General features: G+C 71.4%; 41 protein-coding genes (1 of these 41 cut by a window edge). 13 read left to right on the top strand and 28 right to left on the bottom strand.

Annotated elements, in window-relative coordinates; translation table 11 throughout:
- The 3 genes from ACFFGH_RS32265 to nusA form a co-directional block, all read right to left on the bottom strand.
- Nucleotides 1-294: translation initiation factor IF-2 N-terminal domain-containing protein (locus ACFFGH_RS32265; RefSeq protein WP_386676635.1), on the bottom strand; the 294-nt coding region annotated here is incomplete at its 3' end.
- A gap of 75 nt (nt 295-369) precedes the next feature.
- Nucleotides 370-690 carry a YlxR family protein gene (locus ACFFGH_RS32260; RefSeq protein WP_386676633.1) on the bottom strand — a complete coding sequence of 107 codons (321 nt, stop codon included), beginning with the start codon at nt 688-690 and terminating at the stop codon, nt 370-372.
- 59 nt (nt 691-749) lie between these two features.
- Nucleotides 750-1754 carry a transcription termination factor NusA gene (gene nusA, locus ACFFGH_RS32255; RefSeq protein WP_386676632.1) on the bottom strand — a complete coding sequence of 335 codons (1005 nt, stop codon included), beginning with the start codon at nt 1752-1754 and terminating at the stop codon, nt 750-752.
- A 110-nt stretch (nt 1755-1864) separates the two neighbouring features.
- Between nusA and ACFFGH_RS32250 the strand changes: the two genes are divergently transcribed.
- Nucleotides 1865-2971 carry a ThiF family adenylyltransferase gene (locus ACFFGH_RS32250; RefSeq protein WP_386676630.1) on the top strand — a complete coding sequence of 369 codons (1107 nt, stop codon included), beginning with the start codon at nt 1865-1867 and terminating at the stop codon, nt 2969-2971.
- On the opposite strand, the gene ACFFGH_RS32245 is transcribed toward ACFFGH_RS32250, so the two are convergent.
- Nucleotides 2968-3246, bottom strand: coding sequence for a MoaD/ThiS family protein (locus ACFFGH_RS32245; protein ID WP_386676628.1), 279 nt, complete (start codon nt 3244-3246; stop codon nt 2968-2970). The genes ACFFGH_RS32250 and ACFFGH_RS32245 overlap by 4 nt on opposite strands.
- Entirely contained in the window at nt 3243-4316 is a 1074-nt protein-coding gene (gene moaA / locus ACFFGH_RS32240; protein ID WP_386676626.1) for a GTP 3',8-cyclase MoaA, read from the bottom strand. Before moaA ends, ACFFGH_RS32245 begins: the two co-directional genes overlap by 4 nt.
- A gap of 43 nt (nt 4317-4359) precedes the next feature.
- On the opposite strand from moaA, the gene modA reads away from it, so the two are divergent.
- The 6 genes from modA to ACFFGH_RS32210 are packed head-to-tail and all read left to right on the top strand — an operon-like array spanning nt 4360 to nt 9285.
- On the top strand, nt 4360-5118 hold the full coding sequence (modA, locus tag ACFFGH_RS32235; protein WP_386676624.1) for a molybdate ABC transporter substrate-binding protein: 759 nt from the start codon (nt 4360-4362) through the stop codon (nt 5116-5118).
- Nucleotides 5115-5927 carry an ABC transporter permease gene (locus ACFFGH_RS32230; RefSeq protein ID WP_386676622.1) on the top strand — a complete coding sequence of 271 codons (813 nt, stop codon included), beginning with the start codon at nt 5115-5117 and terminating at the stop codon, nt 5925-5927. Before modA ends, ACFFGH_RS32230 begins: the two co-directional genes overlap by 4 nt.
- Nucleotides 5924-7897 carry an ATP-binding cassette domain-containing protein gene (locus ACFFGH_RS32225; RefSeq protein ID WP_386676620.1) on the top strand — a complete coding sequence of 658 codons (1974 nt, stop codon included), beginning with the start codon at nt 5924-5926 and terminating at the stop codon, nt 7895-7897. Before ACFFGH_RS32230 ends, ACFFGH_RS32225 begins: the two co-directional genes overlap by 4 nt.
- Complete coding sequence (moaC, locus tag ACFFGH_RS32220; RefSeq protein ID WP_386676618.1) at nt 7894-8373, top strand: cyclic pyranopterin monophosphate synthase MoaC; 480 nt, start codon at nt 7894-7896, stop codon at nt 8371-8373. The genes ACFFGH_RS32225 and moaC overlap by 4 nt, the downstream gene beginning before the upstream one ends.
- On the top strand, nt 8370-8855 hold the full coding sequence (locus ACFFGH_RS32215) for a MogA/MoaB family molybdenum cofactor biosynthesis protein (protein WP_386676616.1): 486 nt from the start codon (nt 8370-8372) through the stop codon (nt 8853-8855). The genes moaC and ACFFGH_RS32215 overlap by 4 nt, the downstream gene beginning before the upstream one ends.
- Nucleotides 8839-9285 carry a molybdenum cofactor biosynthesis protein MoaE gene (locus tag ACFFGH_RS32210; protein WP_386676614.1) on the top strand — a complete coding sequence of 149 codons (447 nt, stop codon included), beginning with the start codon at nt 8839-8841 and terminating at the stop codon, nt 9283-9285. Before ACFFGH_RS32215 ends, ACFFGH_RS32210 begins: the two co-directional genes overlap by 17 nt.
- Before the next feature lie 95 nt (nt 9286-9380).
- Here ACFFGH_RS32210 and ACFFGH_RS32205 read toward each other — a convergent pair whose 3' ends face one another.
- The 4 genes from ACFFGH_RS32205 to ispG all read right to left on the bottom strand — a co-directional run bounded on the left by ACFFGH_RS32205 (nt 9381) and on the right by ispG (nt 14834).
- On the bottom strand, nt 9381-10016 hold the full coding sequence (locus tag ACFFGH_RS32205) for a hypothetical protein (protein WP_386676612.1): 636 nt from the start codon (nt 10014-10016) through the stop codon (nt 9381-9383).
- A gap of 148 nt (nt 10017-10164) precedes the next feature.
- Nucleotides 10165-11775 carry an AtzH-like domain-containing protein gene (locus ACFFGH_RS32200; RefSeq protein WP_386676611.1) on the bottom strand — a complete coding sequence of 537 codons (1611 nt, stop codon included), beginning with the start codon at nt 11773-11775 and terminating at the stop codon, nt 10165-10167.
- A 70-nt stretch (nt 11776-11845) separates the two neighbouring features.
- Complete coding sequence (locus tag ACFFGH_RS32195) at nt 11846-13612, bottom strand: proline--tRNA ligase (protein WP_386676609.1); 1767 nt, start codon at nt 13610-13612, stop codon at nt 11846-11848.
- A gap of 73 nt (nt 13613-13685) precedes the next feature.
- A complete protein-coding gene (ispG, locus tag ACFFGH_RS32190; RefSeq protein WP_386676607.1) occupies nt 13686-14834 on the bottom strand; it encodes a flavodoxin-dependent (E)-4-hydroxy-3-methylbut-2-enyl-diphosphate synthase in 1149 nt (382 codons plus the stop codon).
- Between the two features lie 144 nt (nt 14835-14978).
- On the opposite strand from ispG, the gene ACFFGH_RS32185 reads away from it, so the two are divergent.
- Complete coding sequence (locus ACFFGH_RS32185; protein WP_386676605.1) at nt 14979-16229, top strand: low temperature requirement protein A; 1251 nt, start codon at nt 14979-14981, stop codon at nt 16227-16229.
- 2 nt (nt 16230-16231) lie between these two features.
- Here the strand turns inward: ACFFGH_RS32185 and ACFFGH_RS32180 are convergent, their stop codons facing one another.
- Nucleotides 16232-17560: a M50 family metallopeptidase gene (locus ACFFGH_RS32180; RefSeq protein ID WP_386676603.1), complete on the bottom strand. Its 1329-nt coding sequence runs from the start codon at nt 17558-17560 to the stop codon at nt 16232-16234.
- Nucleotides 17561-17683: 123 nt separating this feature from the next.
- Here ACFFGH_RS32180 and ACFFGH_RS32175 point away from each other — a divergent pair, with 123 nt between their 5' ends.
- From ACFFGH_RS32175 to ACFFGH_RS32165, 3 genes are read left to right on the top strand one after another with little or no spacing between them, the layout of a single operon-like run.
- The gene (locus ACFFGH_RS32175) at nt 17684-19021 is read left to right on the top strand and encodes a serine/threonine-protein kinase (protein ID WP_386676601.1); all 1338 of its coding nucleotides are present in this window, start codon (nt 17684-17686) and stop codon (nt 19019-19021) included.
- On the top strand, nt 19018-19665 hold the full coding sequence (locus tag ACFFGH_RS32170) for a hypothetical protein (protein ID WP_386676599.1): 648 nt from the start codon (nt 19018-19020) through the stop codon (nt 19663-19665). Before ACFFGH_RS32175 ends, ACFFGH_RS32170 begins: the two co-directional genes overlap by 4 nt.
- Nucleotides 19662-20231: a hypothetical protein gene (locus tag ACFFGH_RS32165; RefSeq protein ID WP_386676597.1), complete on the top strand. Its 570-nt coding sequence runs from the start codon at nt 19662-19664 to the stop codon at nt 20229-20231. The genes ACFFGH_RS32170 and ACFFGH_RS32165 overlap by 4 nt, the downstream gene beginning before the upstream one ends.
- 6 nt (nt 20232-20237) lie before the next feature.
- Here ACFFGH_RS32165 and dxr read toward each other — a convergent pair whose 3' ends face one another.
- Genes dxr through ACFFGH_RS32150 form a run of 3 tightly spaced genes read right to left on the bottom strand, consistent with a single transcriptional unit; the run spans nt 20238 to nt 22862 of the window.
- Complete coding sequence (gene dxr, locus ACFFGH_RS32160) at nt 20238-21326, bottom strand: 1-deoxy-D-xylulose-5-phosphate reductoisomerase (RefSeq protein WP_386676596.1); 1089 nt, start codon at nt 21324-21326, stop codon at nt 20238-20240.
- Nucleotides 21327-21339: 13 nt separating this feature from the next.
- The gene (locus ACFFGH_RS32155; RefSeq protein ID WP_386676595.1) at nt 21340-22311 is read right to left on the bottom strand and encodes an FKBP-type peptidyl-prolyl cis-trans isomerase; all 972 of its coding nucleotides are present in this window, start codon (nt 22309-22311) and stop codon (nt 21340-21342) included.
- A 53-nt stretch (nt 22312-22364) separates the two neighbouring features.
- Nucleotides 22365-22862, bottom strand: a complete 498-nt coding sequence (locus ACFFGH_RS32150; RefSeq protein WP_386676593.1) for an OsmC family protein — start codon at nt 22860-22862, stop codon at nt 22365-22367.
- Nucleotides 22863-22911: 49 nt separating this feature from the next.
- Between ACFFGH_RS32150 and gabT the strand changes: the two genes are divergently transcribed.
- Nucleotides 22912-24255 carry a 4-aminobutyrate--2-oxoglutarate transaminase gene (gene gabT, locus ACFFGH_RS32145; protein ID WP_386676591.1) on the top strand — a complete coding sequence of 448 codons (1344 nt, stop codon included), beginning with the start codon at nt 22912-22914 and terminating at the stop codon, nt 24253-24255.
- 79 nt (nt 24256-24334) lie between these two features.
- On the opposite strand, the gene ACFFGH_RS32140 is transcribed toward gabT, so the two are convergent.
- From ACFFGH_RS32140 to ACFFGH_RS32120, 5 genes are read right to left on the bottom strand one after another with little or no spacing between them, the layout of a single operon-like run.
- Nucleotides 24335-25687: a transaminase gene (locus ACFFGH_RS32140; RefSeq protein WP_386676590.1), complete on the bottom strand. Its 1353-nt coding sequence runs from the start codon at nt 25685-25687 to the stop codon at nt 24335-24337.
- Nucleotides 25687-26559: an ABC transporter permease gene (locus ACFFGH_RS32135; RefSeq protein ID WP_386676589.1), complete on the bottom strand. Its 873-nt coding sequence runs from the start codon at nt 26557-26559 to the stop codon at nt 25687-25689. Before ACFFGH_RS32135 ends, ACFFGH_RS32140 begins: the two co-directional genes overlap by 1 nt.
- Nucleotides 26556-27470, bottom strand: a complete 915-nt coding sequence (locus ACFFGH_RS32130; RefSeq protein WP_386676587.1) for an ABC transporter permease — start codon at nt 27468-27470, stop codon at nt 26556-26558. The genes ACFFGH_RS32135 and ACFFGH_RS32130 overlap by 4 nt, the downstream gene beginning before the upstream one ends.
- Before the next feature lies 1 nt (nt 27471).
- Nucleotides 27472-28677, bottom strand: coding sequence for an ABC transporter ATP-binding protein (locus ACFFGH_RS32125; RefSeq protein WP_386676585.1), 1206 nt, complete (start codon nt 28675-28677; stop codon nt 27472-27474).
- A gap of 12 nt (nt 28678-28689) precedes the next feature.
- On the bottom strand, nt 28690-29901 hold the full coding sequence (locus ACFFGH_RS32120; protein ID WP_386676583.1) for an ABC transporter substrate-binding protein: 1212 nt from the start codon (nt 29899-29901) through the stop codon (nt 28690-28692).
- Nucleotides 29902-30085: 184 nt separating this feature from the next.
- Between ACFFGH_RS32120 and ald the strand changes: the two genes are divergently transcribed.
- Nucleotides 30086-31204 (top strand): alanine dehydrogenase, encoded by a 1119-nt coding sequence (gene ald / locus ACFFGH_RS32115; RefSeq protein WP_386676581.1) that lies wholly within the window; start codon nt 30086-30088, stop codon nt 31202-31204.
- A gap of 4 nt (nt 31205-31208) precedes the next feature.
- On the opposite strand, the gene ACFFGH_RS32110 is transcribed toward ald, so the two are convergent.
- The 10 genes from ACFFGH_RS32110 to ACFFGH_RS32065 form a co-directional block, all read right to left on the bottom strand.
- Entirely contained in the window at nt 31209-33962 is a 2754-nt protein-coding gene (locus ACFFGH_RS32110) for an FtsK/SpoIIIE domain-containing protein (protein ID WP_386676579.1), read from the bottom strand.
- Between the two features lie 93 nt (nt 33963-34055).
- Nucleotides 34056-35027, bottom strand: coding sequence for a zinc-ribbon domain-containing protein (locus tag ACFFGH_RS32105; RefSeq protein ID WP_386676578.1), 972 nt, complete (start codon nt 35025-35027; stop codon nt 34056-34058).
- Nucleotides 35024-37375, bottom strand: coding sequence for a transglutaminaseTgpA domain-containing protein (locus ACFFGH_RS32100; RefSeq protein WP_386676576.1), 2352 nt, complete (start codon nt 37373-37375; stop codon nt 35024-35026). The genes ACFFGH_RS32105 and ACFFGH_RS32100 overlap by 4 nt, the downstream gene beginning before the upstream one ends.
- Nucleotides 37372-38841: a DUF58 domain-containing protein gene (locus ACFFGH_RS32095; RefSeq protein WP_386676574.1), complete on the bottom strand. Its 1470-nt coding sequence runs from the start codon at nt 38839-38841 to the stop codon at nt 37372-37374. The genes ACFFGH_RS32100 and ACFFGH_RS32095 overlap by 4 nt, the downstream gene beginning before the upstream one ends.
- Nucleotides 38838-39896, bottom strand: a complete 1059-nt coding sequence (locus ACFFGH_RS32090) for an AAA family ATPase (RefSeq protein ID WP_386676572.1) — start codon at nt 39894-39896, stop codon at nt 38838-38840. Before ACFFGH_RS32090 ends, ACFFGH_RS32095 begins: the two co-directional genes overlap by 4 nt.
- Nucleotides 39874-45690, bottom strand: a complete 5817-nt coding sequence (locus tag ACFFGH_RS32085; protein WP_386676570.1) for an Ig-like domain-containing protein — start codon at nt 45688-45690, stop codon at nt 39874-39876. The genes ACFFGH_RS32090 and ACFFGH_RS32085 overlap by 23 nt, the downstream gene beginning before the upstream one ends.
- A gap of 45 nt (nt 45691-45735) precedes the next feature.
- The gene (locus ACFFGH_RS32080; protein ID WP_386676568.1) at nt 45736-47118 is read right to left on the bottom strand and encodes a serine/threonine-protein kinase; all 1383 of its coding nucleotides are present in this window, start codon (nt 47116-47118) and stop codon (nt 45736-45738) included.
- 256 nt (nt 47119-47374) lie between these two features.
- On the bottom strand, nt 47375-48838 hold the full coding sequence (locus tag ACFFGH_RS32075; RefSeq protein WP_386676566.1) for an HNH endonuclease signature motif containing protein: 1464 nt from the start codon (nt 48836-48838) through the stop codon (nt 47375-47377).
- 95 nt (nt 48839-48933) lie between these two features.
- A complete protein-coding gene (locus ACFFGH_RS32070; RefSeq protein ID WP_386676564.1) occupies nt 48934-49752 on the bottom strand; it encodes a PP2C family protein-serine/threonine phosphatase in 819 nt (272 codons plus the stop codon).
- Nucleotides 49753-49777: 25 nt separating this feature from the next.
- A protein-coding gene (locus tag ACFFGH_RS32065; protein WP_386676562.1) for an FHA domain-containing protein crosses the window boundary here: on the bottom strand, nt 49778-50264 show its 3' portion. It continues 62 nt past the right edge of the window; 487 of the gene's 549 nt are visible here — the last part of the coding sequence; the start codon falls outside the window, past its right edge — the gene reads right to left on this strand; the stop codon is at nt 49778-49780.

The raw sequence follows: 50264 nt of genomic DNA, 5'->3' as shown, positions 1-50264 counted from the left end.
CGCCGGTGCGGCCGCGGCCGGTGCCGGCGCTTCGGCGGGAGCCTCTGGGGCTGCAGCCGGAGCCGCCGCGCGCGGGGCTGCCGGAGCCGCCGCGGGGCGTGCGGAAGCGACTGGCTTCTCGGGCGCCTTCACGCCGTCGGCCGCGAGCGCGGCGCGCAGCTTCCGGGCCACCGGAGGCTCGATGCTGGAGGACGGTCCCTTGACGAACTCGCCCATCTCCTTGAGCTTCTCAAGGGCGGTCTTGCTGTCGATGCCGAGCTCGCTCGCGATCTCGTGCACGCGTGGTTTTGCCACAGTTCTCCTGTCTCGGGTTCACCCCGGACAGGAGTGAACCATCAATTGCGGACGGGTCTCATTTCGAGCCGCTCATTACTTGTCCATGTGCCGTTCAGCCTGTTCTGTCAGCTGGTTGATGGTTGTCAGGACCTGGTCGGTCCGCAGGGGTCCGTCTGCCCGGAGCGCTCGCCCGAAGGCCCTGCGCTTCAGAGCCGACTCGACGCATTCTGGAGTGGGGTGCACCCATGCGCCGCGACCCGGTGCCGCAGCCGCGGCATCCGCCACGACCTCGCCGTCGCGCGCCACAAACCTCAGAAGTGAGGATCGTGAGTCGCGCTGCCGGCACCCGAGGCAGGTTCTGACGGCTTCCAGTGTACTGCCTCCAGGCTGAGCGCGGGACCGCCGAGTGCGCACGTCCGCATTCAGCGTAACCAGTACCTCGGTCCTGAGCCTGTCGAAGGGACCGATGTAGCTCAGCTCTCGAGGATGGAGTCCGGCTGGATGTCGATGCGGGCGCCGGTGAGCTTCGCGGCGAGGCGGGCGTTCTGGCCCTCCTTGCCGATGGCGAGCGAGAGCTGGTAGTCCGGCACGAGCGCCCGGACGGCCTTCATCGACTCGTCGATCACGAACGCGCTCGACACCTTCGCGGGCGACAGGGCGTGCGCGACGAACGTCGCCAAGTCTTCGGAGTAGTCGACGATGTCGATCTTCTCCTCGCCGAGCTCAGCCGTGACCGCCCGGACCCGCTGCCCAAGCTCGCCGATGCAGGCGCCCTTCGCATTCACGCCGGGCTGGGTTGCGCGCACCGCGATCTTGGTGCGGTGCCCCGCCTCGCGGGCGAGCGAGACGATCTCCACGACGCCGCTCGCGATCTCCGGCACCTCGAGCGCGAACAGCTTCCGCACCAGCGACGGGTGCGTCCGGCTGACGGTGATCGACGGACCCTTCAGTCCCTTCGACACGCTCGTCACGTACACGCGGATGCGGCGGCCGTGCGCGTAGTCCTCGCCCGGCACCTGCTCCTCCGGGGGGAGGATCGCCTCGATGGTGCCGAGGTCGATGTGGATCATCCGCGGGTTGGGGCCCTGCTGGATGACCCCGGCCACGATGTCGCCCTCCTTGCCGCGGAACTCGCCGAGCACCTTGTCGTCGCCGATGTCGCGCAGGCGCTGGTTGATGACCTGCTTCGCGGCGAACGCGGCGATGCGGCCGAAGTCGGAGGGCGAGTCGATGGCCTCACCGATCTGCTCGCCGTTCTCGTCGTACTCGGGGACGTAGACGTTCACATGACCCGTCTTGCGGTCCAGCTCCACGCGCGCCTTGGGGGCCTCACCGTGCTCGCCGTGCTTGTGCTCGGTCTGGCCGGTGTGCTTCAGGTATGCGGTCAGGATGGCCTGTTCGATGATGCGCACGAGCTCGTCGAACGGAATCTCCCGCTCGCGCTCCATCAGTCGGAGCACGCTGAGGTCGATGTCCACGTCAGGCCTCCAGTATTGAGATCGCCGCCTCCGAGCGAGGAGGCGTACCTATACACGTTAGTCGAGGTGCGGGGCTTCGGCATCCGCGGGCGGTGGCGCACACTTGGAGGGTGGACGCACCCGCACTCCCTCCGCTGGTTCCGGTGGGCCCCGAGCTCAGCGGCGAGGAGCAGCGCCGGTACGCACGCCAACTGGTGCTGGACGGCATCGGCACGGACGGTCAGCGACGGCTGAAGAACGCCCGTGTGCTGGTGGTCGGCGCCGGCGGGCTGGGCTCCCCCGTGCTGCTGTACCTCGCGTCGGCGGGCGTCGGAACGCTCGGCATCGCGGACGGCGACACCGTCGCCGTGTCGAACCTGCAGCGCCAGGTGCTCCACCCGGCCGATGCGGTGGGCCGCGGGAAGGTCGACTCCGCCGTCGAGGCGCTCGCGGCGGTGAACCCGCTGGTGCGGGTCGTCGCGCATCCGGAATTCCTCTCCGCGCGGAACGCCGACCTGATCCTCTCCGGCTACGACCTCGTGATCGATGGAACCGACAACTTCGAGACCCGCTATGTCCTGAGCGACGCCGCCGCACGAGCGGGCATCCCATGCGTCTGGGGATCGGTGCTGCGGTACGACGGACAGGTCAGCGTGTTCTGGGACGCCCCGCCGGGGCGCCCGGGTGTCACCCTGCGGGACCTGCACCCGCAGAGCTCCGCCACCGACTCGGCCGAGAGCTGCGCCGTCGCCGGCGTGCTGGGCGCCCTGTGCGGCTCGGTGGGCTCGGTGATGGCGACGGAGGCGATCAAGCTCCTCGTGGGCGCCGGCACGCCGCTGCTCGGGCGGGTGCTGGTGGTCGACGCGCTCGACGGCACACGCGCCGAGGTGCCGTTCCGGCGCGCCGAGCGCCCGGCCGCGCCGCCGCCCGCCCCGCTCGTGCCGCGATGGAGCTGGCCTCAGGTCGACGAGCTGCTGTCCTCCGGCTCCCCGGTCACCCTGCTCGACGTCCGCGGAGCGGACGAGCTGGACCCGGCTCCCCTGCCCGGGTCGCTCCGGGTGTCGCACGACGCGCTGGCGGATCCCACGGTCACTCTGTCGGGCGTCGACCCCGCCGTGCCGCTCGTCGTCTACTGCCGAAGCGGCGCCCGCTCGGAGTTCGCGGTGCGACGGCTCTCCGCAGCCGGCTTCCCCCGCGCAGTGTCCGTGGAGGGCGGGCTCCTCGCGCGGGAGGGTTAACCGCCGGCGAACGGCGGCAGCAGGTCGATCACGTCGCCGTCGGCGAGCGAGGCGCTCGCCCCCGAGCCGCTCTCGCCGTTGTGCAGCACGGAGCACCGGGCGATCACCTGGCGTCCGGATCCGGCATCCGGCAGGGCCTCCTCGACCCGGTCGAGGAGGCTCTGGACGGTGGCACCGCGGTCCACGGTGAACCGCTGCTCGGCGCGCCCAGCCGCGGCCCGAGCGGCAGCGAAGTACCGCACCGTCACCTGCACGTCTTCCACCGGCGAGGTCACCCGCCGATCGCGCTCATCGAGCGCTCCGGCTGGGCGAAGCCGGGCGACTCCAGACCCGAGCCGGCCGGTTTCGCCCACATGGCTCCCCGCCACAGCTCGGCAATCGTCTCGTCACCGGCGCCGGCGCGCATCGGGCCGGCGAGGTCGGTCTCGTCGTGGGAGAACAGGCAGCTGCGCACCCGCCCCTCGGAGGTCAGCCGGGTCCGCTTGCAGTCGTCGCAGAACGGCTCGGTGACCGAGGCGATGATGCCGATCGAGCCGAGCTCGCGTCCACCGCCGAAGACCCGGTACCGCTCGGCCGGTGCGCCGTCCCGCGGCGCCGCGTCCGCTACGACCTCATACCGCTCGCGAATGCGGGCACGGATCTCGCCGGCGGTCACGAGCTCCGCACGCTGCCAGTCCCGGTCACCGCCGAGCGGCATGTTCTCGATGAAGCGAAGCTCGACCCCGCGATCGAGCGCCCACTCGACGAGGTCGACCGCCTGTGTGTCGTTCACGCCGCGAAGCAGGACCGCGTTGATCTTGATCGAGCGGAATCCGCTGTCGATCGCGGCGTCGATGCCTGCCATCACCTGACGCAGGAACGGCCGGCGTGTCATCTGCGCGAAGGTGTCCGCGTGCACCGTGTCGAGGGAGACGTTCAGCCGGTCGAGGCCGGCGGCGCGCAGCTTCGCCGCCCGGGACTTCAAGCCGATGCCGTTCGTGGTGAGCGCCAGCTGCGGCCGCGGCTCGAGCTGAGCCAGCACGGCGACCAGGTCGATCAGCTCCGGACGCAGCAGCGGCTCGCCACCGGTCAGGCGGATCTTCGTGACCCCGAGCCGCGTCACGGCGACACGAGCGAGCCGGACCAGCTCGTCGAAGGAGAGCAGCTCGTCCGCCGGGAGGAAGTCAAGCCCCTCCTCCGGCATGCAGTACGTGCAGCGCAGATTGCAGCGGTCCAGGAGCGAGATCCGCAGGTCGGTCGCGACCCTGCCGTAGGTGTCGACGAGCCCCGGCACCAGCGGTCGCGGCCCGGCGCCGGCGCGCGGACCGGCCGGAGCGGTCGCCGGCATCCCGAGCGCGGTAGTCATCGCCCCAGCCTAGGCACCTTTGCCTCGCGGTTATAGTTCGAGCATGTTCCCCGGCGTCCGGTCCGCGCGCCTGCTGCCGGCGGCCGGGATCGCGGCCGCCGTGGCCCTGCTTCCGGCGTGCGCATCAGAGGGCAGTTCGTCGCGGCTGGTCGTGCACGCCGCGGCGTCGCTCTCCGGGGTGTTCACCGAGATCGGCCACGAGTTCGAGGCCGCCACCGGCGCGACCGTGATCCTCAACTTCGCCGGATCGTCGGATCTGCTGGCCCAGCTGCAGGCGGGCGCCTCGCCGGATGTGCTGGCGACCGCGGACGAGCCCACGATGAACGCTGCGGCCGACGCCGGCCTCCTGGCGTCGGAGCCGGTGGTGTTCGCGAGGAACTCGCTGACGGTCGCCCTGGCGCCGGGGAACCCGGCCGCGATCGAGTCGGTGGAGGACCTCGCGGGGGATGCCCTCGTCGTGGTCTGTGCCCCGCAGGTCCCGTGCGGAGCCGCGACCCTGGCGTTCCAGGAGCGAGCGGGGATCGTGCTCTCCCCGGTGAGTGAGGAGTCGTCGGTCACCGATGTGCTGGCGAAGGTCGGAAGCGGTGAGGCGGATGCGGGCATCGTCTACCGCACGGATCTGAGGCGCGCGGTAGACGGCGTTGAGGCCCTGGAGATACCCGACGAGGTGAATGTGACGACGTCGTACCCGATCGCGCTGGTCGAGGACGACGGGACCCTCGCGCCGGAGTTCCTCGAGTTCGTGCTGGGCGGCGCCGGGCGGAGCGCCCTCGCCGCGGCAGGCTTCGAGGTGCTCCCATGAACGGCGCCCGGCGCGCGGCGATCGGGGCATTGCCCGGAGCCCTCCCCCGCTGGGTGCTGATCCCGGCTCTCCTGGGTGCGGCGGTCATCCTCGTGCCCGTCGTCGCGATGCTTGCCCGCGTCCCATGGCCGCGGGTGCCGGAGCTGCTGCTGTCGGAGGGCTCCCTCGCGGCGCTCGCCCTGAGTCTGCAGACGTCCGCCGTGAGCACGCTGCTGGTGCTGCTGCTCGGCGTGCCGATCGCGCTCGTGCTGGCGCGGCGCACCTTCCCGGGCCAGCGCGTCGCCCGCACGCTCGTGCTGCTGCCGCTCGTGCTGCCGCCGGTGGTGGGCGGCCTGGCCCTGCTCTTCACGTTCGGACGGCAGGGGCTCCTGGGCGCGCAGCTGGAGCTGCTCGGCATCCGCATCGCGTTCACCACGGTGGCGGTGGTGCTGGCCCAGGTGTTCGTGTCGCTCCCGTTCCTCGTCGTCGGGCTGGAGGCGGGCCTCCGCTCAGCCGGCACGGATTTGGAGCGGACGGCGGCGACGCTCGGCGCGCGCCCGGGCACGGTGCTGCGCCGTGTGACCCTGCCGTTGGCGGTGCCCTCGATCGCCGCAGGCGCGCTGCTGGCGTTCGCCCGGGCCCTCGGGGAGTTCGGGGCGACGCTGACCTTCGCGGGCAGCCTGCAGGGGGTCACCCGGACGCTGCCGCTCGAGATCTACCTGCAGCGGGAGATCGACCCGGATGCTGCGCTCGCGCTGTCGGCTGTGCTGATCGGCGTCGCGCTCGCGGTGCTGCTGGCGACGGCCGGCTCGCTTCGGAGGGGATCATGACGGCAGGCACGCTCTCGGTCCGGTTCCGTTCGGCGGTGCGGAGGGTGGATCTGGCCCTGGAGGTCGAGCCGGGTTCAACGCTCGGCGTCGTCGGGCCGAACGGGGCGGGCAAGTCGACTCTGCTCGAGGTGATCGCCGGCCTCCTGGTTCCGGATTCCGGCCGCGCCACCCTCGGCGACGAGGTGCTGTTCGACCTCGACGGCGGAGCCCGGCGCATCTGGATGCCCGCGGCGTCCCGGGCCGTGACACTCCTGGGCCAGCGGCCGCTGCTGTTCCCGCACCTCAGCGTGCTCGAGAACGTCGCGTTCGCGCCGCGCAGCGCCGGCCGATCGCGTCGGGAGGCGCACGAGCAGGCGAAGCGCTGGCTCGCCGAGGTCGGCGCGGAGCAGCTGGGAGACCGCCTGCCGGGGCGGCTCTCCGGTGGGCAGGCGCAGCGGGTGGCCCTCGCCCGTGCCCTCGCGGCCGAGCCTGCGGTGCTGCTGCTCGACGAGCCGCTCTCCGCGGTCGACGCGCCGGGAACGGAGGAGCTGCGCGGGCTTCTGGGCAGGGTGCTGCGGGGCCGGACGGCACTGCTCGTCTCGCACGACGCGTCGGAGATCGAGGAGCTCGCGTCACGGACGGTGCGGATCCGGGATGGCCGGATCGCGGACCCGCCAGTGACCGCGGCGGTTGCGCCGCCTCCCCCTGGAACGGCGATCGGAGGCGGACCGACGGCCACCGGGGCGGTTTGCGTCGCGGAGCACACCCGAGCGGTCGCGGAGCTGCTCGCCGGGATCCCGGTCGGGACGGAGGAGCTCGCCGTCGCTGCCGGGCCGGCCGCCGTCGGCCTCGGACGGATCCTCGCGCAGGACGTCCACGCCGGGAACGCCCTGCCACCGTTCGACAACTCCCAGATGGACGGATTCGCTGTCCGGTCGGCCGAGCTCGCCGGCGCGGCGGCGAACCGGCCGGTCCTCCTCGCGTCGTCCGGCACGATCCCCGCCGGCGCCCCGATCGGCGAGCTGCCCGGCGGCACGGCAGCCCCCATCATGACCGGCGCCCCGATCCCCGCGGGCGCCGACGCCGTGGTGCCGGTCGAGGCGACCGAGTCGGGCCGGTTCCCGCGCACCCCCGGCGAACCGGTCGGCTTTCCCGCCCCGGTCGAGCCGGGCCGGTTCGTGCGACGACGCGGAAGCGACCTCGACGCGGGAGCGCTGGTCCTCGCCGCAGGCACGCGACTGGGACCGGCCCAGTGGGGCGTGCTGGCGGCAAGCGGCATCGGCACCGTGCAGTTGGAGGCGCCGCTCCGGGTGCTGCTGGTCTCCACCGGCCTCGAGCTGCGAGCCCCCGGCAGCGCGCTGGAATCGGGTCAGATCCACGACGCCAACGGCGTCTCACTCGCCGCCGCTCTGGCCGAAAGCGGCGTCGCGGTGATCTCACGGCTGCTCTCGAACGACGATCCCGCCGCGCTGGACCGGATGATCGCCGACGAGCCGGGCGTGGATCTGGTGCTGACGACCGGCGGTGTGAGCGCCGGCGACTTCGAGGTGGTGAAGCTCGCCCTCGAGCCCCGCGGCGTTCGCTTCCGGAGCGTCGCGATGCAGCCCGGCGGACCGCAGGGACTGGGAATCGCCCACCTCGACGACGGGCGCCTGATGCCGGTCGTCGCCTTCCCCGGCAATCCGGTGAGCGCCCTGGTCTCGTTCGAGCTGTTCCTCCGTCCGCTGCTGCGCCACCGGGCGGGACTCGAGCCGGCAGACCGCGAGCGGTTCCGGGCGCCGCTCGCGCATCCGGTGGAGTCCCCGCCGAAGCATCAGGTGCGCCGCGGAGAGCTGGACGCCGCGGGTAGGGTTGCCCTCATCGGAGGACCCGGCTCCCACCTGCTGCACGCCTACGCGAGGTCCACCCTGCTGGTGCACCTGCCGCCCGAGGCACGGCAGCTGGCCGCAGGCGACGAGGTGGAGGTCTGGCGGATCGGAGGCACGGCATGACGGAGGACGGCGAACGGCTCACCCACCTCGACGACCGGGGAGCTGCGCACATGGTCGACGTGTCGGACAAGGAGGAGACCCGCCGGGAGGCCACCGCGCAGGCGGTGCTCGGGACCCGGCCGGATGTGGTCGAGCGGCTGGTCACCGGCGACCTGCCGAAGGGCGAGGCCTTGGCGGTCGCACGGATCGCGGCGATCCAGGCCGCCAAGCAGACTTCGGCCCTCATCCCGCTGTGTCATCCTCTGCCGCTCAGCGCGGTGTCGGTCGACTTCGAGCCGGCAGAGGATTCGGTGCGAATCACCGCGACCGTGCGCACGACCGGGCGCACCGGGGTGGAGATGGAGGCGCTCACGGCGGCGACCGTCGGCGCACTCACGCTGTACGACATGGTGAAGGGCGTCGACCGCGCCGCCCGGATCACCGACGCCGAAGTGCTGGCGAAGAGCGGCGGCAAGAGCGGGGACTGGCGGCGATGAGCGCGCCGAAAGCCGTCGTGGTGGTCGCCTCCACTCGCGCGGCGTCCGGCATGTACGACGACACCACCGGGCCGATCCTGCGGGACTGGCTCGAAGGCCGGGGCTGGACGGCCGAGGTCGTGGTGCTTCCGGACGGGGACGCGATCGGTGAAGCGATCGGCGACGCGGTGGGCAGAGGGGTCGCGCTGGTCGTGAGCACGGGTGGCACAGGCGTCTCGCCGCGGGATCGCACACCGGAGGTCACGGCGCCGCTGCTGGACCGGGAGCTGCCCGGCATCGCGGAAGAGCTCCGCCGCCGCGGTGCCGCCCGAGTTCCGACGGCGGTGCTCAGCCGCGGGCTCGCCGGTGTCGCCCGCCGCACCCTCGTCATCAACCTGCCGGGCTCGCCTGGTGCGGTGCGCACCGGCATCGAGGTGCTCGACGAGATCGTCGACCACGTCGTGGACCAGCTGCGAGGAGGCGACCATGAGCGGCATGACTGAACCGGCGGGCCCCGTCGCGATCGCGGCGGTGGTGGAGTCGGCCATCTCCGTCGAGGAGTGCGCCGCCGCCGTGCAGGGTGCGGACCGCGGCGCGGTCGTGACGTTCGCCGGGGTTGTGCGGAATCACGACGACGGGCGCGGCGTCGAGCGGCTGTCGTACTCCGCACATCCGGGTGCCGACGCGGTGCTGAAGGCGGTCGCCGCGGAGGTGGCCATGGCCGATCCGGGCGTGCGGGTCGCGGTGCTGCACCGCGTCGGCGAACTGGCCGTCGGCGACGTCGCACTCGCCTGTGCGGTGTCGTCCCCCCACCGGGCTGCCGCCTTCACCAGCTGCTCGACCCTCGTCGACGAGGTGAAGGCGCGCGTGCCGATCTGGAAGGAGCAGTTCTTCGACGACGGCTCCGCCGAGTGGGTCGGCGCCCTCGGCTGACGCCCTGAACGGTCGCTCCGCTGGCGCGACCCTGCCCGGAAAGCACGAACTCGGCCCGCCACCGGGGTAGCGGGCCGAATCGCGTAGCCTGCGAATCAGCGGTTGTGCTTGTTCTTGGACTGCTTGTCCTTGGACTGGCTCTTCTTCGCCGGCTTGACGTCGACCGGCTGCTCGTCCTCGGACGCGTCGTCGGTGTCGCTCTCGTCCGTGTCGTTCTCGTCCGTGTCGTTCTCATCGGCGTCGCGCTCGTGCTTCGGCTGCTTGTCGTGCGCCGCCGCGGAGACGGCCTTGCCGTGCTCCCGGCCGTGCAGCGTCTTGTCCTTCGCGACGGCGCTGACCCGGTCGCCGTGGGTGAGCGTCTCGTCGGTCGCAGGCTGCTCGGCGCCGCCCTCATCGGTCCCGTCATCGGCGCCGTCGTCCTCGCCCGCTTCGTCGCCCCCGGTCTCCGTGTCCTCCTCGTCGCCGGCCTGATCGCCGCCATCGGTGTCTGTGTCGCTCTCGGTGTCGTCGCCGGCCTCCGGGTCGGTGACGTCCGAGGGCGGCTGCTCCTCGACCGGCTCGGCGACGTCCGGCGTCTCCTCCGCAATGGCGACGACCTCGTCGAACGCCTCCTGAGCGACGGGCGGCAGCACGCCTGCGACGCCGCCGCCGGCCACACCCACCGCGACCGCGCTCGCGCCGATCGCAAGCTTCGATGCGAGCCCGAGGCTCGCCAGCCAAGTGAAGATCATGATTTCCCCCTGTCGCCCGCGACATCGGCCGCGGGTGTTCGTTTCCGCCCGTGGACCGGCCTGCGGTGCCACGTGCGCGTTCACCCTTGACATCGCGCGAGGGGTTCAAAGGGGTACGGGTTGCGCGGAGATCGCCGATACCAGGCCCTCAGCCGGTGAGCTCGTCCGCCTCCGTCCGGGGCAGCTGGTCGACCAACGCCGCCCCGATGCGCAGCAGCGCCAGGTCGGTGAACCGCGGGCCGACAAGGCTCAGACCCGCCGGCGCAGATACCCCGCCGCCCAACGGGACGCTGAACGCGGGAATCGACAGCGCAGGCAGCCCCGCGATTCCCGCGACGCAGGCGAGCCGCATCGTCGCGGCGCGGATCCGCTCGATCTCTGCCCGGCTCGCCGTCGTCTGAGGCGCGGTGGATGAGGCGGAGGGCAGCAGGAGCACCCGCCCGGCGAGCCTCCTGCGAAGGTCGCTCGCCGCCGCCTCCAGCCCGTCACGGGCGTCGCGCTCGGCCTCGGCGTCGATGGTGGCCGCCCATTCGAACCGCTCGGCCACATCCCTCGCCAGCACGCCGGGATGCTTCCGGACCCACCAGCCGTGGCTGCGCCATGCCTCCGCCGCCTGCACCGTGCGGAACAGCTCGAACAGCCGGTCGATCGGCCCCAGGTCGACCTCCCGCGCGTCCAGGTGCGCGACGGCGTTCCGGAACATCATCCGCAGGGTGGGCTCGGCGAGTCCGTCGAGGGCGGGCGCACGGGCGAACCGGCGGGCGAGCGGCACCTGACGCTCCGGGTCGAGGCTGGCGCGCGCGGCGGCGTCCAGCGTCGCGCGGTCCCGGGTGACCCACCCGACCGCGTCGAATCGTGGGGCCAACGGCACGAGACCCTCCCGGCTCACCGCACCGTGCGTGGTCCGGAGGCCCCAGAGTCCCTGGTACGACGCGGGGACCCGGAGAGAACCGCCCGTGTCGGTGCCGAGACCGATGGCTGCCTGGCCGAGCGCCACCGCGGCGGCCGGACCGCTCGACGAGCCGCCCGGGAGGCCGCCCGGAACGGCGGGATTCGGCGGGATCCCGTACTGCGGGTTCGCCCCGGTGATGCTGTATGCGAACTGGTCGGTCTGCGCGATGCCGAGCACGCTCGCTCCGGCGTCGAGCAGCGCCCGGACGGCCGGCGCGGTCGAGGCCGCCCGTGGACTCTCCGCCAGGTACTCCCGCACTCCGGCGCCGACGCGCTCGCCCTCGATCTCGAACAGGTCCTTCACCGCGACGGTGGCCCGGTGCAGCGGCCCCGCGCCGGTGGCCGGCACGAGCGGGGTGCCGACCAGTCGCCACACCGCCTGGTCCGCCGCGGCAGGCGGCGGTGCGATGTGCGCCACCGCGACCGCCCATGCGCCGCCGCTTCGGCGCCAGAGCTGCGTCTCGACGCCCCTGCCGCCGTGGGGGGTGCGGGTGACGGCGAGGACCAGCGCCGCGTCGTCGTCCACCGGCCGCACATGCAGCACCTCGATGCGCCGCCGCGGAGCGCTGCCGCGACGGGTTCGGAAGGCGTGGACGCGGTCGCTTCCCGTCACCACGCCCGCGGCGTCGGCGCGGAGCGTCCACTCCCCCTGCTGGATCAGCCGATCGAGCTCGTCGGCGTCGTCGTCCAGCAGCGCCCGCTCGGACGCCCAGAACGACTCGATCAACCCCTCGGGTGCGGTCTCACCCGCCGGCAGTCGGGCGGGGACCCGGTCGCCGATCACCGGACCGCTCCGGATGCCGGCCATCGACCCCGGCCGAGCCTGCGGGAGGCGGCGTGCGCGAGGCGCTGGTCCTCACCCGCGCCGCCCACAGGAGCTACCGCCGTCCGAGCTCGGCGCCGACCGAGTCGAGGGCGATCTCCCGCCGCTCGCCGGTGCGCCGGTCCCACAGCTCCCCCACTCCGTCCGCGGCGCCGCGGCCGACGATCAGGATGGTCGGAATGCCGATCAGCTCGGCATCGCCGAACTTCACCCCTGGTGACACCTTGGGCCGGTCGTCGTAGAGCACGTCGATGCCTGCGGCGCCGAGCTCCTCCATCAGACGGTCCGCGATCTCGTAGACCGTCTGGTCCTTGCCGGTCGCCACCAGGTGCAGGTCGAACGGGCTGACCGCCTCCGGCCAGAGAAGGCCTTTCTCGTCACTCGACTGCTCGGCGATCAGCGCGATGTTGCGCGTCACACCGATGCCGTATGACCCCATGGTGACGGTGACGAGCTTGCCGTTGGGGTCGAGCACCTGCAGGCCGAGCGCGTCGGCGTACTTGCGACCGAGCTGGAACACATGGCCGATCTCGGTGCCGCGTGCCGTCTCGATCGGACCGGAGCCGTCCGGTGCCGGATCGCCCTCGCGCACCTCCGCCGCCTCGACGAACCCGTCGCCGGTGAAGTCGCGGCCGGCGACCAGCCCGTACACGTGCTTCTCATGGATGTTCGCCCCGGTCATCCATTGGGTGCCGTCGGCGATGCGGGGGTCGAGCAGGAAGCGGATCCGGCTGGCCGAGTCGAAGCCGAGGATCGGGCCGGTCGGCGACCACGGGCCGATGTATCCCTTCACGAGCGCGGGCGTCGCGTCGAAGTCCGCCTCCGTGGCGGCCTCGACCTCGGCCGGCTGGAAGGCGACCTCGAGTCGCTTCAGATCCACGTCGCGGTCGCCCGGCAGACCGACGACGACGAGCTCACGCGTGCCGTCCAGGTGCCTGAGGGCGAGCACCACGTTCTTCAGTGTGTCGGCTGCGGTCCACGGGCGGTCGTCGCGCGGAACCTCCGCGTTGGCGAGCTCGACGAGCGTTGCGATCGTCGGCGTGTTCGGGGAGTCGAACACGACAGGTTCAGGCAGCCCGTCGATCGGCACCGGGTCCGGCGCGAGCGTGGTGAACGCCTCGACATTGGCGGCGTAGCCGCCGGCGGAGCGGACGAAGGTGTCCTCGCCGATCGGAGTGGGGTGCAGGAACTCCTCGCTCTTCGAGCCGCCCATCGCGCCGGCATCCGCATCGACGATGACGTAGTCGAGGCCGAGCCGGGCGAAGATCCGCTCGTACGCCGCCCGCTGCGCCTGGTACGACTCCTCCAGCCCCTCGTCGCTCCAGTCGAAGGAGTAGGCGTCCTTCATGGTGAACTCGCGGCCGCGGAGGATCCCGGCGCGCGGGCGGGCCTCGTCGCGGTACTTGTCCTGGATCTGGTAGATCGTCAGCGGCAGGTCCTTGTAGCTGGAGTAGAGATCCTTCACCAGCAGGGTGAAGACCTCCTCGTGCGTCGGCGCCAGCAGGTAGTCGCCGTCCTTGCGGTCCTTCAGCCGGAAGATGCCGTCGCCGTACTCCTCCCACCGGCCGGTGAGGTCGTAGGGCTCGCGCGGCAGCAGCGCCGGGAAGTGCACCTCCTGCGCACCCGCCGCGGTCATCTCCTCGCGGATGATCGCCTCGACCTTGGCCTTGACCCTCAGGCCGAGCGGCAGCCAGGCGAAGATGCCGGGCGCCTGACGGCGGATGTAGCCGGCACGCACGAGCAGCCGGTGGCTGGTCACCTCGGCGTCGGCGGGATCCTCGCGGAGCGTGCGGACGAAGAAGGTCGAGAGTCGGGCTGGCACGCGCTCCATCGTACTGAGCCGCGGCCCCGCCCTTTTCCCGCCGAGTCGCGGAGGAGCTAGGTGTAGTGCCCAGCTAGGCGGTGACGACCTGGACGGTGCCTGACTCGGAGGGAGGCATCTCGGCGGCGAGGCGGTTGGCCTCTTCGATCAGGGTCGCGACGATCTCCGACTCTGGCACGGTCTTGATGACCTCGCCCTTCACGAAGATCTGGCCCTTGCCGTTGCCGCTCGCGACGCCGAGGTCCGCCTCGCGCGCCTCACCCGGTCCGTTCACGACGCAGCCCATCACCGCGACGCGCAGCGGCACGGTCATGCCCTGGAGCCCCTCGGTGACGCTGTCGGCGAGCGTGTAGACGTCGACCTGCGCGCGGCCGCAGCTCGGGCAGGAGACGATCTCGAGCTTGCGTTCCCGGAGGTTCAGCGACTGCAGGATCTGCAGGCCGACTTTCACCTCTTCCGCGGGCGGGGCGGAGAGGGAGACGCGGATGGTGTCCCCGATGCCCTCTGCCAGCAGGATGCCGAACGCGGTGGCGCTCTTGATGGTGCCCTGGAACGCGGGCCCGGCCTCGGTCACACCGAGATGCAGCGGCCAGTCGCCCCGCTCGGCGAGCATCCGGTAGGCCTTCACCATCACGATCGGGTCGTTGTGCTTCACCGAGATCTTGAAGTCGTGGAAGTCGTGCTCCTCGAACAGGCTCGCCTCCCACACCGCACTCTCGACGAGCGCCTCGGGCGTGGCCTTGCCGTACTTCTGCAGCAGCCGCGGGTCGAGCGATCCGGCGTTGACGCCGATCCGGATGCTGACATCGGCGGCCTTCGCCCGGCGGGCGATCTCACCGACCTGGTCGTCGAACTTGCGGATGTTGCCCGGGTTGACACGCACCCCGGCGCAGCCGGCGTCGATGGCTGCGTAGACATAGTTCGGCTGGAAGTGGATGTCCGCGATGACCGGGATCTGGCTCTTCTTCGCGATGATCGGCAGGACCTCTGCGTCGTCGCGGCTCGGCACCGCCACGCGGACGATGTCGCAGCCCGATGCTGTGAGCTCGGCGATCTGCTGCAGCGTCGCGTTGATGTTGGGGGTCGGCGTCGTGGTCATCGACTGCACGCTCACCGGGGCGTCGCCGCCGACGAGCACCTTGCCCACGCGGATCTGCCGGGTCTTCCGCCGAGGGGCGAGGACCTCGGGCTTCTTCGGCATTCCGATGTTGACTGCAGGCACGCTCCCAGCCTACTTCGGGCGCGTGTGGCGACGCTGGGCGCCGCCGGCGGCTGAGCCTGCCGCTGGAGCGACGCCAGAGCGACCGTGCACGCCGGAGAACAGCGACGACACGCCTTCGAAACATGGCGGGTGTACCCTCTCGCCGTGACGACGCTCGGTCCGCGCCTCAACCACTCGATGACCCGCATGACCGGACGCGATCCGGATGAGCGCCATCGCGGGGCGACACCTCTCGAGCTCTTCTTCGACCTGGTCTTCGTGGTCGCGTTCGGCGCGGTCGCGGACGAGCTCGCCCACTACCTCGCGGACGGGCATGTCGTGTCGGCTGTCCTCTCCTTCGCCTTCATGGTCTTCGCGGTGAGCTGGGCGTGGATCAACTACTCATGGTTCGCGTCGGCATTCGACACCGACGACTGGTTCTTCAGGGTCGCGACCATGGTGCAGATGGTCGGGGTGCTCGTGCTGGCCCTGGGCACCCCGGACGTCTTCGCAAGCATCGACGAAGGCGGCGCGCTCGACAACCGCGTCGTCGTCGCCGGGTACGTGATCATGCGGCTCGGCATGGTCGCCCTCTGGCTGCGTGCCGCCGCGCAGGCTCCGCAGCACCGGCGCGCAGCGCTCACCTTCGCCTCGACGATCGGTCTGGCGCAGGTCGGCTGGGTCCTCGTGGCCGTGCTCTCCCTCCCCCTGCCCGCGACGGTCGCGCTCGTGCTCCCGCTCTACCTGCTCGAGCTCTCGGGACCGGTGATCGCGAACCGCCGCACCGGCGGAATACCGTGGCACCCGCACCACATCGCGGAGCGGTACGGACTCCTCGTCATCATCACGCTCGGCGAGGTCGTGATCGGCACGATCACCACCATCTCGGCCGTCGTGCATCAGCAGGGATGGACCGTGGACGCCGCGGTGCTCGCGGTCGCCGGCACCGCGCTCGCGTTCGGCCTCTGGTGGGTGTACTTCATCACCCCCTCCGGCCGGGTCCTCTCCGTGCGCCGAGAGCGCGCGTTCGTCTGGGGCTACGGGCACATCCTGGTGTTCGCCGCCATCGTCGCGACGGGAGCGGGACTGCACGTCGCCGCGTACGCGCTCGAGGGAGAGGCGCATATCGACGAGGTGGGTGTCGTGCTCACCATCGCGGTCCCGGTGCTGGTGCTCACCGTCGCCGACATCGCGCTCTACTCGCTGCTCTTCCGACGGTTCGACCTGTTCCACGTTCCGCTCGTCGTCGCTGCGATGATCGTCCTGATCGCGAGCATCCTCGCATCCGCCGCCGGCGTCTCCATGACGGTGTCGCTCAGTCTCATCGTGCTCGCCCCGCTGATCGTCATCGTGGGATTCGAGACCGTCGGGCACCGGCATCAGGCGGATGCGCTGGACGACCTCGCAGGGCGCTGACCCTAGAAGACGGAGATGGGCTTCACGATGTCGGCGTAGATGAGCAGCAGGCTCATGCCGCCGAGCACCACCACGACGGCGAAGGTCAGCGGCACCACCTTGGCGGTGTCGACCGGACCGGGGTCGCGACGCCTGAACAGCTTCGCCACCCGGCGCCGCAGCCCCTCCCAGAGCGCCCCAGCGATATGGCCGCCGTCGAGCGGCATCAGCGGGATCAGGTTGAAGACGAAGAGTGCCACGTTGAGCGACCCGACCAGCCCGACGAGCGATGCCACCCGGTCCGCGACGGGTGCCGTGTCGATGCTCGCGATCTCCCCAGCGAGCCGCCCGACGCCGACGACGCTGATCGGTCCGTTCGGGTCGCGCTCGGCCTCGCTGAACGCGGCGTTCCACACATCGACGAGCCGCTGCGGGAGGTTCAGGATGATGTTCGCGACGCCGACCACGTTCTCCGCGATCATCGGCAGCACGGTGGCAGGCGCCTGCCGAACGGTCTCGGTGGCGGCGCCGATCCCGACGAAACCCACCTCCTCGGTGAGCGGCTCGCCGTCCGGGCCGGTCGCGATCTCGCCGTCGTCGGTGATCACATAGCGCTCGGTGAGCAGCGGCTCGATGGTGAGCCCCACCTCCTCGCCGCCGCGATCCACGACGACGTCGAGCGGGTCGCCAGGCGACTCGCGGATCTTCGCGGTCGCCTGCTCCCAGCTCTCGACCGGGCTGCCGTCGATGCGAACGAGCCGGTCCCCGGGACGGATGCCCGCCTCGGCACCCGGGGCGAGCGGGTCGGACGCCGCGCATTCCTGGCGCTCGCTCGTCGCCGGGAGGACACACTGGGAGACCGAGCCGATCGTGGTGCTCAGCTGGGGCAGACCGAACCCCATGAGCAGCACCGCGAAGAGCACGACCGCGATGGCGAGGTTCATGAACGGCCCGCCGAACATGACGAGCACGCGCTTGAAGACGGGCAGCTTGTAGAAGACCCGGTCCTCGTCCCCCCGGTCGATTCCCGCGGCTGACGCATCACGCGCATCCTGCACCAGCGTCTGGAAGAACCCGGTGCTCGCCGTCCGCGCCGTCCCGCCCGGCTTCAGCGGGGGGAACATCCCCGCCATCGAGATGTAGCCACCCAGGGGCAGCGCCTTCACCCCGTATTCGGTCTCGCCGATCCGCCTGGACCAGAGGGTGGGGCCGAAGCCGATCATGTACTGCCCCACTTTGACGCCGAACAGCTTGGCGGGCACCAGGTGGCCGATCTCGTGCAGCCCGATCGACACGGCGATCCCGACTACGACGACGAGAATCCCGAGGACATAGAGCAGCGTGGGTTCCACCTGCAAAGAATAGTGACTTCGCGCCACCGCCGCCGGGACCGGAGATAACGGGATCGTGGACATTCGGTGTGAGTACGGCGGTCTCTATGTTCTCCCAGCGAGCTCATATCTAGCATGAAGCGTATGACGGTTGACACCGGCGAGGCCAAGCTCGCCCACGACGAGGAAGGCAGCATCCTCGGCAACCGCTACCGGATCGACGGTGAGATCGGCCGGGGCGGTATGAGCGTCGTCTATCGCGCCGAGGACAGCTACCTCGGACGCACCGTCGCGCTCAAGGTCTTCCGCCGCGAACTGGCGGACGCGGACGACGTGCGACGCCAGAAAGAGGAGATGCAGGTCATCGCGCGGCTGAACCACCCGTCGCTGGTGACCCTCTACGACGCGGTCGCCGACGAGAACGGCGAGGCATTCCTCGTGCTCGAGCACGTCGACGGGCCGAACCTGCGGGAGGTGCTGTTCAGGGGTCCGCTGGAGTCGCGGGCGGCCGCGATGCTCGGTGCGGACATCGCCGAAGCGCTCGCGTACATCCATGGCTGCGGGGTGGTGCACCGGGACGTGAAGCCGGGCAACATCCTGGTCCCAGACCGCACGGGCGAGGAGACCGGCCCCCGCGCGAAGCTCGCCGATTTCGGCATCGCCCGGCTGGTCGACGGCACCCGCATCACCTCCACCGGCTCTGTTCTCGGCACCGCCAGCTATCTGAGCCCGGAGCAGGCCGCCGGTGAGCCGATCACGCCGGCGAGCGACATCTACAGCTTCGGACTGGTGCTCCTCGAGTGCCTGACCGGCCAACGGGCGTTCGAAGGCTCGGGCATCGAGGCGGCCGCCGCGCGGCTCATCCGTGACCCAGCCATCCCGCAGGATCTCGGGCAGACCTGGTGCGAGCTGCTCACCGAGATGACGAAGCGGGTTGCCGCGTCCCGTCCGGATGCGCGGGAGGTCGCCCAGCGCCTGCGGGACATCGTCGCGGGCCGCGAGGTGGGCGCCGACCCCACGCTCAGGCTTCCGCCGGTGCAGCCGCCGGGTGGCCTCGACGGTGGAAGCATGACCGGCACTGATGTGACGGGCGCAGCGCCGCGGCGGATCGAGTCCATCACCGGCTCGTCGCAGATCCTGCCGGCCGCGGTGGGCGCGCCACCGCTCGCGACCGCCCCCGGCTTCTCGACCGCACCCGGTTCGACGCTCGCGCCGAGCACCAGCCAGACGATCCAGGCCGCGCCCGATCAGGTGGTCCAGACGGCGCCGACCCACGTCGCGGCGACTCCTCGGCGGCGGCGCGGAACGGCACTGCTCGTGGCGATCGTCGTGCTGCTGCTCGCGGCCGGCGCCGCGGTGTGGATCGCCGTCGCGGCGAACACCCCGGAGCCGCAGCCGCCCGCTCCGGCCGTCGACTACCCCAGCGTCGAGGGTGACCTCGGCCGGCACCTCGAGCAGCTGCAGGAGAGCGTCAAGCCATGAACCGGGTGCTGGTGGTGCTCGCCGCCGCCACGCTCCTGGTCTCCGGTTGCGCGAGCGGCGGCGTGCGGTATCCCGCGGCGACCGCTGCGGCGCTGCAGGAGCAGGTGCTGGAGGTCACGGAGGCGGCCGCCGACGGCGACCTCGAGGTCGCGCTCACGAGACTGGACGAGCTCACCGCGGTCACCGACGACGCCAGGGTCCGCGGCACCGTGACCGATGAACGGCACGCCAGCATCTCGTCGGCGATCGAACTCGTGCGGGCCGACCTGGAGGCGATGATCGCCGCCGCCGACCCCGAGGCGCCGGAGGTGGATCCGGACGAGACGGACACCGGGAACTCCGGCAACGGCTCCGGGGAAACCGGGAGCGGCGGGTCGGGAACCGGCGGGGGCGGCTCCGGCGGCGGCGGCGGGGCCGACACCGAGCCGGAACCAGAACCCGAGCCGGAACCCGAGCCCGAGCCAGAACCGGAACCGGAACCAGAGCCCGAGCCGGAGCCGGAGCCGGAGCCCGAGCCCGAGCCCGAACCGGAGCCCGAGCCGACCACGGCTCCGAAGCCGACCACCGCTCCGAAGCCGACCACCGCTCCGAAGCCGACGGCCGCTCCGACTCCGAAGCCCACGGCGAGCGGAGGGGGCAATTGAGGACGACCGCTGGAGGGCCGATCGCCTCGGCGCTGCTTGCCGGGATGCTCTTCCTGTCCGGGTGCGCCTCGACGCCACCACCGAACCCCTATGCCAGCGCGACCGCTGCCGACCTGCAGCAGAGCGTGCTCCACGTGACGGAGTCGGCGGTCGGCGGCGACCACGCTGCGGCGCTCACCCGGCTGCAGGAGCTGGAGGTCGCGACCAAAGTCGCACACGCGCGCGGTGAGCTCAGCGAGGCCCGTCAGGACAGCATCCTCTCCGCCATCGCGCTCGTCCGGGCCGATCTCGAGGCGCTGATCGCGGAGGCGACCCTCAAAGCCGAAGAGGAAGCCAAGCGCAAGGCGGAGGCAGAAGCCCGCGAAGCCGCCGAGGCGAAGGCCGCGGAAGAGGCGCAGAAGGCTGCCGAAGCCCAAGCTGAGCGGGAGGCGGCAGAGGCCGCCGCTCGGCAGCAGGCCGACGACGACAACAATGGCGGCGGCAAGGGCAACGACAAGAACACGGACAACGACAAGAACAAGGGCAAGAACAAGAACGAAGGGAAGGGCAAGGGCAAGAACGGCTGACGGGCGCTACGCCTGCTGCCGCCGCTGGATGCAGGCGTCCGCATCCGCCCTCGCTCGCCGCTCCGTATCGAGCACACGCTCCAGGGTCACCGCACCCGCCTCGTGACCGTCGATCACCTCCGACACCACGTCGAGGATGTCGAGGTAGCCGATCCGCCCGTCGTGGAACGCGGCGACCGCCTGCTCGTTCGCGGCATTGAACACCGCCGGGTACGTGCCGCCCGCCTCCCCGACCCGCTTCGCAAGCGCGACGGCGGGGAACGCCTTCTCATCGAGCGGCTCGAACGTCCACGCCTGCGCGCTGGTCCAGTCGAGCGGAACGCCCGCCTCGGGAACCCGGTTCGGCCAGTCGAGCGCAAGCGAGATCGGCAGCCGCATGTCAGGCGGCGATGCCTGCGCGATCGTGGAGCCGTCGGTGAACTCCACCATGGAATGGACGATCGACTGGGGATGCACCGTCACCTCGATCCGGTCGTACGGCACACCGAAGAGCAGGTGCGCCTCGATCACCTCGAGCCCCTTGTTCACGAGCGTCGCCGAGTTGGTGGTGATGACGAGTCCCATGTTCCAGGTTGGGTGCGCGAGCGCCTCGGCCGGCGTGACCGCCGAAAGCTCCGCGCGGTTCCGCCCGCGGAAGGGCCCGCCGCTCGCGGTGAGCACCAGCCTGCGGACCTCCTCCGACGACCCTGAGCGGAGCGCCTGCGCGATCGCGGAATGCTCGGAGTCGACCGGAACGATCTGGCCGGGCTTCGCACGTGAGGTGACGAGTTCGCCGCCCACGATGAGGCTCTCCTTGTTGGCGAGCGCCAGGGTGCGGCCCTCCTCCAGCGCGGCGAGCGTCGGCGCGAGGCCGACGGAGCCGGTGATCCCGTTCAGCACGACATCCGCGTCGACGGAACGGATGAGCTGCACCGCCTCGTCGGCGCCGAACGCCACGTGCTCCACGCCGAACCGCGCGGCCTGATCGGCAGCGAGCTCGCGGTTCCGCCCGGCCGCGATGCCGACCAGCTGGAACCGGTCCCGGTTGGCATCGAGCACGTCGAGCGCCTGGACACCGATCGAGCCCGTCGAGCCGAGAACAAGTACCCTGCGCACGTGCGGCTCTCGGCTAGCTGGCGGCGAGGATGTCGACGACGAAGACGAGCGTCTTGCCGCCGAGTTCGTGGGCCTCCGGGTCATCGCCGTACGCCTGGTCGGGCGGAAGGACCGCCACCACCTGCGAGCCGACCGTCTGCCCGATCAGCGCCGCGGAGAAGCCGGGGACGACTCCAGCGGTGTTGAAGGTCGCCGGCGCCCCGTTCGCCCAGCTCTCGTCGAAGATCTCGCCGGTCGCCCAGTCGACGCCGACGTAGTGCACGGTCACGTTGTCGCCCTCGGCGACCGGGGCGCCCGCGCCCTTCTGCAGGACGCCGATCTGCAGCTCGGCCGGCGGCTCCTCGTCGGGCACCGTGACGGTGGGGGCGCCGTCCTCGGCGAGCACCACCTCGACGGCAGGGAAGTCCTCGGGCAGCTCCTGCGGCTCGCCGTCGGCACGGGCGAGCGGCGGCTCCGGGATCGACACCAGGTCTGCCACCAGCACCAGCGGCGCATCGGCGGCGACGCCGAGCTGCGGGTTGCCTGCGCTGCCGTAGCCGTCCTCCGGAGTGATCGTGGTGACGACGCGCGTGCCGACGGTGGCACAGGTGAGGGCCTTCACGAATCCGGGCGGCCAGGTCTCGTCGAGGGTGACTGCGACCGGCTGGCTGCCGTCGTGCTCGGTGGTGATGAGCTCGTCCCCCGAACTCGCGTCGATGAGGGTCAGCTCCGCCTCGACAGCGGCGCCGGCCTCCGCCTGCTCGCCGTCGCCCTCGACGACGACGGTCCGCTGGGTCTCCGAGAACTCCAGGGGCGCCTCGAAGGTGACCGTGGGCTTGGCGCCCAGCTCTTCCGAGACCTCGATGGCGTCGGAGGCTTCGCCGCTGGGGGTGCATTCGGCTGCAGAGGCGGTCTCCTCGGGCTCCGGCTGAGCCTGTGCGCCGCAGCCGGCGAGGGATGCCGCGGCGACGCCGGCGGCGAGAATGAGAGCGAGACGGGAACGCACGGAGAAGACCTCGAGAGCTGTGGGGAGAACGCGGAACGCGTGCCTCCAGTGTCTCAGAGTTCGCCGGACGCTCCCTCCACGCCGGCTGTCACGAGGATCTCCGGCTCGTGGTGCACCGGGAAGTTGACCGATGCGGCGATGAAGCACTTGGCGTTCGCCTCGGAGTGCAGCGTGCGGGCCAGACCAGGGTCCCCCGAGGCGATCGTCACCCTGGGCCGCAGCGTCACCGAGGTGAAGTGCCCGCCGCCGTTCGCCGTCTGCACCATCGTGCCCACCGCGGCGTCCGTGTATCCGGTGACGATCACGCCGGCGCTCGCGGCGACGTGCAGGTAGCTCAGCAGGTGGCATTGGCTGAGCGCGGCGAGCATCAGCTCCTCGGGATTCCACCGGCGGGGATCGCCGTGGAACACCCGATCGCTCGAGCCCTCGAGCTCGTGCTTGCCTGCGGCACGCACCACGTGCTCACGGCCGTAATCGCGGTAGCCGCTGGTGCCGGTGCCCCGGTTGCCGAGCCACTCGACGGTGATGGCGTAGTTGTGCTCGTGCCGCATGCGGAGATCCTCTCTGGGTGCCGAGGAGGGACGACTAAACTCACTCATCATGACCGACACGCTCGCCGTACCGCACGCCGTCGTCCCCCAGGAGCGCAAGATCGTCACGGCGATCCCCGGCCCGAAGTCGCAGGCGCTGCACGAGCGTCGCAAGGCGGTGGTCTCGGACGGCGTCTTCTCCGTGCTGCCGGTCTACATCGAGCGCGCGCAGGGCGCCATCGTCGTCGATGTCGACGGGAACGCCTTCCTCGACCTGGGGGCCGGCATCGGGGTCACGACGGTCGGTCACACGGTGGAGAACGTGGTCTCCGCCGCCTCACAGCAGCTGCAGAAGGTGACGCACACACTGTTCACCATCACCCCGTACGAGGAGTACGTCCGCGTCGCGGAGCTCCTCGCCGAGCACACCCCGGGTGACTTCGCGAAGAAGACCGTGCTGGTGAACTCCGGCGCCGAGGCGGTGGAGAACGGCGTGAAGATCGCCCGCAGGTTCACCGGCCGGCGGGGCGTCGCGGTGCTCGACCACGCATACCACGGCCGCACCAACATGACCATGGCCATGAACTTCAAGGCCGCGCCGTACGCCGCCGGGTTCGGCCCGTTCGCCGGCGACATCTACCGCGCGCCGAACTCCTACCCGCTGCACGACGGACTCGACGGCCCCGCTGCTGCGAAGCGCACCATCCAGTACCTGGAGAAGACGGCGGGAGCGGCGGACCTCGCGTGCCTCGTCGTCGAGCCGATCCAAGGCGAAGGCGGATTCATCGTCCCGGCGGAGGGCTACCTGCCCGCACTGCAGGAATGGTGCACCGCGAACGGCATCGTGCTGATCGCGGACGAGATCCAGAGCGGCATGGCGCGCACCGGGCGCTACTTCGCCAGCGAGCACTTCGGTCTCGTCCCCGATCTGGTGCTCAGCGCCAAGGGCATCGCGGCCGGCCTGCCGCTCGCCGGCGTGACCGGCCGGGCGGAGATCATGGACGCGTCGCAGCCCGGCGGGCTCGGGGGCACGTTCGGCGGCAACCCGGTCGCCGCCGCGGCAGCGGTCGCGGTGTTCGACCGGATCGAGAGCGACGGGCTGCTGGCGGAGGCGGAGCGCATCGAGCGCGCGCTGCGGCCGGCGCTCGAGGAGCTGCAGCGCAAGTATCCGCTGATCGCCGAGGTCCGCGGCCGCGGCGCCATGATGGCGATCGAGCTGATCGACCCGCAGACGGGCGAGTACGCGGCCGGAGCCGTCACCTCGATCGCAGCCGCGGTGGCGCAGCAGGGCGTCATCGTGCTGACGGCGGGCACCTACGGCAACGTGCTGCGGTTCCTGCCGAGCCTCGCCATCAGCGACGAGCTGATCCGTGACGCCGTCTCGGTGCTCGACGAGGCCTTCGCCGCCCTGTAACGCTGCCGGATGCGGGCCGCTTCGGCGTATCCAGGCCGCCGCGGCGGCCCATTCACGCCGAAGCGGCCCGTCCTCGTCGCTACGCGTAGAGGGATGCGACCGCCTCGCCGAACGCGGCGGTGTGGGCGGCCACGTCCGCCGCGGTCGTCGCGGGGCTCATCAGCGCCATGTTGTGGAACGGCGTCAGCAGGATGCCGCGGTTGAGGGCGTGCAGATGCAGATACTGCTGCAGCTCGAAGTCGTCCGCTTCCGCCGCCTCCCGGCCATCCCGCGGCGGACGCGGCAGGAAGCTGTACTCGGCCCGTGCACCGAGCTGGGTGACCTGCCACGGGGCGCCGTGACGGTCGATAGCCGACTGCACGCCGGCCGTCCACTCCGCCGCCCGTTCGATCATCGCCGGGTAGGCATCCGCGGTGAGCACCTCCGACAGTGTCGCCCGGATTCCGGCGAGGGAGACGGCGTTCCCGGCGAGGGTGCCGCCCACTCCCCCGACGTCGATGTCCTCCAGCTCCAGGCTCGTCCGGGCACGCTCGGCGAACTCGGCGGTCATCCCGTACGCGCCTGCGGGGATGCCGCCGGCGATGGTCTTCCCGACCACCACAGCGTCGGGCCGCAGCCCGTCGCGTGCCACCATGCCGCCGGGACCGGCGCACAGCGTGTGGGTCTCGTCGAGGATCAGCACGGTGCCGGTGCGGTCGCAGGCGGCGCGCACCGCGTCATGCCAGCCCGGCTGCGGCAGCACGATGCCGATGTTCGTCATGGCGGGCTCCGCCAGCACGACGGCGACCTCACCGGTGGCGAGTGCCGCCTCGAGTGCCGGGACGTCGTTGAACGGCACGACGACGGTCGTCTCCGCGAGCGGCACGGGCGGTCCGATGTTGCCGCGCCGGGGCACGACGGCGCCGTCCTCCGCGAGGGTGGCGAACGCCTCGTCCACCGAGCCGTGGTAGCAGTAGTCGATGACCAGCACCTTCCGCCGGCCTGTGACCTGCCGGGCGTAGCGCAGCAGCGCGCGGTTCGCATCCGTGGCGGAGAGGGTGAACTGCCATGAGGGCAGGCCGAAGCGCCCGGCGAGCAGCGCCGCCGCCGCGGATGCGTCGACGGTGGGCAGCATGAAGGTGGAGCCGCGCTGCAGCTGCTCGGTGATCGCCGCCACCGCCGCCGCCGGTGCGTGGCCCACCATCGCGCCGGTGTCGCCGAGGCAGAGGTCGATGTGATCGATGCCGTCCACGGATCTGAAATGGGCGCCATCGGCCCGCTCCACGAACACCGGCCACGGCCCCGGCCACTTCGCCATCCAGAGCATCGGCACGCCGTCCGGCATGTGCGCCGAGGCCTCCCGCCAGAGCCGCTCCGACTCGCGGTGCGTGTCCCGGAAGCGGTCGATCTCCTCCCGCCAGAGCCGTGCCAGGAGCGCGCGATCCTCGAACATCACCGGCCCTGGACCGCCAGGCGCTTGCGCTTCGCCGCGCCGCGGAGCTGGGAGGCGACCACCAGCACGATCGCGGCCAGGAACACCGCCGATGCGATCACGTTCGCCTCGGCCGGGATGCCACGTGCTGCCGCGGTGTAGACGTACTTCGGGAAGGTGACCGCGGGTCCCGCGTTGAAGTTCGTGATGATGAAGTCGTCGAAGCTCAGTGCGAACGAGAGCAGCGCCGCCGCGACGATGCCCGGCAGCAGCAGCGGGAAGGTGATCCGCCAGAACACCTGCGAAGGCGATGCGTAGAGGTCGCGTCCCGCCTCCTCGAGCGCTGGGTCGAGCGACGCGATCCGTGCCCGCACGGTCACGACGACGAAGCTGATGCAGAACATGATGTGGGCCAGGATGATCGTCCCGAGCCCCTTCGACACGCCGGCGGTCAGGAACTGCGCTGCGAGTCCGGCACCGAGCACCACCTCCGGGGTGGCCATCGGGAGGAAGAGCAGCAGCGTCGTGGCGGACCGGAACCGGAAGCGGTAGCGCACGAGCGCGAGCGCGATCGCCGTGCCCAGCGCGGTGGCGGCCACGGTGGCCACCGCGGCGACCAGGATGCTGTTGCCGAACGCCTCGCACACACCCTGCGACGAGCAGACGTTGATCCAGTTGTCGAAGGTGAACCTCCGCCAGACGATATTCGTCCGGCGCGAGTCGTTGAACGAGAACACGATCGTGTAGACGATCGGGATCAGCAGGAAGACGAAGGCGACCATCGCGTACGCGGCGAGCCCCCAGCGTCCGACGCCGAGCCGGAACTGCCGGCGCTGCGGCGACGGGGGCGCGGTCGCCGCATCCGTGAGGGCGGCACCGGCTTGCAGGGTCACAGCAGCTCCTCCGTTCCGCTCCGCTTCACGTAGCCGCTGACGAGGATCAGGATCGCCGCCATCAGCAGGATCGAGAGCGCCGCGGCGGCCGGGTAGTTCTGCAGCACCAGGAAGTTCGCCTCGATGACGTTGCCGATCATCGGCGTGTCGGTGCTGCCGAGGAAGTCGCGGCTGGCGTTCACGTAGTCGCCGGCTGCCGGGATGAAGGTCAGCAGGGTGCCGGAGATGACGCCGGGCATCGACAGCGGAAGGGTGACCTTCCAGAACGTCGTCGCGGGGCTCGCGTAGAGGTCGCTGCCCGCCTCCACGTAGCGCAGGTCGAGGCGCTCGAGGCTCGCGTAGATCGGCAGGCACATGAACGGGATGAAGTTGTAGGTCAGGCCGAAGATCACCGCGAACGGCGTTCCGGTCAGGTGCAGGTCCGCCGGGACGAACGCGAACACCTGCAGCGCGCCGACGATCGGCCCCTCGTCGGACAGGATCTGCTTCCAGGCGAGCGTCCGGAGCAGGAAGCTGATGAAGAAGGGGGCGATGACGAGCACCAGCCCGAGCGCCTGCCAGAGCGGGAAGCGACGCAGCTTCACGCCGATGAAGTACGCCAGGGGGTAGCTGAAGAGCAGCGCCAGGATCGTCGCGGCCGCCGCATAGGCGAACGACCGCACGACGTGCGGCCAGTACGTCTCGAGCACGGTGAGGTAGTTCTGCCACTGGAACGCCGTCTGGTACTGCCCGATGTCGCCGAACTCGCTCGGCGCCTGGAGGCTGGTGAGGATGAGCGAGATCAGCGGGGCGAGGAAGAACAGCGCCAGGTAGACGACGCCGGGCAGCAGCAGGAAGAGCGCGACGCGGCTGCGTTTGCGCGGGGCGACCTCTGCGGCCGGCGGGGCGGCGGTGAAGGCGCCGAACGCCATCTCAGGCGGCTCCGCTCTGCTGTCCGGCAGGAGCCGTGTCCGCCCCGACTCCCTCCGCGGGAGCGACCGTGTCCGCCCCGGCGCCCTTGTCGGCGCCGTCCGGCCCGTCGGCGAGCCCGAACCCGTGCTCCATCGCCCAGCTCACCCAGACCCGGGCGCCCTCATGCACCACGGGCCCGGACACCATGTTCTGAGCGAACACGACGAGCGGGTCGATGCCGGGCACCGTCACGGTGTACGAGGTGCTGACGCCGCTGAACGACACGTCGGTGACGCGGCCGGGGCCGAGGATGTTGGCACCGGCCGTGCGGGCAGGCTCGGCAGTGTGCAGCAGCAGCTTCTCCGGCCGCACGCCGATCGTGACCGTGCCCGAGTGCCGTTGGGCGCGGGAGCGCAGCACCTCGATCCGCTGTCCGCCCGCTTCGACCATCACCGTGGTGGCGGTCGAACTCACCACGGGGCCGGTGAGCAGGTTCGACTGGCCGAGGAAGCTCGCCACGAAGGAGGTGCGCGGCAGCTCATAGAGCTCCTCCGGGGCGCCCATCTGCTCGATCCTCCCCCGGTGCATCACCGCGACGGTGTCGGCCATGGTCATGGCCTCCTCCTGATCGTGGGTGACGTGCAGGAAGGTGAGGCCCACCTCGCCCTGGATGTGCTTGAGCTCCAGCTGCATGCTTCTGCGCAGTTTCAGGTCGAGCGCGCCGAGGGGCTCGTCGAGCAGCAGCAGCGCCGGCCGGTTCACCACTGCCCTGGCGAGCGCCACCCGCTGCTGCTGGCCGCCGGAGAGCTGCGCGGGCTTCCGGGCGGCGAGGTGGTCGAGCTCCACCAGGCGGAGCGCCTCATGCGCCTTCGCCTCGGCGTCGCCGATCCCCCGGCGCTTCAGGCCGAACGCCACGTTCTCGAGCACCGTCATGTGCGGGAAGAGGGCGTAGCTCTGGAAGACGGTGTTCACCGGCCGCTGGTGGGGCTTCGTGTCGGTGACGTCGTCACCTCCGAGGAGGATGCGGCCCTCCGTCGGGTTCTCGAGGCCTGCCACGAGCCGCAGCGTCGTCGTTTTGCCGCAGCCGGACGGACCGAGCAGTGCGAAGAACGAGCCGGCCGGGATGGTCAGGTTCAGGTTCTCGATGGCCGTGAAGCCGGGGAAGCGCTTCGTGATGCCGCGGAGCTCCAGGTCGGCGCCGGAGTCTGCGAACTCTGCATGTGCCATTCGCGCCCCGCCTCAGGAACCCAGGAGCACGCTCTGGAAGGCCGAGTTGTACTTGGACTCCTCCTGCCCGGTCAGTGCGCGGAAGATCTTCACCTTGGCGAGGGTCTCCTCGTCCGGGAAGATGAGCTGGTTGTCGGCGAGTTCCGGATCGATGTCCATCATCGCCTCCTTCGCTCCGGCGACCGGCGTGATGTAGTTGACCCAGGCGGCGACCTCGGCCGCCACCGCTGGGTCGTAGTAGTAGTTCATCAGCGTCTCGGCGTTCTTCTTCCGCGGTGAGCCGATCGGCACGAGGAAGTTGTCGTTCCAGAGCGTCCCACCGCCCTCCGGGATGGCGAACGCGAACTTCTCGGAGCCCACCTCCGCGTTCAGGCCCGTCACATCGCCCGACCAGACGATGGCGGCGAGGGTGTCCTCGTTCTGCAGGTCCTCGACGTACGCGTTGCCGCGGACGTTGCGGATCTGGCCGGACTCCACCTGCTCGCTGAAGACCTCCATCGCGGCGTCGAACTCCGCGTCGCCCCACTCGCCCGAGATGTCGGTGCCCTGCTCCATCATGATCAGGCCGATGGTGTCGCGCATCTCGGAGAGCACCCCGACGCGCCCCTTCAGCTCCGGAGCCCAGAGGTCCTCCACCGACTTCAGACCGTTCGGCACCTTCTCGGTGTTCCAGGCGATGCCCGCGAAGCCGCCCTGCCACGGCAGGGACATCTTCCGCCCGGGGTCGAAGTCGGGATCCTGCAGCGACGGGATCAGGTTCGAGATGTTCGGGATGTTGGCGTGGTCGAGCTCCTGCGTGAACCCGCGCCGGATCCACAGGCCCACCATCCAGTCGGTCAGACACACGGTGTCGGCGCCGATGTCCTGACCGAGCTGCAGCTGGTCGCGCACCCGCGCGTAGTAGGTGTTGTTGTCGTCGACGTCGACGAGGTAGTCGACCTCGATTCCGGTTTCCTCCTCGAAGGCGACCAGCGTCGGGTAGCCGCCGCTCTCGTCCTCGTCGATGTACAGCGGCCAGTTCGCCCACTTGAGCGTCTTGTCTTCGTCGGACCGGTCTGGGGCGGCCGTCGGTGCGGTGCTGCCGCTCGGTGCGCACGCCGCGAGAGTGAGCGCCGCGACGCCGAGCCCCGCACCGGTGAGCACGCCGCGGCGGCTCAGCTGTGCGCGTCTGGCCTGCTGGACGAGGGCTCGGATGAGTGGATCTTCTGGCAGTCGTCTCGGCATGTCAGTGCTCCTTCGGAACGCGGTGCAGACCTGGTGAGGGTGTGAACCGATATTGGCACACGGTCGCGCTGTGCGATATCGAAAGCGGCCTTTCCGCCCATTCCGAAACGCGAAATTCGCGAAATCAGCGGTCTGCGCACAAAATCCCTTCGGAATCCATTGTGCGCCACCGTACGCTTGCTCCATGAGGATCGGCGTGCCCCGTGAGGTCAAGAACAACGAGTTCCGCGTGGCGATCACTCCCGCGGGCGCGCACGACCTGGTCGAGCACGGCCACCAGGTGCTCGTCGAGACGGGCGCCGGTGGCGGCTCCTCCATCCCCGACGAGGCGTACGCGGAGGCGGGTGCGACCCTGGTGCCGGACGCCGACGCCGTCTGGGGCGACGCCGATGTGGTGATGAAGGTGAAGGAGCCGATCGAGAGCGAGTACCGGCATTTCCGGCCGGGACTGGTGCTGTTCGCCTACCTGCATCTCGCCGCCGAGGCCGACCTGACTCGGGCCCTGGCGCGGAGCGGCGTCACCGCGATCGCCTACGAGACCGTGCAGCTGCCCTCGCGGGTGCTGCCGCTGCTCGCGCCGATGAGCGAGGTGGCGGGGCGGTTGGCACCCCTCGTCGGCGCGAACGCCATGCTGAAACCCAACGGCGGGCCGGGGCTGTTGATGCCGGGCGTTCCGGGCACGCGGCCGGCCAAGGTCGTCGTCCTCGGCGGCGGTGTCGCGGGTGCGAACGCGACGTCGGTGAGCGTCGGGCTCGGCGCCGACGTGACGGTGCTCGACACCAACCTGCAGCGTCTGGTCGAGCTGGACGCCCTGTACGCGGGCCGGATCAAGACGCTCGCATCGAGCGCCTACGCCATCGAGCGCGCGGTGCTCGACGCGGACCTGGTGATCGGCTCTGTGCTGGTCCCGGGCGCAAGAGCGCCGAAGCTGGTCAGCAACGCCCTGGTGTCGCGGATGCTGCCGGGCAGTGTGCTCGTCGACATCGCCGTGGATCAGGGCGGCTGCTTCGAGGACTCGCATCCGACCACCCACGCGGACCCGACGTTCCGGGTGCACGGGTCGCTGTTCTACTGCGTCGCCAACATGCCGGGCGCGGTGCCGGCCACCTCCACCTATGCCCTCACGAACGCCACACTCCCGTACGTCCGGGCGCTGGCCGCGCACGGGTGGCGGGATGCGCTGGCCGCAGATCCGGCGTTCGCGCTGGGACTCAACGTGCATGACGGCTCGGTGGTGAACGACGCGGTCGCGGCGGCGCACGGCCTGGACCATGCGCGCCTGGACGCCGTGCTCACGGGGTGATCGACTAGAACCGGGCGCGGACGGCCGGCCCGCCCGGCGGGAACAGCCACCGGGCGCGACCGGAGCACGGCGGCGGCAGCTCCTGCCGCCCGAGCAGGGACCGGACCTCGGCCGGCCCGCAGCCGTCGAACACGACCGGCTGCGTGGCGGACAGCTGCCGGAGGACGCTCCAGCGGGCCTGCCACTCGTCCGGCGAGCCGACCAGCACGCCGCCGGCCCGCCCGGCATCCTGGTGGTCCCGAACGGCGAGCCGCTGCACCAGCCGCGAGCCGAAGGCAGCCTCGAACGCGGCCGGGCCGGTCGTCACCACGACGAGGCCCGGTGCCGGCTCCACCGTCACCGACGCCTCGACGGGTGGGAGCGACCCCCGCCGCGCGTCGGCGACCTGCACCCGGAGGCCGGCGAGCTCCCCGCGGCCGGGCGGCGCGGATCGGTCGAACAGTGCCGGAGTGCCGCCCGCGAGCAGGTGCTCGTCCCGCGACGCGGCTCGCAGCAGCAGCCGGCAGCCGATGAGTGGCGTCGCGCCGTTCAGCGCCGCGGGCAGCCGCGATGCCGTGATCGCGACCGAGATGCCGGCGCCAGCCCCCTCCCGTAGGATCCGCAGCAGCCGCTCCGCAAGCTCGTGAGCGTATTCGCCGCCCGCGGCCGCAAGCACCCCGTCGATGTCGTCGAGCAGCAGGAGCCGCGGGGTCCGGTCGCCCGCATCGAGGCGGCTGAGCGCGGTTGCGACGGCATCCCACACGCACGGGACGGTCGACGCGGGCCAGAGCACTGCGGGCGCTCCTGCGGCGGCCGCCACCGCGGCGAGCGCCGTCGAGCGGCCGGACCCGGGTCCTCCGAGCACCAGCAGCCCGCCGGAGCGCCGGGCGTCCCACGCCGCAGGCGTCTGTGACTGCTCCTCCGGACGGTCTGCCAGCCCGAACACGAGCCCGTGCCCGGCCGGGAGCTCCGCGGGCTCGATCCGCTCGGGCAGGTCGGGCAGCCACGGCCGACGGGTCTGCGCTGCCGGCCAGATCGCCGTGACCTCTGACGGCAGCCGGGGTTCCGCCTCCGCGACCTGGAGCTGCAGCGGCGGCGCTCCGGCGGTTGCGAGGATCGCCCGCCCGGGCCGACTCAGCCGGGCCGCGTCGGGGACGCCGACGACCGCCCTGGAGTCCTCGTCCGCGGTGACCCGCAGGCAGAGCCGGAGACCGGCGTTGGCGAGCAGGGCGTCCCGCACCACCCCGGCGGGTCGCTGGGTGCAGAGGATCAGGTGCACGCCGAGCGAGCGGCCCCTGGCCGCCACATCGCCCAGCACCGCGTGGCACTCGGGCAGCTGCTCGGCCAGGGTGGCGAACTCGTCGATCACCAGGACCAGACGGGCGAGGCCCGTTGCGCCGTCGTCGATCGCTCGCGATCCGGCCGCCGCCAGCACCCGCTCACGGTGCCGCAGCTCCGCCCGGAGGCTCTCCACCGCCCGGTGCGCCGCGGCACCGTCCAGGTCCGTCACGACGCCGACCGTGTGCGGCAACCGCTCCAGCTCCGAGAACGACGCCCCGCCTTTGAAGTCGAGCAGCAGGAACTGCACCGCGCTTGGCGGATGCAGGGCGGCGAGCGCCAGCACCCAGCTCCGCAGCAGCTCGCTCTTCCCGCTGCCCGTCGTCCCGCCGATCACCGCATGCGGCCCATCCGCGACAAGGTCGACCGCGACCGTGCCACCGGGTGCCCCGCCGATCGGGCAGCGGAGGGAAGAGGAGGCCGCCCGGCCGACGGGGACCTCGGCCGCGGTCCCCGTTCCGGCGTGCAGCAGCTGCCCCAGCCCGACTCGGTCGGGGATGCCTGCACCGGCGCTCGGCGCGGCGGCGGCGAGGGACCTGGCGACGTGCAGCGCCTCGATGGACGAGACGGCGTCCGGCACGAATGACGCCCCGGGCGGCAGCACCGGATGCCGCAGCACCCGCCCGCTGCCTGCACCCACCGTCACCACCGTGGCGCAGTCCGGCGGCCACCGCGCCGCCTCCGGCACCCGGCGAACGAGCGCCGGCGCCCCGCCATCGTCGATTCCGAATCTCGCAGCCGAGTCGACGCCGGACGGCACCGTTCGCACCTGATGCGGCAAGACGGCGAGCCATCCCTCTGCCTGCCCCGTCACCTCGACCGTCGCGCCCGGCGGCATCCGGCAGAGCGCCTGCAGCAGCACCGAGCGCACGAGCGCGTCGGCGCCGGCGCCGCTCCCCGCCACACCGAGGCCGCCGCGGAGATCCACCGTGAGCGGTGCGTCCGGCAGCGCCCGCGCCTTCGCCCGCAGCCGATCCACGACACCGGCTTCGGCACCCGCCGGCTCCGGTGTGAGCCGCAGTCCGCTCGGCAGCTCCGCCAGCCCGAGCCGCACCTGGAGCGGCGCAGTGGGCGCATTCCGCCAGCCGGCGGGCTGCCTCGTCAGCTCCCGCACCGACGGTGCGCGGGTCGCCGCCCGGCGCCGCTCCTCCCGGTGCCGCTCCTCGATCAGCTGCTCGATCTCGGTGAGCCGCTCGGCGTACCGCAGCTCGTCCCGCCGGCGGTCACGCCGCAGCCGCCATCGACCGTCCAGCAGCCCCGCGACGAGCAGCAGGGGCCCGAGGGCGGCGAACGCAAGGCTCACCGGAGAGCCGGTGACCGCCCACAGCACCAGGGACCCCGCGACCGGCACCAGGAAGGAGAGCACCGACGGCGGTGCGGGCCGCCGCTCCTCCGGCGGGGACGGCAGCGGCACAGGCTGCGGGGGCGGATCGTCGCGCACGACGGCATTCTGACCCTGGACCACGGCCGGCGACCCAGAAGGTCACCGGTCCGGGATGCCGGACCCGAGCGGCGATGGTCTGAGGGAGGGGTGTCAGCTCAGCACGAAGAACTGGTCGCCGATCTCGATCCGGGTGCCGCGCACCACGAAGTACCGGCGGCCCGGCTCGCAGCGCTTCGGCTGGCCGTCCGGCTCGCGGAGCACGGACCCGTTGCCGGAGAAGCGGTCGAGCACCCAGAAGGCGCCGTTGTCCTGCCCGAACTCGAGGTGCGTCTTCGACACCGACCGGCCGGGGTCGCGGATCACGACGAAGTGGTCGACGTACTCCCCCGGCTCGGCGATCGGGTTCCGGCCGACCAGTCCGGAGCCGTAGACGGTGGCGCTCTCACCGGTGCTGAACTGCAGCACGAACTTGTCTGCCTGAGACTCCGGGTCGAGCAGACGCTCGGCCGCGAACCGCTCCTCCGGGGTGAGCGGCGCCAGAGGGTCCGCCCCCGCGTCAGCGTCAGCGTCAGCGTCCACGTCGACATCCGCATCGGGATCCGGCACGGGTCGCTCGGCGTCGGCGAGAACGGGCTGCACCTCGGTCGGCGCACTGTCCGGGATGTCTTCCCCCGGCGCTTCCCTCGGTGCTTCCCCCGGTGCGTCCGCCGCCGGCGAACCGATCAGGGCGTCGCCGTGCGGAGGTGTGCCCGCGTCGTCCTGGTCGGGTGAGCGCTCCGCGGAGTCGTCCTCCGCGTCGGGCTCCTCCGGCTCGGCGCCGTGCCCGCGGGTGGGTGCCTCCACCAGCGCGTCGCCGTGCGGGGGTGTCCCTGCGTCGTTCTCGCCGGTCGACGACTGCGGCCCGGCAGGCTCGGCTCTCGGGGTGTCGTCTCCGGGCACGTCGGCATCGCCCGGGCGCACGGTGCGCTGGCCGGCGGCGCTGCCGCACTCCCCGCAGAACATGGCGCCCTCCGGGAGGGGTGAGCCGCAGTTCCAGCAGCGCTGCCCGAGGGGCTCGCCGGCCGCGTCCGAGTCGCCGCCTCCGACGGAGCCTGGCGACTGGGCGTGGTCGTCGGCGGTCATGGCTCTCCGTTCCGGCGGGGCAAGAGGTTCCGCAAACTATAACCACGCAGTGAGCGGAGTGAGACGGCGGCGCGGACGCGTTCCCAGCGAGTTCGGCGGGAATCCAGGGTCTTGCGCAACTCCTCCACAGCGAGCCACACACGGTCGGCGTCCGCGTCCGCGGGGTCGTCGGGGGAGAACACCGCCCGGTCGGCGACGACGGCAAGCAGGCGGGGCCGCTTGCCGCCGACCACCTCCGCGAACTGGCTGCGGGTGGGTGAGGGGGGAGCGTCGATGCCGCGGTCGAGTGCGGCGTCCTGGAACTCGTCCCAGCCACCGCGGATGCGGTCACGCGGTGTGCCGCTGGTGCGACGCAGCTCCCTGCGCCGGAGCTTCGCGCCGACGATGAGCAGGAACGGGGAGGTGACGAGCGCCAGCACGAGGATCGTCCAGCCGAGGACGCGCAGCACGGTGAACAGCAGCTCGAGCAGCGGATCGGGCACCGGCGCGTCGTCCTGACTCGTCTCGCTCGGTGGGGCGTCGTCCCGCTGCTCCTGCTCCGCCAGGTTCGGCGGCACGACGGTCTGCGGGCGCGAGATGGGAGTCGGCTCCTCCGGGAGGGCGTCGGGGATCTGCCGTTCGGCGGGCGTCGGGTCGAGCGCCACCCAGCCGTGCTCCGCGGTGTTCACCTCGATCCAGGCAGCGACGTCGCTGCCGCGCACCGCCACCCGGGCGGCGTCCGTCGGATCGGGAGCGAACCCGAACACGACCCGCGCCGGGAATCCGAGTTCCCGCGCCAGCAGGGCCGCCGCGACGGAGTACTGCTCGGCGTCGCCGATCATGATCGGATCGGTGAACAGCTCGCTGAGCCGGTCCAGCGAGTGGCCGGAGCGGCTCGGCGGCTCCTCCGGCGATAGCCCATGGCTGATGTAGCCGTCCCGGGCAAGCCCGGCCAGCATGGCCGAGAGCTGGCTCCCGGGTGCCGACGCGGAGCCGGCGAGATAAGCGTCCAGCCGGTCGGCGAGCGCCTCCGGCAGCGGCACGGTGCGCGGCACGCTCGCGGCGCCCGGGGTCGCCTCCGCCAGTTGCTCCTCCGTCGGCTGGTCGGGCAGGACGGCGCTGAGCCGGTACGCCGCACCCTCCTCGAGCCCGGGGACCACCGCCGCCGTGCCGGTCACCTCGTTGACGTAGAGGGTACGGTCGGCGGCGCCGCGGCCGGTGAAGTCGACCGCGACGAGTGAGCCGGCCGTCGGCACCCACACCCCGCGATACCCCTGCACGGTGAGGGAGAGATCCACCGGCGTTCCGTCGCCGGCGGCCTGGGCGACCCGGTTCGGCACCCGGGTGAAGGTGCCCGACGCGGTGTCGGCGTCGGCGGTGCCGACCGCGTAGACGACGCCGTCGTAGGTGTCCAGGGTGGCGAGCCGGATCCGTGCGCCCGTCGGCAGCCCGTCGACGGTGAACAGGATCTCTTCGGCGGAGCCCTCCTGCAGGTGCCGCCGGAAGCCGGCGAGCGGACTCACGTAGTCCCGGGGATCGAACGGCTGCTCGATGGTGGTCCGCAGCACGCTGCGTTCGGCCGGTGGTGGCACGGCGAGCGTCATGCCGAGCGAGGCGGCACCGCCGATCAGCAGGAGGACGGCGGCGGCGGCAAGGGTTCGGGCGCCGACGAAGCGGTGATCCCGGGCGGCCTGCGGGGCCGGCTCAGCGCCAACCGTGCCGGCCGAGAGGGTGCGGATCGCCTCACGCCTGCGGTACCACCGCCGCCACACAACCCACAGCAGGATGGTGGCGAGCAGCGCCAGCGCCAGCGCGGCGGGCGCCACGGCCTCCTCAGGGCCGAACAGCACCGCCAGCACGAACACGAGAACCGGGGCGATCACGCCGAGCTCGCCGTACTTGGCACGGAGCCCGACCGACAGGCCGGTGACGGTGGCGGTGAGCAGCAGCGCGAACGCCGGCACCAGCAGCGCCTGATAGTTCCCGACCGGCAGCGTGATGGTGAGCAGCTGCTTCCAGCCGAGGGCCACCCCGGCCAGCAGGTCGAGCAGCCCGTCCACGGTCGGCAGGATGCCGAGCGCCGCCTTCGAGGGCACGGCAAGCGGCACGCCGAGCACCAGGAAGACGGCCAGCGTCGCGACCATGACGCTGCCGCCGGAGGCGCGCGTGAAGGCGCCGCCCATCGCGACGGCGGACCCGGCGAGGATCGTGGCGGCGGCAAGCAGCACGAAGGATGGATCCCGATAGAGGGGCCAGAGCGCGACCGCCGCCGCGGCCATGGTGGCCCAGAAGAGCAGGGTCGTGACGACGGTGAATCCGAGCGCGGGGACCCTGGCGCTGCGGGTGCCCGGGGTGCGGTGCGAGGTCACGCGGCCGCCGATCGGGCGAGCGCCTTCGCCAGATCCTCCAGATACCCGACGGTGAAGACGGTGAGCCCGGCAAGGCGCTTGTATCCGGGCACGGCGGTCGCGTCGCAGACGACCGCGGTCACCTCGACACCGAGCGGGAACTGGTTCGCCGCTCCGCGCAGTTGCGCCGCGGTGGCGCCCGAGCCGCAGACCAGCATGGCGACGGAAATGGCCGGCACCTTCGCCGCCGTCACGCGGGCGACGTCCGGGATGTGCAGGCTGGACTCCTCACGCTGAAGGCCCGCGAAGTCGTCGAGCAGCCGGCTGCGGCTGAGCGTCGAGAGCGAGCGCACCTCGAACACCTTCCGCTTCGCGAACGCCGGGGTGCGCTCCCCCACCACGACCGAAAGGGAGCGCCCGTCCCGGATCGCGCGGATGCCGAGCGACGCGGCGACGCTGACCGCCAGCTCGAACTCCTCCTCGCTCGCGTAGTCGGCGGTCGCGAGGCTCAACCCCACCACCAGGTGGCTGCGCCGGGTCTCCTCGAACTGCCGGACCATGTAGGTGCCGGTCTTCGCCGTGGACCGCCAGTGGATGTGGCGCCGCTCATCCCCAGGCACGTACTCCCGCAGAGAGTGGAAGGAGACGTCGCTCGAGGTCAGGTCCCGGGTGGGCGTGCCCTCCAGGTCTCGCACCACGCCGAGGCTCGCGCTCGGGATGGCGATCGTGCGCGGGTGCACGAACAGCTCGGTCGTCTCGGTCAGCTCGAGCTCCCGCCGCACCATGCCCACCGGGTCGGCGCGCACCGTGCGCGCGGGACCGAGCGCGAGCACGCCGCGCCTGGCAGTCGGAACGCCGAACTCGGCCTCGTGTGCGCCCCCGGCCGGGATGCCCGGCACCGCAAGTGCCGCGAGCCCCTCGTCGACGGGCACTTCGACGCCCATGCCGAAGCTGCGCCGGGCGGATGGGTTGCTGACCCGGATGCGCGCGGCCGCCGGCTGCCCGACCACGACACGGCTGCGCGGCAGCTCGAGGTCCACCTGCAGCGACGTCCGGCCGAGCAGGTACACGCCGGCGGCGACGAGCAGCGCGGTGAGGGTCCAGGCCACCACGACGAGCTCGGTCCAGCCGAGGCCGTAGCCGGCGAGGAAGCAGAGCGGGGTGACCGCCAGCACGGTCCAGCCAAGCGGGGTGACGACGGTCGAGACCGCCCGGAACACCGCCGCCACGCCGCCGCGCACGGAGGTGAACAGGCGCACCACGCCGACGACCAGGTCGGCGAGGAAGCCGGTGCGCGTGCCGACGATCCGGGTGCGGGCGTTCGTGAGCCCCTCGATCGCGGTGTGCGCGTCGAGCTCCGACCGCCGGCTGGTCGCGGACGTCCGCGTGCCGCCGGCGACGCCGGTCCTGCTGCGCGTCAGCACCGTCCTGCTGCGCGGCTGGCCGGCCTGCTGCGGCGAACGCCGGCTCCGGTCGGGCGAGCTCACACGGCTTGCCGATCGCTCGGCGGCGGGGTCTCCATCAGGATCTGCGCGACGACACTGCCGGCGGTCACACCGTCGAACTCCGCCTCGGCGTCGAGGATGAGCCGGTGGGCGAGAACCGGCTCGGCGAGCTGCTTGATGTCATCGGGCACCACGTAGTGACGACCGGCCGCGGCCGCGTGGGTCTTCGCCGCGCGGATGAGGGAGAGGGCGCCGCGCACGCTGGCGCCCAGCCGCACCTCGGTGGCACTCCGGCTGGCGTCCACGAGGCGGGAGACGTAGTCGTTGATGGCGGGGTCCACGTGCACGGTCCGTGCCAGTTCCGCCATCTCGATGACCACCTCGGCTGTGACCACCGGGGGGATCATCGTCTCGTGCGCCTTCACGGATGATCCTTCGAGGATGCGCAGCGTGGAGGCGTGGTCCGGGTAGCCGATCGAGGTCCGCATCAGGAAGCGGTCCAGCTGGGCCTCAGGCAGCCGGTACGTGCCCGCCTGCTCGATCGGGTTCTGCGTGGCGATCACCATGAACGGCGCACCCACGGGGTGGGTCACACCGTCGACGGTGACGTGCCCCTCCTCCATCACCTCGAGCAGCGCCGCCTGCGTCTTCGGGCTGGCACGGTTGATCTCATCCGCCAGCACGATGTTCGCGAACACCGGGCCGGGGTGGAAGTAGAAGTCGCCCTTCCGCTGGTCGAAGATGCTGACGCCGGTGATGTCGCCAGGAAGCAGATCCGGGGTGAACTGCACGCGGTTGTTCGTCCCCTGCACGCTCTGCGCGATGGCGCGGGCGAGCGACGTCTTGCCGGTCCCTGGCACGTCTTCCAGCAGCAGATGCCCCTCGCTGAGGAGCGCCGTGAACGCGAGCCGCACGACGAAGGTCTTGCCGAGCAGCACGTGCTCGACGTTCTCCACCAGGCGGGTGAACGTCGCCGAGAACCGGGCCGCCTGCTCCGCCGTCATCGTCGCCCGGGAGCCGCGGAGCGCATCCTGCTGCACCGCCGGCGCGCCGAACGCGCGGACCTGATCTACCTCATCGACACGCGAACTCGCCATATCCCCTGTCCTCATAGGTCTCGGAGCCGATCGTGACTCTGGCTTTGACCCGGATCCCCACCGCGTCTGACGGTACAGGGTTCGCGGGCGAATACTCGTCGTAATCGCTCCAGCCACCCGATCCGACCCGGTACGCGACCCGGTAGGAGTAGCTGAGGCTCGCCCCGGAGCGCGGTGCGGTGATCTGCGGCCGCTCGTCCGGGATGCAACTCGTCGCGGCGACCCGGGTGTTGACCGGCGTGAGCGGGTCGCCGGCTCTGCTCGGCTCCCCGCAGAACGCGGTGCTGCTGTCCCGGCACGCGCGGAACTGCACGGTGATGCTCTGCCCGTACACCGACGAGTCGGCGAGCGAGGTGAGCTGGCGGCTGCCCGGCAGGTCGCGCCAGGTGCCGTCGGTGGAGAGCCGGTACTGGTACTTCGCCACGATGCCCGACGCGGTGACGTTGCCGTTCGCGAAGATGTCGTACTGGCCGGAGTCGCTGTAGGCGATGGACGCGGTGCCGCTCGCCTCGCCGGGCGGCCGTTTGGCCTCCACCGAGCCGGACGCGAACACCCGGCAGAACAGCCCGTTGTCGGCGATCACCAGATACACGTAGTTCCGGCCGTCGCGGGTGTCGGTGTCCAGCCAGCCGGAGGACACCCCCTGCGGCGAGACACGGCTGCCCTCGGCGCCGGAGCAGCTGGTGGGCACCGATCCGGCCGTGTCCACGCGTGCGACGGCGTAGGTCACCGAGCCGGCGCCGTTCGGGTCGCTGGTGCCCCAGCTGACGCGGATGTCGCCTCCGCTGCCCTCCACGACGGCCGACGGGGCGGGCGACGGGGCGCCGGGAGGACCGACCGTGCGCACGCTCGCGCCGCTGCGCAGCCAGGCCGACTCACCGGCCTGAGCGCTGTTCCGGGCGTGCACGCTGATCTCCGCGACGGTGTTCGGCTGGAGCGGGATCCCGCGCGATGCCGTGTTGATCCCGGTGGTCTCCGGAGCGACCGTCGCCACGACGCTGCCGTTGATGGCGACGACGTAGTCGACGACGGGGCTGCCACCGGACGGCACCTGGGACGGGGTCCAGGTGATCCGCAGGGCACCGCCGGCCGGGTCGTCCGCGATCGGCTGGCCCTGCACGTTCCCTGGCGCATCCGGCAGGTAGTCCACGCTGAGCGGCGCGCTGGGGGCCCCAGGGGCGCTCTCGCCGATCCCGTTCTCGGCGACGATCCGGAAGGTGTACTGCTTCGCCACCTCGAGTCCCTCCAGCCGGCAGATCGTCTGCAGGCCGCAGTCGTACGAGTACTCGGCGCCTCCGGTGGTGCTGGTGACCCGGTAGTTCGTGATGGCCGAATTGTTGGAGTTCGGTGGTGTGATCCGCAGGCTCAGCTCGCCGCCGACGAAGCCGCCCTGCCGTTCCGCCGCCACCGGAGCGTCGGGCACGTCCTGCACCGAGATGGTGACCGATCCCCAGACGCGGCGGTCCGGATCGCCGGTGGCGTCCTCCACCTGGTACTGCAGGTGGGCGTCGCCCGGCTCGGCGTCCTCGTCGACGCGCACGGACAGCCGCCGGTCGTCACTGCTCGGCTCGACCTCGATTCCCGCCGGAAGTGAGGCGCCGTCCAGTCCGCGGATCGCCACGACGCGCAGACCTGCGCCCGGGAACGGGTTCGTCGCCTCATCGTTGGCCAGCACGTCGACCGTCTCGGCGGACCCGCGCCGCACGAGAGCCTGGTCCGGGGCAGGCCGGGCGAGCGGACGCGTGGAGGGGACGACTCTGAGCTCGATCCGCCCGCCGGCGCCGGCGGCCTGCGCGTCGCGAACGCTGAGGCTGATGCCGGTGCGGGAGCCCTTCTCGGCGTCCTCGTCGGCGCGGAGGGTGAGGATCTGACCGTCGAGGTCGTAGCTGAACCCCTCCGGGGACGGGGCCAGCACCCGGAACTCCAGCTCGTCCACGTCGTCGGCATACGGGTAGTTGGTGAGCTTCACCAGGTCGACTTCGATCTCCTGGGTCGGCTCGAAGTCGATGACCCCGCCGAGGAACTGCGGAGGCTGGTTGTTGCGGGGCTCGACCTGGATCGGCAGCACGAGGGTGGCGGTGCGCGCTTCCGGATCGTTCGCCGATGCCCCGTCCGTCACCTGGAACGAGATCGACGCGGGTCCGAAGTAGCGGGCGGCCGACGTGAAGCGAAGGGTGTCCTCGTCGACGACGAGGTCCTGCCCGTTGGAATGGGTCGCCTGCACGGTGCTGGAGTCGGTGAGCCGCACCCGCTTGCCGGCGACCGCAAGCACATGGTCGTTCAGCTCGATGGTGAGCGTCTCCTCGCTCGTCACCACCAGCGGCTCGGCCGTGCGGTCGAGCTGCGGGATGGCGTCCTCGAGCCCGGGCACCCAGATGAACGCATAGGAGCGCACGTCCTCGTTCTCAGGGTGCGAGACCGCGAACGGGATGACCTGGCTGCGTTCGCCGATCTGCACCCTGATGCGCCGGTCGGCCGTCACCTCCGCCGTTCCGTACCCGGGCAGCACGGAGAGCCCGAGCTCCGACGAGTCGCCCTCCGCGAAGAACACGTTCCGCAGCACGTCGACGTCGACGCTCTGCCGGTCGAGCACGTCGGAGAGGGTCAGCACGGTGTCTGCGGCCAGCGGGTACGCCAGCGGCGCATCCGGATCGACGACCACGGTGAGGAAGTTGGAGCTTGTTCCACCCGACTCGTTCTCGATCGAGTAGACGTAGCCGTACCGGCCGGGCTTCGTCGGGGGCGTCACCCGCACGACCGCGTCGTCGATGATCTCGGTCTGCGACTCGTCGTCGCCGGTCTCGACGCTCGTCACGCGCAGGGCGCCGCCGTCCGGGTCGCTGTCGTTGGCGAGCACCTGCACGGCGACGGTGCGGTCCGGCCGGACGTGCACCTCGTCCTCGATCGCCACCGGGTTCCGCGTGCCCTCGATGCGCGGCATGATCCCGACCCGCACCGTGCCGGTCGCGCGGGCGCCGAGGCCGTCGACCACCGTGTAGGTGAAGCTGTCGGTGCCGGCCGAGTAGCTGCCCGCCTCGTACTCGATCACGTTCCCGGCGACGGAGACGACGGCGCCCTTCTCCGGGTTGGTCGCCTGGCCGAGCAGCTGCACCGAGTCGCCGTCGGGGTCGACGCCGTTCAGCGGCACGTCGATGAGCACCCGCTCGCCGGCGAGCACCCGCGCAGTGACCCCGCGGGGCACCGGTGGGGTGTTCGCGGCCTCGTTGACCTCGTTCACGGTGATCCGCACCTCGGCCTGCGCCGTCTCGCCTCCCGGACCCTCGATCGAGTAGACGGCGGTGTAGATGCCCGTCCGCTCCGGCGCCAGGTAGCGCAGGCGGCTGCCGGAGGCGAAGAGCAGCCCTCCCCCGTCCGGCACGGACGAGACCAGCTCAGGCACCAGTCGGATCGCCTCGTTGTCCGGGTGCTCGTCGTTCGCGAGCACGGGGATGTCGATCGCGTCGCCGACGCGCACGGTCACGCTGTCGTCCCGCGCGATCGGCGGCTGCACCCGTTCGGGCCGGGGGATCTCGATCACCGTGATGGTGCCGTCCGCCTCCGCCAGTCCGTTGCTCACCCGGTATCCGAACGTGAGCGGCTCGTCGAGCGGCGCCGACAGCGTCACCCGCACAGCGCTCTGCTCGAGGATCTCCGCCCGCACGGCGGCCGACGGCGGGATGTCGCGAACGCCGGTGACCGACAGAACGCCGCCGGCCGGGTCGATGTCGGTCTCCGCCACCTCGACGGTCTCGCTGGCGAGGCTCCGCACGAAGACCGTCTTCGGCACCGTGATGGGGGTGAGGTTGGCCTCCGGCGGACTCAGCACCTCCACGCGGACCAGACCGGTGGCGCTGCGCTCGTCGTCGGAGACGACGTACTCCAGGTAGTGGGTGCGCACCTCGTCGCTGCGGAAGCGGAAGGTGCCCTTCTCGTAGCTCGGGGTGATGGTGGCGCCGGTCTTCGCGGGCACGGAGGTGAGCCGCAGCGCGCCGGTGCCGCCGCGCACGTGCGGGAGCGGATCGATCCGCACCTCCTGCCCGGCGTATGCCAGCACCACGAACGCGTCGGGCACGATCGGCACGTCGCCGGCGTCGCTCACGGTGACCGTCAGGCGACCATTCGCCGAGCTGCGGAGGTCGCTCACGGTGAGCGCGACGGTCCGCGGGCCTGCCCCGGAGCCGGCGTCGGTGTACACGACTTCGCCGCCGGGCTCGTAGGCGGCGGAATCCGGCTCGGCCACCGCCGCGTTCGCGAGATACATGGGATCGCCGTCGGGGTCGACCCAGTCCCCCAGCACCTGGGTCGAGACGACGCCGCCGCTCTCGACCACGGTGCGGGTCTGCCGCACCTGCCGTGGCGGCCCGTTCACGTCACCGCCGCGCACCGTGACCCGGACGGTGGCCGTCGCAGCTCCACCGCGGCCGTCACTGATCGAGTAGGCGAACTTGAGCTCGCCCTCCGCGTCGGAGTCCAGGGTGATCTGCAGCTGCTGGTTGTCGTTGATCACCTCGACGCGTCCGACGGACACCGGAAGCGGCTCCACATCGCTGATCACCAGCACGTCGCCGTTGCTGTCGTAGTCGTTGAGGAGCACGGGCAGCACGCTGGTGCGACCCGGCCGGGCGCCGAGCTCGTCATCGACGGCCACCGGGGGCTCTTGAAGCTTGTCGACCTCAGGCGGGTTGTCCGGATCGTTCTCCTCCGCCTGCTCGTCGGTCTCCTCCTGGCGGATCAGTTGCTCCCAGTTGTCGATGAGCTCCGCCGAGGACTGCACCGCCCAGGTGGAGCCGCCGCGGGAGTCGTTGAGGACCGCGCGGGAGCCGTTGGCGCGGAACACGAGCTGGGCCCCGGCGGAGACACCGTCGAGGCGCAGCTCCTCACCGGGCCCGTCGTCGCCGCCGCACTGCCTCCAGAGGTCGCCGCCGGACCACGCCGAGAACGCGCAGCCGTCCACCACGGCGGGACGCGCGGGGGTGCCGGTGAGGCCGGAGGACAGCTCGGTGGGGGCAGACCCGTCGAACGGCACCGAGAGGAGACCGGCGGGATGGGCCAGCAGCACGTTCCCCGGGTCCGAAGACGGCAGCTGGAGCTCCGCCTGGCCGTCCGGCAGCGCGTCGGCCAGGTCGTGCGACGAGCCCTCCAGCTGGAGGGTGCCGCTGGTGAGGTTGAGCAGCGCCCATCGGCCTCCGACGCTGGTGAGCTGGAACTCGTCGCCCTCCTCTCCCAGGTCGACCGCGGTGGAGGACTCCACGGCGGAGGCGGTGCCCGCGTCGACCCGCGACACGGTGCCCACCGACGGCGAGAAGGTGAACATCGCGCCAACGGGGTCCACGCTGACGAGCGCCCCGACGCCCAGGCTGAGGTCCGGTTCGGCGTCCGGGTCGAAGCTCGGGAACTGCGCGAAGGGCACCAGCCACAGGCGGCCGGTGTCCTCTTCGTGCACCACGACGTTGTCGCCGGCGAGCGCGAGCGTGGGGCGGCCCGGCGGCAGTGAGACGGTCTCCACGACCTGGGCGGTCGCCGGGTCGAGCACATCGGCCTTGGCGGCGCCGCGGTCGAGCACGAGCACGCGGGTGCCCGCCTGCACCACCTCGAGGTCGCTGCCGGTGGTCTCCACCACGGTGTCGAAGGTGCGCACCTCGGTGTTCGCGCGTGCGACAGCCTGCCGGGTGCCGCTCGCCACCCAGACGGAGGCGTCGTTCAGGTCCAAGCGCTGTGCCGTGTAGCCGTTCGAGAGCACGGCGGCGGTGGCGACGAGCGCCGCAACCAGCGATCCGCTCGTGACACTCGTCACGATGGATTTGTTGGCCGAGATCCAGCGACCGATCACGCGCGCGGCTCAGCCTTGGACATCGACGCACTTCTCGGTGCTGCTCGGCCCGGTCTTTCCGCCGCGATTCACCGTGACCGTGATGCAGACCCGGTCGCCGGCCTCTGCGTCGACGACGAAGTCGGGGCTCCGCTGGATGCTCGAGGCGCCGCCGGTCACGGCAATCTGGTAGGTGTCGGCGGCGCTGATCCCCGGGTCGGCCCAGGAGAACTCGACGGTCCCACCGGCCGTCTCGGTGGCCGCGATGTTGGAGACCACCGGGATGTCGCTGCTCGATCCGCGAAGGAGCAGCATCGTGGTCACCGCGGCGAGCGACAGCACCAGCACGGCCCCCGCGATGGCCGCCCACAGGGTGGCACGCGGCATCGGGCCCTTCGCCGCCGGTCGCTCGACGGGTCCGTTCGGCGAGCTCGCCTCGGACTCGAGAATCACGGCGCCGCCCTGACCGCCGGTGTGACCGGAGGATGCTGCGGCGCGGCGGCGCTTGCGGGCGGCTGGAACGGGTGCGGCACCCGGGACACCGCGGAGGAGGGTCTTCTCCTCGGCTTCGGCCACACCGCCGAGGGCCCAGTCGTCCATCGCGACCTCGACCGCGGTCTGCGGCACGCCGAGCTCCGTCTCGATGGCCTGCAGCTCGCGGACCAGCTCGAGGATCGAGGTGGGGCGGTGCTCCGGCTTCTTCGACATCGCGGTGGCGAGCACTTTCTCAAGGCTCGCCGGCACGTCGGGCCGGCCGATGGGCTGCGGCTTCGCCCGGTTGATGCGGGCCATGAGGTCGGAGGAGCTGTTCTTGCCGTCCGGGATCTCGAACGGGGAACGTCCGGCGAGCAGGGAGTAGACGGTGGCCGCCAGGGACCACACCTCGGACGCGACGGTGCCGGAGGTCTCGTCCATCAGCACTTCTGGCGCCGACCACGGGATGGACAGTCCCACCGACTCCTCACGCTTCGCCTCGCTGAGTGTTGCGGCGATGCCGAAGTCGGACAGCACGGGGTGCCCGTAGGCGGTGGTGAGGATGTTGGAGGGCTTGATGTCGCGGTGCAGCACACCGGCGCGGTGCGCCGTCTCGATGGCGCTGCCGATGCGGACGGCGATGCGGAGCACCTCCGGCACGGGGAGCGGCTCCCGGCGGTAGCGGTCCGAGAGGACGGCCGAGCAGAGCTCCATGACCAGGTAGGGCCGCCCGTCGGAGGACACCCCGGCCTGATACACGGTGAGGATCGAGGGGTGCGCGCTGAGCTGCGCCATCAGGTTGGCCTCTGCCTGGAACATCTGCCGCACCTGGTCGTTGACGACCTCGCTCAGCATCACCTTCACAGCGACCTGTCGACGTGGCATGTTCTGCTCGTACAGGAACACATCCGCGAATCCGCCCGAGCCGAGGACGTGCATGTGTGAGAACCCGGGCAGCACAGGCGGCCGGGATGGCAGTCGTCGTGCCACCGAACCCCCCTCGCCCGCCGGTTGACCCCAATTGTAGGCATGGGCAGAGTACCGGAATGGTCCACCCCGGCCCCCCTAAAGGGGGACGTGTCGCCCGGATTGCGCCATGTGAACGGTCAAACAGGTGTCATTCCGCGCTCGTGTTTCGTTCTGTGACGTGCCCCTGATGCGTGCACGGAGGTACACGAGCCCCTGGACCGGCGGTTCAGCCGGCGCGTTTGCGTCGTTGCAGGTCGGCGAGGGCGAGGCTTTTGGGCGGCATCGGGATGGGGGTCTGGTTGGGGTCGCGTTCCCGTGGCGGTATGAGGAAGTAGTTCGCCCGGTCGCGTTCGATGCGCCAGGCGTTGTTGTGGATGAGCAGGTGGTGGTGCCGGCAGAGCAGGATTCCGTCGGCGAGATCGGTTCGGCCGCCGTCGCGTTCCCATTCGTTGATGTGGTGGGCTTCGCACCAGGACGGTGGCCGGTCGCAGCCGGGGAACCGGCAGCCACCGTCCCTGGCGGCTAGTGCGATTCGCTGCACCGTGGTGAACAGGCGCTGCTCGCGGCCGACGTTGAGGACTTGCCCGTCGTGGTCGAACCGGATCGGGAGGATCCCGGCTTCGCAGACGTGCCGGTCCACCGTCTGACCGGATACCGGGTCGGGGTGCCCTTCGATCCGGCCGAACTCGGTTCCCTCCGGCGTGGTGGTGGTCAGCACCCGCACCGCCGGCTTTCGCACCCCGCAGAGATTCCGCGGGTCGGCGGCGACCCCGAGCCGGAGGAGTTCGACGAACCCGTCGGCCTGCTGCTGCTCCGGGGTGCGCTCGTCGTCCAGGATCCGCTGCGCCCGCTCTTGCTCGGCCGGGTCCACGAACCGGGGGCCACCGCGCCGGGGTGAGGTGATCGACTGGAAGGTCTCCAGCACCTCAGCACCACCGGACTCCGGTGCCAGCAGGAAGTCGCCCTTGATCATCCCGTCCGACCGCCGGACCACTCTGAAATACCGTTGCGAATGCCGCTGCGCCTCCCGCACCGCGATGCCCTCCGCGTCGATCTCGTCCCGCACCGCCCGCGCCCGCTTCAGCAACAAGTCCGCATTCAACCCGGCCGCCTCGGCCACCAGCCGCTCCGCCGCCGCGGTGAGCATCGCGATCGTGACCGCCTCGCTCGGAGTGCCCAGCCCGGTTCGAATCGCATCCGCCGCCACCACCGGAAGCGCCCCAGCCGCGACCGCCCGCCCCACCGGTGCCAGCCACGCCGTGCCGGTCCCATCCCACGGCGTCGCCGCCGCTTCAGCCGTTGGCGTCCCTTCCGTCCGAGTGTCGCCATCGGGAGCCGGAGGCAACAGTTCCGCCTCCTGCATCACCTTGCCCACCCGCACCAGGGTGGCCGCCTCCCGACCGGTCGAGCCGGTCAGCTGCTGCACCAACGACTCCGGCGTCCGAGCACCGGTGCGCTGCGCCAGACCCGCATACCCGAGCTCCGGCCGAGACCGCCACGCGATCTCACCCGCGGTCGCCGCAGCACTGGCCGAGACGTTTCTCTCGATATCGGCCAGCAGCCGCTGCGCCTCCATCAGCTCGTCGTCCGCAAGCGGCCCGAACTCCGCCCCTGGACCGGCAGCCGAGACGTGACCGACCTCGCTTCGGCGAGTGTCTCGAGGAGTCGGGGCATGCCTCCATTCTCCCACGAATCGAAGCTTTGTTCTAACGAATGTGGAGAGCTTCTTTCGACAGATTTGCCGGTCAGCGACGCATTCGCGCCACCTGTGGAGGAGAGGAGAGGTCAGCGCAGGGGCGCGGTGTCCTGCGGATCGGCGCCGGGTGCCTCGAGCACGTCCACGATGATGAGGCTCACGTTGTCGCGGCCTCCCGCGGCGAGCGCCGCATCCATCAGGGCCGCGACGGTGTCCTCCGGCGACATGCCCGCAGCCAGGTGCAGCCGCAGCCGCTCGCGGCCGACTTCCTTGGTGAGGCCATCGGAGCAGAGCAGAAGCCGCATGCCCGGAACCGCGGCGAGCATCCAGTAGTCCGGATGCGGCGACGCATTGAATCCGACGGCGCGGGTGATGACGTTGCTGTCCGGGTGGAACTCCGCGTCGTCGGGGTGGATGATTCCCGAGTCGACGAGTTCCTGCACGACGGAGTGGTCGACGGTGATCTGCGACAGCTCGCCGCCGTAGAAGCGGTAAACCCGACTGTCGCCGATGTTGAACACCGCGAAGGATGCCACCTCGTTCAGCATCACGAGTGCGGCGCCGGTCACCGTGGTGCCGACTCCAAGGGCGTTGTCATCGGCCACCCGGTCGATGTCGGCGGTCGCTGCCTCGAGGGCTTCGATCAGCCGGCCGAGCTCGGCGAATTCGCCCTCGCGCGCCTCCGACAGCCGGTTCACCACGGCGGCGCTCGCGAGGTCTCCGGCGGCGTGGCCTCCCATGCCGTCCGCGACGGCGAAGATCGGGGAGTCGGCGAGCACGCTGTCCTCGTTCGCGGACCGGCGGTGTCCCGTATCGGTCGACGAAGCCCACGACAGCACCAACTGGCCGCCGGAGCTGCCAGGGATGCGCACGATATGGCGCGACGCGTCGCGGCCGAGTCGAGTCAAAATGCTCCCTTTCCGACAGCCGAGCCTAGCCGAGCGCGCTGGGTCTGATGACCTCGATCACTATTCCCTCGCCGATCTCCAGGCGCGTTCCCGGCGGAGCGACCACCGACTCGCCTTGTCGAAGCCTTCGCGGCGGGAAGCCGGGAAGAAACACCACCGTGCCATTCGTCGACATCAGGTCCGCCGCCACCGCTGTCGATCCAACGCGGCGGAGGCCGAGATGGCTCGACGAGATCACCCCGGTCGGGCTGTCCACCCGCAGCAGCCGCACCGGCGTTCCGCGGTCGAGGCGCGGCGGCCGCGGGTTCCGGCCGATGTGCACGTCCTCGTCGAGCAGCACTTGCGCCGCGCCGTTCGAGACGCGGAAGCGCAGCGCCTCGGTGGGATGCGGCTCGTCCTCCTCGTCGTCGTCCGCCTCGTCAGAGCCGGCGATCGCCGGCGCGGTGGGGTCGCGAACGACGGTGTGCTCATCGTCGGGGTCGAAGAACGCCGCATCGTCGGGCACGGGCGAA

It is taken from the genome of Lysobacter korlensis (assembly GCF_042434515.1).
This window is presented reverse-complemented; position numbering and strand designations above follow the sequence as displayed.

Excerpts from the sequence above, each read along its gene's own strand:
- moaA (WP_386676626.1), bottom strand. The coding sequence starts at position 4,316 with ATGACTACCGCGCTCGGGATGCCGGCGACCGCTCCGGCCGGTCCGCGC.
- modA (WP_386676624.1), top strand. The coding sequence starts at position 4,360 with ATGTTCCCCGGCGTCCGGTCCGCGCGCCTGCTGCCGGCGGCCGGGATC.
- ACFFGH_RS32230 (WP_386676622.1), top strand. The coding sequence starts at position 5,115 with ATGAACGGCGCCCGGCGCGCGGCGATCGGGGCATTGCCCGGAGCCCTC.
- ACFFGH_RS32225 (WP_386676620.1), top strand. The coding sequence starts at position 5,924 with ATGACGGCAGGCACGCTCTCGGTCCGGTTCCGTTCGGCGGTGCGGAGG.
- moaC (WP_386676618.1), top strand. The coding sequence starts at position 7,894 with ATGACGGAGGACGGCGAACGGCTCACCCACCTCGACGACCGGGGAGCT.
- ACFFGH_RS32215 (WP_386676616.1), top strand. The coding sequence starts at position 8,370 with ATGAGCGCGCCGAAAGCCGTCGTGGTGGTCGCCTCCACTCGCGCGGCG.
- ACFFGH_RS32210 (WP_386676614.1), top strand. The coding sequence starts at position 8,839 with ATGAGCGGCATGACTGAACCGGCGGGCCCCGTCGCGATCGCGGCGGTG.
- ACFFGH_RS32205 (WP_386676612.1), bottom strand. The coding sequence starts at position 10,016 with ATGATCTTCACTTGGCTGGCGAGCCTCGGGCTCGCATCGAAGCTTGCG.
- ACFFGH_RS32200 (WP_386676611.1), bottom strand. The coding sequence starts at position 11,775 with ATGGCCGGCATCCGGAGCGGTCCGGTGATCGGCGACCGGGTCCCCGCC.
- ACFFGH_RS32175 (WP_386676601.1), top strand. The coding sequence starts at position 17,684 with ATGACGGTTGACACCGGCGAGGCCAAGCTCGCCCACGACGAGGAAGGC.
- ACFFGH_RS32170 (WP_386676599.1), top strand. The coding sequence starts at position 19,018 with ATGAACCGGGTGCTGGTGGTGCTCGCCGCCGCCACGCTCCTGGTCTCC.
- ACFFGH_RS32150 (WP_386676593.1), bottom strand. The coding sequence starts at position 22,862 with ATGCGGCACGAGCACAACTACGCCATCACCGTCGAGTGGCTCGGCAAC.
- gabT (WP_386676591.1), top strand. The coding sequence starts at position 22,912 with ATGACCGACACGCTCGCCGTACCGCACGCCGTCGTCCCCCAGGAGCGC.
- ACFFGH_RS32140 (WP_386676590.1), bottom strand. The coding sequence starts at position 25,687 with ATGTTCGAGGATCGCGCGCTCCTGGCACGGCTCTGGCGGGAGGAGATC.
- ACFFGH_RS32130 (WP_386676587.1), bottom strand. The coding sequence starts at position 27,470 with ATGGCGTTCGGCGCCTTCACCGCCGCCCCGCCGGCCGCAGAGGTCGCC.
- ACFFGH_RS32125 (WP_386676585.1), bottom strand. The coding sequence starts at position 28,677 with ATGGCACATGCAGAGTTCGCAGACTCCGGCGCCGACCTGGAGCTCCGC.
- ACFFGH_RS32120 (WP_386676583.1), bottom strand. The coding sequence starts at position 29,901 with ATGCCGAGACGACTGCCAGAAGATCCACTCATCCGAGCCCTCGTCCAG.
- ald (WP_386676581.1), top strand. The coding sequence starts at position 30,086 with ATGAGGATCGGCGTGCCCCGTGAGGTCAAGAACAACGAGTTCCGCGTG.
- ACFFGH_RS32105 (WP_386676578.1), bottom strand. The coding sequence starts at position 35,027 with ATGACCGCCGACGACCACGCCCAGTCGCCAGGCTCCGTCGGAGGCGGC.
- ACFFGH_RS32090 (WP_386676572.1), bottom strand. The coding sequence starts at position 39,896 with ATGGCGAGTTCGCGTGTCGATGAGGTAGATCAGGTCCGCGCGTTCGGC.
- ACFFGH_RS32080 (WP_386676568.1), bottom strand. The coding sequence starts at position 47,118 with ATGCACGTCCTCGGCTCGGGCGGATTCGCGGATGTGTTCCTGTACGAG.